General features: G+C 39.9%; 53 protein-coding genes and 1 pseudogene (1 of these 54 only partly in view). 35 read left to right on the forward strand and 19 right to left on the reverse strand.

What is annotated here, in order from left to right; translation table 11 throughout:
• A protein-coding gene (locus RMY00_RS27705; protein WP_322650617.1) for a tetratricopeptide repeat protein crosses the window boundary here: on the reverse strand, nucleotides 1–1,606 show its 5' portion. Its footprint begins 155 nt before the window's first position; only the first 1,606 of its 1,761 coding nucleotides appear in the window; it begins with the start codon at nucleotides 1,604–1,606; its stop codon lies beyond the left edge, outside the window.
• Between the two features lie 256 nt (nucleotides 1,607–1,862).
• Between RMY00_RS27705 and RMY00_RS27710 the strand changes: the two genes are divergently transcribed.
• The gene (locus RMY00_RS27710; RefSeq protein WP_322650664.1) at nucleotides 1,863–3,068 is read left to right on the forward strand and encodes an AIPR family protein; all 1,206 of its coding nucleotides are present in this window, start codon (nucleotides 1,863–1,865) and stop codon (nucleotides 3,066–3,068) included.
• Between the two features lie 56 nt (nucleotides 3,069–3,124).
• Nucleotides 3,125–3,268, forward strand: coding sequence for a hypothetical protein (locus RMY00_RS27715; RefSeq protein ID WP_190240995.1), 144 nt, complete (start codon nucleotides 3,125–3,127; stop codon nucleotides 3,266–3,268).
• Nucleotides 3,269–3,369: 101 nt separating this feature from the next.
• On the opposite strand, the gene RMY00_RS27720 is transcribed toward RMY00_RS27715, so the two are convergent.
• Nucleotides 3,370–3,597, reverse strand: a complete 228-nt coding sequence (locus RMY00_RS27720; protein WP_322650618.1) for a hypothetical protein — start codon at nucleotides 3,595–3,597, stop codon at nucleotides 3,370–3,372.
• Nucleotides 3,598–3,760: 163 nt separating this feature from the next.
• Between RMY00_RS27720 and RMY00_RS27725 the strand changes: the two genes are divergently transcribed.
• On the forward strand, nucleotides 3,761–4,852 hold the full coding sequence (locus RMY00_RS27725) for a tyrosine-type recombinase/integrase (RefSeq protein WP_322650619.1): 1,092 nt from the start codon (nucleotides 3,761–3,763) through the stop codon (nucleotides 4,850–4,852).
• A gap of 84 nt (nucleotides 4,853–4,936) precedes the next feature.
• On the opposite strand, the gene RMY00_RS27730 is transcribed toward RMY00_RS27725, so the two are convergent.
• Entirely contained in the window at nucleotides 4,937–5,491 is a 555-nt protein-coding gene (locus tag RMY00_RS27730) for a hypothetical protein (protein ID WP_322650620.1), read from the reverse strand.
• A 566-nt stretch (nucleotides 5,492–6,057) separates the two neighbouring features.
• On the opposite strand from RMY00_RS27730, the gene RMY00_RS27735 reads away from it, so the two are divergent.
• The 7 genes from RMY00_RS27735 (at nucleotide 6,058) to RMY00_RS27765 (ending at nucleotide 10,415) form a co-directional block, all read left to right on the forward strand.
• Nucleotides 6,058–6,606 (forward strand): hypothetical protein, encoded by a 549-nt coding sequence (locus tag RMY00_RS27735; protein ID WP_322650621.1) that lies wholly within the window; start codon nucleotides 6,058–6,060, stop codon nucleotides 6,604–6,606.
• Entirely contained in the window at nucleotides 6,597–7,145 is a 549-nt protein-coding gene (locus RMY00_RS27740) for a GNAT family N-acetyltransferase (RefSeq protein WP_322650622.1), read from the forward strand. The genes RMY00_RS27735 and RMY00_RS27740 overlap by 10 nt, the downstream gene beginning before the upstream one ends.
• A 22-nt stretch (nucleotides 7,146–7,167) precedes the next feature.
• Nucleotides 7,168–7,707, forward strand: a complete 540-nt coding sequence (locus RMY00_RS27745; protein WP_322650623.1) for a hypothetical protein — start codon at nucleotides 7,168–7,170, stop codon at nucleotides 7,705–7,707.
• A gap of 200 nt (nucleotides 7,708–7,907) precedes the next feature.
• The gene (locus RMY00_RS27750; protein ID WP_322650624.1) at nucleotides 7,908–8,075 is read left to right on the forward strand and encodes a hypothetical protein; all 168 of its coding nucleotides are present in this window, start codon (nucleotides 7,908–7,910) and stop codon (nucleotides 8,073–8,075) included.
• 87 nt (nucleotides 8,076–8,162) lie between these two features.
• Complete coding sequence (locus RMY00_RS27755) at nucleotides 8,163–8,765, forward strand: siphovirus Gp157 family protein (protein WP_322650625.1); 603 nt, start codon at nucleotides 8,163–8,165, stop codon at nucleotides 8,763–8,765.
• A gap of 433 nt (nucleotides 8,766–9,198) precedes the next feature.
• The gene (locus RMY00_RS27760; RefSeq protein ID WP_322650626.1) at nucleotides 9,199–9,648 is read left to right on the forward strand and encodes a hypothetical protein; all 450 of its coding nucleotides are present in this window, start codon (nucleotides 9,199–9,201) and stop codon (nucleotides 9,646–9,648) included.
• A gap of 392 nt (nucleotides 9,649–10,040) precedes the next feature.
• Nucleotides 10,041–10,415: a hypothetical protein gene (locus RMY00_RS27765; RefSeq protein WP_289794726.1), complete on the forward strand. Its 375-nt coding sequence runs from the start codon at nucleotides 10,041–10,043 to the stop codon at nucleotides 10,413–10,415.
• 336 nt (nucleotides 10,416–10,751) lie between these two features.
• Here the strand turns inward: RMY00_RS27765 and RMY00_RS27770 are convergent, their stop codons facing one another.
• On the reverse strand, nucleotides 10,752–12,803 hold the full coding sequence (locus tag RMY00_RS27770) for a calcium-binding protein (RefSeq protein ID WP_322650627.1): 2,052 nt from the start codon (nucleotides 12,801–12,803) through the stop codon (nucleotides 10,752–10,754).
• Nucleotides 12,804–13,133: 330 nt separating this feature from the next.
• Here RMY00_RS27770 and RMY00_RS27775 point away from each other — a divergent pair, with 330 nt between their 5' ends.
• Entirely contained in the window at nucleotides 13,134–13,760 is a 627-nt protein-coding gene (locus tag RMY00_RS27775) for a hypothetical protein (protein WP_322650628.1), read from the forward strand.
• Nucleotides 13,761–14,093: 333 nt separating this feature from the next.
• Here the strand turns inward: RMY00_RS27775 and RMY00_RS27780 are convergent, their stop codons facing one another.
• From RMY00_RS27780 to RMY00_RS27835, 12 genes and pseudogenes are all read right to left on the reverse strand, one after another.
• Nucleotides 14,094–14,756, reverse strand: coding sequence for a hypothetical protein (locus RMY00_RS27780; RefSeq protein ID WP_322650629.1), 663 nt, complete (start codon nucleotides 14,754–14,756; stop codon nucleotides 14,094–14,096).
• A gap of 118 nt (nucleotides 14,757–14,874) precedes the next feature.
• On the reverse strand, nucleotides 14,875–15,162 hold the full coding sequence (locus RMY00_RS27785; RefSeq protein ID WP_322650630.1) for a hypothetical protein: 288 nt from the start codon (nucleotides 15,160–15,162) through the stop codon (nucleotides 14,875–14,877).
• A 261-nt stretch (nucleotides 15,163–15,423) separates the two neighbouring features.
• A pseudogene (locus RMY00_RS27790) lies at nucleotides 15,424–15,958 on the reverse strand (helix-turn-helix domain-containing protein).
• 142 nt (nucleotides 15,959–16,100) lie between these two features.
• Entirely contained in the window at nucleotides 16,101–16,625 is a 525-nt protein-coding gene (locus RMY00_RS27795) for a hypothetical protein (protein ID WP_322650631.1), read from the reverse strand.
• Between the two features lie 201 nt (nucleotides 16,626–16,826).
• Complete coding sequence (locus RMY00_RS27800) at nucleotides 16,827–19,100, reverse strand: caspase family protein (RefSeq protein ID WP_322650632.1); 2,274 nt, start codon at nucleotides 19,098–19,100, stop codon at nucleotides 16,827–16,829.
• A 236-nt stretch (nucleotides 19,101–19,336) separates the two neighbouring features.
• Nucleotides 19,337–21,913 (reverse strand): CHAT domain-containing protein, encoded by a 2,577-nt coding sequence (locus RMY00_RS27805; protein WP_322650633.1) that lies wholly within the window; start codon nucleotides 21,911–21,913, stop codon nucleotides 19,337–19,339.
• A gap of 63 nt (nucleotides 21,914–21,976) precedes the next feature.
• Nucleotides 21,977–22,129, reverse strand: coding sequence for a hypothetical protein (locus RMY00_RS27810; protein ID WP_322650634.1), 153 nt, complete (start codon nucleotides 22,127–22,129; stop codon nucleotides 21,977–21,979).
• 12 nt (nucleotides 22,130–22,141) lie between these two features.
• On the reverse strand, nucleotides 22,142–22,900 hold the full coding sequence (locus RMY00_RS27815; protein WP_322650635.1) for a DUF928 domain-containing protein: 759 nt from the start codon (nucleotides 22,898–22,900) through the stop codon (nucleotides 22,142–22,144).
• 77 nt (nucleotides 22,901–22,977) lie between these two features.
• The gene (locus RMY00_RS27820; protein ID WP_322650636.1) at nucleotides 22,978–25,377 is read right to left on the reverse strand and encodes a CHASE2 domain-containing protein; all 2,400 of its coding nucleotides are present in this window, start codon (nucleotides 25,375–25,377) and stop codon (nucleotides 22,978–22,980) included.
• Nucleotides 25,378–25,400: 23 nt separating this feature from the next.
• Nucleotides 25,401–26,381 carry a DUF1822 family protein gene (locus RMY00_RS27825; protein WP_289794716.1) on the reverse strand — a complete coding sequence of 327 codons (981 nt, stop codon included), beginning with the start codon at nucleotides 26,379–26,381 and terminating at the stop codon, nucleotides 25,401–25,403.
• Between the two features lie 20 nt (nucleotides 26,382–26,401).
• Nucleotides 26,402–27,373, reverse strand: coding sequence for a hypothetical protein (locus tag RMY00_RS27830; RefSeq protein WP_322650637.1), 972 nt, complete (start codon nucleotides 27,371–27,373; stop codon nucleotides 26,402–26,404).
• Nucleotides 27,374–27,652: 279 nt separating this feature from the next.
• A complete protein-coding gene (locus RMY00_RS27835) occupies nucleotides 27,653–28,231 on the reverse strand; it encodes a hypothetical protein (protein ID WP_322650638.1) in 579 nt (192 codons plus the stop codon).
• A 182-nt stretch (nucleotides 28,232–28,413) separates the two neighbouring features.
• On the opposite strand from RMY00_RS27835, the gene RMY00_RS27840 reads away from it, so the two are divergent.
• From RMY00_RS27840 to RMY00_RS27935, 20 genes are all read left to right on the forward strand, one after another.
• The gene (locus tag RMY00_RS27840; protein ID WP_322650639.1) at nucleotides 28,414–30,051 is read left to right on the forward strand and encodes an ATP-binding protein; all 1,638 of its coding nucleotides are present in this window, start codon (nucleotides 28,414–28,416) and stop codon (nucleotides 30,049–30,051) included.
• Between the two features lie 336 nt (nucleotides 30,052–30,387).
• Complete coding sequence (locus RMY00_RS27845) at nucleotides 30,388–30,945, forward strand: DUF192 domain-containing protein (RefSeq protein ID WP_322650640.1); 558 nt, start codon at nucleotides 30,388–30,390, stop codon at nucleotides 30,943–30,945.
• 400 nt (nucleotides 30,946–31,345) lie between these two features.
• Nucleotides 31,346–31,948 (forward strand): hypothetical protein, encoded by a 603-nt coding sequence (locus RMY00_RS27850; protein ID WP_322650641.1) that lies wholly within the window; start codon nucleotides 31,346–31,348, stop codon nucleotides 31,946–31,948.
• Nucleotides 31,949–32,041: 93 nt separating this feature from the next.
• A complete protein-coding gene (locus RMY00_RS27855; RefSeq protein WP_322650642.1) occupies nucleotides 32,042–32,377 on the forward strand; it encodes a hypothetical protein in 336 nt (111 codons plus the stop codon).
• 167 nt (nucleotides 32,378–32,544) lie between these two features.
• Nucleotides 32,545–35,373 (forward strand): hypothetical protein, encoded by a 2,829-nt coding sequence (locus tag RMY00_RS27860; protein WP_322650643.1) that lies wholly within the window; start codon nucleotides 32,545–32,547, stop codon nucleotides 35,371–35,373.
• Nucleotides 35,374–35,486: 113 nt separating this feature from the next.
• A complete protein-coding gene (locus tag RMY00_RS27865) occupies nucleotides 35,487–36,218 on the forward strand; it encodes a hypothetical protein (RefSeq protein WP_322650644.1) in 732 nt (243 codons plus the stop codon).
• 69 nt (nucleotides 36,219–36,287) lie between these two features.
• Complete coding sequence (locus tag RMY00_RS27870) at nucleotides 36,288–37,439, forward strand: hypothetical protein (RefSeq protein ID WP_221704828.1); 1,152 nt, start codon at nucleotides 36,288–36,290, stop codon at nucleotides 37,437–37,439.
• 228 nt (nucleotides 37,440–37,667) lie between these two features.
• A complete protein-coding gene (locus RMY00_RS27875; RefSeq protein WP_322650645.1) occupies nucleotides 37,668–38,453 on the forward strand; it encodes a hypothetical protein in 786 nt (261 codons plus the stop codon).
• Between the two features lie 17 nt (nucleotides 38,454–38,470).
• Nucleotides 38,471–40,315, forward strand: a complete 1,845-nt coding sequence (locus tag RMY00_RS27880; protein WP_322650646.1) for a TrbI/VirB10 family protein — start codon at nucleotides 38,471–38,473, stop codon at nucleotides 40,313–40,315.
• Complete coding sequence (locus RMY00_RS27885) at nucleotides 40,312–41,145, forward strand: hypothetical protein (RefSeq protein WP_322650647.1); 834 nt, start codon at nucleotides 40,312–40,314, stop codon at nucleotides 41,143–41,145. The genes RMY00_RS27880 and RMY00_RS27885 overlap by 4 nt, the downstream gene beginning before the upstream one ends.
• Before the next feature lie 17 nt (nucleotides 41,146–41,162).
• Entirely contained in the window at nucleotides 41,163–42,569 is a 1,407-nt protein-coding gene (locus tag RMY00_RS27890) for a hypothetical protein (protein WP_322650648.1), read from the forward strand.
• A gap of 150 nt (nucleotides 42,570–42,719) precedes the next feature.
• Entirely contained in the window at nucleotides 42,720–44,486 is a 1,767-nt protein-coding gene (locus RMY00_RS27895) for a type IV secretory system conjugative DNA transfer family protein (protein ID WP_322650649.1), read from the forward strand.
• Nucleotides 44,487–44,936: 450 nt separating this feature from the next.
• The gene (locus tag RMY00_RS27900) at nucleotides 44,937–45,362 is read left to right on the forward strand and encodes a hypothetical protein (RefSeq protein WP_322650650.1); all 426 of its coding nucleotides are present in this window, start codon (nucleotides 44,937–44,939) and stop codon (nucleotides 45,360–45,362) included.
• 58 nt (nucleotides 45,363–45,420) lie between these two features.
• On the forward strand, nucleotides 45,421–47,685 hold the full coding sequence (locus RMY00_RS27905; protein ID WP_322650651.1) for a hypothetical protein: 2,265 nt from the start codon (nucleotides 45,421–45,423) through the stop codon (nucleotides 47,683–47,685).
• 316 nt (nucleotides 47,686–48,001) lie between these two features.
• Nucleotides 48,002–48,802, forward strand: a complete 801-nt coding sequence (locus RMY00_RS27910; protein WP_322650652.1) for a hypothetical protein — start codon at nucleotides 48,002–48,004, stop codon at nucleotides 48,800–48,802.
• Nucleotides 48,803–48,812: 10 nt separating this feature from the next.
• Nucleotides 48,813–48,986, forward strand: a complete 174-nt coding sequence (locus RMY00_RS27915; RefSeq protein WP_242059317.1) for a hypothetical protein — start codon at nucleotides 48,813–48,815, stop codon at nucleotides 48,984–48,986.
• A gap of 95 nt (nucleotides 48,987–49,081) precedes the next feature.
• Nucleotides 49,082–50,479 carry a DUF6884 domain-containing protein gene (locus tag RMY00_RS27920; protein WP_322650653.1) on the forward strand — a complete coding sequence of 466 codons (1,398 nt, stop codon included), beginning with the start codon at nucleotides 49,082–49,084 and terminating at the stop codon, nucleotides 50,477–50,479.
• Nucleotides 50,480–50,507: 28 nt separating this feature from the next.
• A complete protein-coding gene (locus RMY00_RS27925) occupies nucleotides 50,508–51,350 on the forward strand; it encodes a hypothetical protein (RefSeq protein WP_322650654.1) in 843 nt (280 codons plus the stop codon).
• Nucleotides 51,351–51,709: 359 nt separating this feature from the next.
• Nucleotides 51,710–52,165 carry a hypothetical protein gene (locus tag RMY00_RS27930; protein ID WP_322650655.1) on the forward strand — a complete coding sequence of 152 codons (456 nt, stop codon included), beginning with the start codon at nucleotides 51,710–51,712 and terminating at the stop codon, nucleotides 52,163–52,165.
• A 2-nt stretch (nucleotides 52,166–52,167) separates the two neighbouring features.
• Nucleotides 52,168–52,998: a hypothetical protein gene (locus RMY00_RS27935; RefSeq protein ID WP_322650656.1), complete on the forward strand. Its 831-nt coding sequence runs from the start codon at nucleotides 52,168–52,170 to the stop codon at nucleotides 52,996–52,998.
• 291 nt (nucleotides 52,999–53,289) lie between these two features.
• On the opposite strand, the gene RMY00_RS27940 is transcribed toward RMY00_RS27935, so the two are convergent.
• Nucleotides 53,290–53,703, reverse strand: coding sequence for a hypothetical protein (locus RMY00_RS27940; protein ID WP_322650657.1), 414 nt, complete (start codon nucleotides 53,701–53,703; stop codon nucleotides 53,290–53,292).
• Between the two features lie 35 nt (nucleotides 53,704–53,738).
• Between RMY00_RS27940 and RMY00_RS27945 the strand changes: the two genes are divergently transcribed.
• The 3 genes from RMY00_RS27945 (at nucleotide 53,739) to RMY00_RS27955 (ending at nucleotide 56,071) form a co-directional block, all read left to right on the forward strand.
• Nucleotides 53,739–53,969, forward strand: coding sequence for a hypothetical protein (locus RMY00_RS27945; RefSeq protein ID WP_069072316.1), 231 nt, complete (start codon nucleotides 53,739–53,741; stop codon nucleotides 53,967–53,969).
• A gap of 78 nt (nucleotides 53,970–54,047) precedes the next feature.
• Nucleotides 54,048–55,238: a bifunctional 5,10-methylenetetrahydrofolate dehydrogenase/5,10-methenyltetrahydrofolate cyclohydrolase gene (locus RMY00_RS27950; protein WP_322650658.1), complete on the forward strand. Its 1,191-nt coding sequence runs from the start codon at nucleotides 54,048–54,050 to the stop codon at nucleotides 55,236–55,238.
• The gene (locus tag RMY00_RS27955; protein ID WP_322650659.1) at nucleotides 55,235–56,071 is read left to right on the forward strand and encodes a glycosyltransferase family A protein; all 837 of its coding nucleotides are present in this window, start codon (nucleotides 55,235–55,237) and stop codon (nucleotides 56,069–56,071) included. The genes RMY00_RS27950 and RMY00_RS27955 overlap by 4 nt, the downstream gene beginning before the upstream one ends.
• 247 nt (nucleotides 56,072–56,318) lie before the next feature.
• On the opposite strand, the gene RMY00_RS27960 is transcribed toward RMY00_RS27955, so the two are convergent.
• Nucleotides 56,319–56,762 (reverse strand): hypothetical protein, encoded by a 444-nt coding sequence (locus RMY00_RS27960; RefSeq protein ID WP_322650660.1) that lies wholly within the window; start codon nucleotides 56,760–56,762, stop codon nucleotides 56,319–56,321.
• 148 nt (nucleotides 56,763–56,910) lie between these two features.
• Between RMY00_RS27960 and RMY00_RS27965 the strand changes: the two genes are divergently transcribed.
• Nucleotides 56,911–57,537 (forward strand): hypothetical protein, encoded by a 627-nt coding sequence (locus tag RMY00_RS27965; protein WP_322650661.1) that lies wholly within the window; start codon nucleotides 56,911–56,913, stop codon nucleotides 57,535–57,537.
• Here the strand turns inward: RMY00_RS27965 and RMY00_RS27970 are convergent, their stop codons facing one another.
• A complete protein-coding gene (locus tag RMY00_RS27970) occupies nucleotides 57,538–57,669 on the reverse strand; it encodes a hypothetical protein (protein ID WP_322650662.1) in 132 nt (43 codons plus the stop codon).
• Nucleotides 57,670–57,671: the final 2 nt, after the last annotated feature.

The following is a 57,671-nucleotide window of genomic DNA, read 5'->3' on the forward strand; positions in this document are numbered from 1 at the left end:
CATGCAACATCATAATGAGCCGAGCATAGATATGTCCCTTGCCTTCACCGAAGAAGCTCAGTCGCTCTGTATCTTGTAACAGTCGCCGACGCACACTTTCAATAATTGTTACAGACTCTTTGAGGTCTGCTAAAGCATTAGAGACATTTCCCTGGCGACGGAAGGTTTCACTACGACCAGCGTGAATTTCCCATAACGCCTCTGGGTGCTGAATTTCTCTGGCAAGAGAAAGTGCTTCGTTGTGATATCCCAAAGCCGTAGATAACTCACCTATGTCTCGGAAAACCAGAGCTAGGTTAGCTAAATTATAAGCCTCCCCTTCCTTGTGTCCCATAGAGCGGGCAAGTGAGAGTGAGTTTTGATCGTAGGTTATTGCTTCCTCAAAACGACCCTGAAAACGACTGATGCTACCGAGGTTCCCTAATGCTGCTACCTTACCCAAGTTATCCTTGCCTTCTTGGTGGAGGGCTAGAGCTTGCTCGTGGCAAGTTCGTGCCTCGTCGAACTTGCCTTGTCGTTGATAAAGTTGACCTAAATTGCCCCAAATGTGAGCCGAACTACTTCGGTAACCGACCGCTTGAGCAATCTGTAAAGCCTCATTCAGACAACCAATGGCAATCTGGAGATTTCCTAGTGATTGATGAATCAGGGCCAAGATATTTAGAGCCACCACAGTGTCATTAACTCGACCAGTTGAGGAGTGAAGACTTAATGCTTGCTCCAAGTTGATTCGTGCACGGGACAAATCACCCATGTCGCGGGATAGAAGAGCTAGGTTAACCAAAGCCGTTGCCTGACCTGTCAAATCCCCTAAAATGCTATGTAACTCTAACGCGGCTTGAAAATAGCTTTGAGCTTGAGTAAAGTCTCCTATTGTTTGATAAACAATCCCCAAACCAGATAGACTATCTGCTTCTCCCCATCTGTCATCTATTGCTTGACATAAAGCTAATGCTTCCCGTTTATATTCTAAGGCTCGCTTTGTGTCTCCTTGAGGCAGAGCTAGCATTCCTAAGTTCCTCAAACAACCCGCCTCACCTCTTTTATCCCCTAGTTCCCGATAAAAGGCTAATGCTTCCAAGCAGCAGCGGGTCGCTTCCCCAACATTCCCTTGGTTGCATAAGACAAGTCCAAGGTTGTTCAAAGCAGATGCCTGACAGGGACGATGCTTTAATTTTTTGGCAAGGGCTAAAGCTTTCTTTAAATAAACCTGAGCTTTGTGCATCTCTCCCAAAGACCTGTAGACAATGCCCAGATTAGAGTAAGTGCTGGCAATGCTCTTTCTCTGACCTAACTGTATAAAATGCTCCAAAGCTTCTTCCCAGTCAGCAGCAGCCTGACACAGTTTACCCTGACGGTGATGTAGGATACCACGTTGCTCGGCAACTTCGGCTAAAAACTGGACATCGTTGATTTTCTTAGCAGACTGTTGGGCAATATTCAAGGCTCGCCAAGCTCTTTGCCAATCGCCTTGAATACTAAAGCCTTCTGCTACGCTTAGTAAGTGACGGGTGGCATTTTCAGAGAGCGAACCAGACTGAGCTAGGGCTTGTTCTAGCCCTGCCCAAAGTGCATCCCAGTCGCTTGACTTAATGTTTGGGGTCATAAGCTAATCGGTATTTAAATTGCAATATAGCCACTATTTCCCTTGTTTTTTATCTGACGATGCCACTTAATGACTAACTCACACTGAATTACCTGCCTCTACTTCGTTATCGGGTGGCGACTGCCGCAAGTTGTTTAGACGTTGCCAGTCAACTGCAACAACTTTAGACATCAATTAAAAATATAATCTTGAAGCGCGAGCTTCTTCCCACGAGAAGAATAATTGAGAATGTATCGCTAAGATGCAGAAACCACCCATGCCGAAAAACTGGATTATTAAAGTAGACAACTATTTCCATGCAAACCCCAATTGCATCATCGCCACCGCCTATGTGGACACGTTTCCCACAAACCTACCCCTAGAACCCAACATCCGAGAACCTAACCGCAAAAGTGCGACATACCGACAAATCTTTGACTCTGTGACGACTCAACCAGAAAAATTCTTCTCTCGTCACAGTGGAATCGTTCTGTCAGCGAATAAAGTTAAGCCCAGCAAAAACAAAACCGAACTGGAGCTAGAAGTCTTAGAAGCTAGCGAGGGGGGTAGCGATGGCATTATCAACGGAGGTCATACAGTTTTAGCATTTGAGCAAGCTAAAAATTACAAATATGACCTCAGCCTTGCCAGAGTCAAAGTTACCATCCACATCGGCCTCCCGGAAGAGGAAGCTAAAGATATAGCCCTCGCATCCAATACCACATCGCCAGTGGATTCTCGCTCCAAAGTCAACGCCAGGGGAGATTACAAATTTATCAAGCAGTATTTAGCCCAGTTAGAAAGAGCAGAAGATAAAAAATTTAGAATAGCCTATTACCAAAACCAAAGCGGCGCTCCTAGAAATGCCCAGTGTAATGTTAACCACTTGTTCAAGCTGATCAACTGCCTCGACAGAAATAGATACAATCCCGACGGCAATAAACGAAGCAAGCACCCTACAGGTACGAACACCCCAAGCCAAATCACAGACACTGAGAGGGAAAGATTAACTCTTCTATTGCCTCTACTTCCCAAAGCTCTGTGGATTGAGCAAAGACTGTACGAAATCATCCAAGAACATATCAGCAACCCCAGAAGAAAGGGTGTCAACGACTTAGCATCAATCGATACACGCAAAACTACCCTTCTCCCCGACAGCAAGTACTCGTTTGGGTTTGGTGCGCCAACTGACCTCGCACTACCCATAATTGCATCCTATCGGGTATTCCTAGACCAAGACTATAACTGGATTATTCCTTTTGACGAATTCGCCGAAAACTTTCTCCAACACCTGTGGGGTAACTATTACCGTAAATACTTGATATCGGAGAAAACAGCAGGAAATACAGTGGGGACTAAAATTTGTCGCAACTCAGAAATTTGGGAAAGTCTGTACATTTCAGCCCAAAGTTATCTCAATCAGCACTTGGTGAAAATTGTCAATTCCAGCAAGCATGAAGAATTAACACTCACACCAAGCTAAAATGTCCACTTAACAATTAATTGTCATCTAAAAAGAGATTATGGGCATTTTCTAGAATGCCAGTCTCTAGGCAAAGCCTAATTGTGTTGCGATCGCCTACGGTGGGCGCTTTGTGCCATCGCAGCGCAAGGGATTTTCAAAATACAGGTTCTGTGGGTTGGCAATTACCGTCTACCCCTAAAACCTGTAGCCTTTACTAGAAAAGGATTTCCGAATTTCAATAACAAATTAGACTTGACACGATGGATTTTACGGCGTACCAAGGTAGGTAAATTGCGCTGTCACGAGAATTATCTGTACTTTATTGGTGCCATCGCAAGAAGGCGGGGCGTAAGCCCATCACATCAATAAACAGTTGCTCCCGTTCAGATGCTGCGGCTTGGAAAGAAGCTAACAGCATCAGCTTCCGGAACAAACACGGGCGGTGAATTAATATCACGATGTCTATGACTTGAGTAGTTTTGGATACTGTGCCTGATGAAGGCCCTTGCTCTTGAGTATCAGAAAACCGACTCGTGCGTTCACACAAGTTAACATTTCAATTAATTTGGCAAAACCCTTTTTGTTAGTAGTGAGTAGAGTAGCAAGGGGGAGTAGAATGAGACTAAAAATGTCTGGGAACAGACGTTATCGGACATTATTTTGGGGCGGATAAACCCGCTTTATCCCGCGTATTATTTTGAGGCTGTGTGATGACGTTATCACGTACAGACGCAGGTGTAGATACAGAAGAATTAGGGGTTGCGATGGGCTACGCCCCGCCGGAGGCGCTCGCTCAGTTATCACCGGAACAACTAGCGGTGATCAAAGCAACGGTCGAAGCGGTGGTACAGGCAACTGGCACACCCAAAATCACTGGGGCGGAAACCACCAGCGAATTGTTTTCTAGTTGGCTCACAAGTAGGGAGTCAGAGCAAACTGTGCGAGCATACCGAAATGACGTGATGCACTTTGTTCAGTGGCGACTAGGCATTGACTATCCAGACTTAGATAATTTAAACCTGCACACCACCACCAAAGAAGATGTAGACAATTACAAAGCCCACCTACTTAAAAAAGAGAAAACAGGGGAAATTGCTCGTGCTTCCGTCCGCCGTCGCCTTGCTTCCCTTAAAAGCTTTCTGCGCTACGCTTGCGATGTAGGCTACTTGCGGGCCAACCCTGCAATGTTGTTGAAAGTACCTCCGGAGCGCAAAAAGATTAAGGAGCGCACCCTGACTGAAACTGAGATTGAAATCCTATTCGATGCAGCTGCACAAGTTGTAGAACAAGCCCCCACTCCTCACAAAAAGATACAAGCGCAACGCAACCAACTAATTCTGGAGCTTTTTTACTACGGTGCTATTCGGGTAGGTGAGAGTGGTTTAACCTGGGCTACCATGCATTCAAATCAGTCCGGGCTACCTTACATTAAAGTGGTAGGCAAAGGAGACAAGGAGCGCGATGTTCCCATACCAATAGAACTTTACCAATACCTTTTGGCTAATCGACAACATGCTAAAGACAAAACCGAGCCGCTTTTCACAAGCCAAAAAACGGGTGAACCCATTTGCGATCGCCACATCCGCCGCATCATCAAATCGATTGCCGAAGTAGCAGGGTTAAGTCGCATCCCCTCCCCACACTGGTTGCGGCACAGTCACGCCACCCATGCTGCTAAAAACACGCCTATTCACATCATCACCAAAACGCTGGGCCACTCGTCAGGGAAAATCACGATAGACAACTATCTACACGTGGGTGAAGATGAAGCTAGCTCTCTTAATCTCAAACGATATCGCTGAGGCTTTGTGAGACATGCCCCGATTAGAAATGGCGATCGCCACGTAGCCCATCGCGCCACTACCCCAGAAATGTGAACGCTTGCGTCACCTGAGCGGATGATACAGTTCGTCAAGAGCATTCCATTCCCAACCCACGCTCATTGGATCGCGGTTACGAGACCAACTCAAAAATTCTTTGGCGCTCTTGTTTTCTCTTTCAGCAATCAGGCTTTGGGGGCTAACACCGAGTCTTGGGGCAAGACTTTCGTTTGTCCTGGGTTGTAATTCAACTTGTGTTTGTTGGTATGGGTGCACTTGTCTTCGCGGTTTGTTGTTGCCCAATCTCCCAGAGGCGATTGCCCGTTCGATTAGCTCCAGCTTTTTGGTGATAGCTTCAAGTTTTGTTTCCACCGAGGAGCCTTGATCGGCAAGATGGGATTCCAGTTTCTCCAGCTTTTTCTCTAGCTGTTTGACTGATTTACTGCCTGCCGTTACATCGATATCATTATTGATATCAAATTTTATTAGTAATTCCTCTAAGGCTTGCAGCAAGGCAATTGTATGACCCTGCCTGTGTAGTTCTGATAGTCGCCGAACCACCTTAATTAGTGGAACGGGCACACGAATCATCTCGCTTGGTGGGGACTTTTGGTCAGGCATTTGATATCATTTTTGATATCGATATATTGTAAAAGGTTTGGCGCAAAGCTGTAATTTACTGAGTATTAATTGTGTCCATATTTTGAAAGATTGTTACATTTAGAAACAATCTGCTGTAGAGGAATAATAAAGTTCAACAATTTCTGTTAGGTGCTTTACCCCGCTCCAGGCATCCGTCCATAAATCGCTTGCCTGTACGCCGCGCACACGCTACGTTATTACTAGAGCGATCGCTTCCAGCAGGCGGTTACGCCATCGTACTTGCTATTTAGACCTGGCGGGCTGACCTTCAAAGGTAGCGTTGACGCACTTCCCCTCGCTGTCCGTATACTCAGCACTCATTACTCCCTAGTGCCGATACATAAGCGCGAACCACTATCCGAAAGAGATCGTCCCAGTTTAAGAAGTGAACTTAACACATCACCTCATAATTTGGTTGAAATTCTAGTGTCCTTTTGCGTTGATTAGTTTCATAGGTGGGCTAGAACCAACAGAGTGTTCTGATTATTCTGTAACTGAAAGCTAAAATTTTAACCATGTAGGGGTAGAGCTAGCAATGTAGGGAAATGGCCGAACTATATAAGGCTGGAATCATTGAGGTAACAGAAGCAGAAGATGAAGATGAAGATTTATTTGAAGTTGCGGTGCATTTTGACGGCGATATTTTTCTTCCCAACGTCGTTTTTGAAGGCAAAGACCACACATTGCGGCAAGCTAAAAAGCTCTATGATTGGCTAGAAGCTAATCATAAAGAAATCAAGGGGGAGCAACTGCGTTGGCAATCATACACAGTTAATCGTGAATCTCTAAGAGAGTACCCAGCCTGCTATTTACCTTACTACTATTCAACATACGAACAAAGTTTAGAAGTTTCAATTGTTGAGCGAGACCAAGAAGCCATTGCTTATGGTTGGTTGAGCGCTGAACCTTTACCTTACTATATGGACAAAGAATATGGTTTGGTAGTTCTTGGAGACATTTCAGATGATGCTGTGCTTGCTGGTTGGCATAAAGCTATTGATATACGCATTCACATTTACTCTTTTATCTACCAGTCAAATAGCAGTTACAAGTTTAATAATCAGTTGACAATTAGGAGCTTTAGGTGCAGCTAAAAATCGAGTTAAAAAGGGGTGTTGATAATACATCTGTTGAAGCCTATTTGGTAGATTTAGTCCAAAGACATGTTGATGATTATGTCAATTATTGGGTAGAAAGCTTAAGGTTATTTAGTCAATCAGATAAATACTGGGATTGGATATTCAAATTAAGATATATCTCCAATCAAGAAAATCTTGAAGGTTATGCAGTTGAGTGCGAAAATAAAACTCAAGGATTAATGATAATAGAAACGCAAATGCACGGTTCTCGGTTAAATATTGGTAAGAGGCTAGTTTATGTTGATGGTATTGCCACTGCCCCCACTAACCGAATCGAGATTCAACGCCCGCCTCAATTCAAAGGTGTTGGTCAAGCACTATTAAATTTCGCAAGAATTAGAAGTGTTGAGCTTGGGTATGAAGGTAGAATTGGGTTGCATTCCTTACCAAGGTCTGAAGGATTTTACGAAAAACAAAATATGTTGAACTGCGGTTCGGAAGAAGAATATGATAATTTAGTCTATTTTGAGTATGGTGTATTGAGAGGAAGATAAAGGCTGATCCGGGTAAAATTTTATGAATCATCAACAGCAAAATGATAATTCTGAGGCAAACGAGTCAATAACAACCCAAGAAGCTATAGATTTACTTTTTGGTGAAGGATGGCTCGAAGAGGCTGTTTGCATCGAAGATGAAGCAAATTGCACGATTGGCGCTGGTTTGGATTGGGGTAATGCATTACCACCTTTAATGCTCAACCTTCCTTTATTTGGTCGCTTATCAACGCTGCGTGTATCTCTCAACCGCGAAGTCAGGCTAATAATTGAAACATGGGATTTAGGTATAGGTACAACTTCTGCGACAGAGACTGCAAGGGCACGTATTAAAGAGCGGTTGCTATCTCCTACGCCTGAGTTAATACCTCACTTGGAAGCTACTTTGTTACAAGATGATTTATACGGTGAAGAGTTTATATCTAACCGAGAAGCTCTCAAATCGTTACTTGCAGTAGTTCTTACTGATTCTGATAGAGAAGAGATTGCAGAGAAGGCTGCTAATTCAATACGCACACAAGTTATGTCACAGGTGAATTTTTCCGGAAAACTTTCTGCGTAATGTCATATGCTGTTTCATACGCGCAAACGGGGAAACATATCACCAGGACAACTATCTTTGTGGTAGAAAAGCCAGTGGTTTAAGACAAATCAATAGTAGATAATTATGAGAAGGGTAAAAGAGAAATATTATCTTTCTAAGTTAACATCACAACATTTGCTGACGCAACAACTTCGTTGAAAAATTGAAGTTGTATAGACATGAAAACTACTACGAGTTCTAACCCAAAAACTAACAAAGAATTAGTAAAATCTGCACAGCAAATTCAAAAAAGAAGCACCTTCATAAGCGAAGCAGATTACTACGACTACGAAGCAGAATTAGCACAAGAAAAATCAGACTACTATCACTTGCAGTACGGATACTAAATTCAATCTCCCTTCAAGCATCAACTCTTCTTAGTCAACAACTAGTAGCAACTAACTGCTAGTTGTTTTTTATATCAAAAGTAAATTATGACTCAAGCAATTGAACACGAAATCAACCAACTCAGTCTCAAAGAATTAAGCCTAGATGCTGCTAAACTTTGGTCACAGATAGAAGAAGCAGGCGAGTTAGGCGAACAGGGTAATGTAGAACAACTCTTACAAGAACTTATGGGTGTTCAAGATGGTATCGAAACCAAAATCGATGCGATCGCCTGGGTAGTTGACCAGTTAAATCTTGACCTTGAAACCTGGGAGGAAAGAAAAGCGCGAGTAGCTGAACTCCACGACCGGGTAATTTCACGTCGCAAAACTCAACTTGAACAAATCAAGCGCACCCTCATCCACCTACACGAGATTGGATTAATCAATGACAAAAACATCGGTAAGGAAAGGGTAATTGAAATCAGGGATAACCCACCAAAAGTCGCTAACTTACTAGTAGAATTAGATGATGAAGATTTTCCTGATGAATTTAGAGTTATTAAGTACCAAGCTAATAACAAGGCAATTATTGAAGCCTATAAATCTGGTAAAGATATTAGCAATGTTGCCGAGGTAACTATCGGGAAGCAGGTGCGGTTTAAGGTGCAATCAGGTAGTAAGTCTCGCAACAAGAAAAACCACAACTAATGGCATACGCCCCAAGCATGTGAATCAAACACAGGTATATCCCATCATTTTACAAAAATATCATCAAATGGTTAAGGGTCAAATCTTAATCATTTTTATTTTTTTTAAAACTATAGCTCAATTTTAAACTTCTTCAAAAAATCATCAAAACTTTGCCTGAATTTAAACTCCGTGAAGATATAATCGATGAAATTGTAGATATCAATGAAAGCAACAGTAACTATGTCGGGCTAGGTACAAACATCGTTACAATAGGTTGGTATATTTAACCTTATTTAGTGTGGCTAAATAGGTAATTGCAATTGATTAGGTAGTTTCTATTTTCAACTATCAATATGATAATTCAAACTACTGCTAAGTTTAAGTTTAATCTGAAGGGATGCAATCACCCTAAATAAAAACTTAAATATTAGGCATCGGGAGCAGCCTTAAAATGTCATATAACAAAAACCGAAGTATAGTTATCCGTAACGCTATTATCAACAGTTTGTTTATCCTCTGGTGTTTAGTTTGGCGCACTGGTTTGGGGCTAACCTTTTTTATCATCTATGCTTCCCTTGGCTATATATATAGTTGGCCATTCTATCTTCCAATTTCGATTATTTTGGGATTTGCCCCTTGGGGTTGGAAGGTACAAGAAGAAAGAAGAGATAGAGAAGAAGAACGAAAAATGAGGAAGTTGGAAAATAAAATTGGGGATGGTTTTATCTATGCCAAAGCTGAATCAAATATCGAGATAAATTACAGGGGAGTTATCTTCCTCAAGTCAGTATTTGGTCTATTTGGTAGCGGTTTTTGGGGGATAATACTTGGCTGGAAAGCTATTTTGGGTATGGTATTACAGTTAGTAGATAATATCAGAACAGTTATTAAGCACATATAGATGAACCTGTTCATCTAACCAAACCAAACTCAAAAGTTATCCTATCATTATTCCTGCATCAGTTTGATACACAAAGTATCAAAACTTAGCTTGATGCTGAACCTTTGGTTAACGGGAAAGTTATCAAGACTCCAGACAATCTACTACAGACCACTTAAATACTTCAAATTCACTGACCAATATTCAATATTTTTGGTCTTGAGATAACATCAAAGCCAATAGAGTAGTATATTATTTCAACTTTCACTTTACCACCTTTTCAACCATAACCTTGCCGTTGCGGTAAACTCAAAGTTGAAATCACACAGGCTAACGCCTTGATATAAATAGAAATCTGGCAAATCACTTCATAAAATAGCCAGTTACTAGTTATATCAACAGGAGTTAAAATAATGGAATTAGCACAGTATATCCTAACAGGACTTCTCTACGTTATTATTTACGGATTTTCTACTCTCTTTATTTTCCAATTCTTGCTAGATATATCTATCGCTTTTGAAAAACACTGTAACTGCACTACATCTACAAAACACAGTGTAATTCAAACCGAGAGCTTAACCGAAAAATCCAAAACTCAGATATCTAACAAAAACAAAAATCAAGTATCTACAACCAAACACATGACTGTTCAACACTTAAGAAAAAGATGCTCACAAGCTGGAATAAAATGGAGTTACGCTATCCAAGAATCCAAAACAGGTAAGAAACGACATCTCAACCGAGAAGAAATGTTAATAGCCTTAACCCAGATTAAACAGTCAGCATAATAAAATATAAACTGATAGTAATTTATTCTACTATCAGTTTATGTAAAACTGGGTTACAAACACTTATCAAAAGTTGGGAAATTAGTAAATCAATCAGCAGTCTTATTGACTGCTGTTTCATACCCAAATTGTCAATAAAGCACAAAAAAGTCACATAAAGTTATGTTTATTGACAAGAAGTTAGGTGATCGCTGTCATACTCAAGTTAGCATCCAGGTACGATGACGAGGATGGTTAACATGGCACGACATCTGCGATGCCTACGGCGGGCTGCGCCTACGCTTGCGTCTGGTAGAGAAAGTTAGCAGTTTGCTAGAAAGACTTTCTAAATCCTCATCAAGTTTGGATTACAAAGTCTGATGCAGTCAAGGACAGGTTGCTGGTGAGATTGGCAAACTCTGCTCCAGTTCCGAAGCCAGCCACAAGTCCATTTTGATTGTAGAAGAGTGCCCCTCTGCTTTGGTTGTAAACAATTTTGGCTCCACTGATTGCCGCAGCAGCGTCACTAGTAACGATCGCAAATTCATTATTCAGGCTAAATCCATTACCAGCCGAGCTTTGTAAGGCTGTAAATGTGGTTTTATCTAGGATGATTTTATCACTCGCTTTTTGGAAATCTGTAATCCGATCAATGGCGATCGCTGTACTGTTAAAGGCAGCATTGGTGTTGTAAAGGAAGAAATCGCTGCCACTACCACCGGTTAGGATGTCATCACCAGCCCCCCCAATCAGAGTATCATTACCACTTCCCCCAATCAGGGTATCCTTGCCACCTTCTCCACTGAGAATATTATTGCTTGTGTTACCCGTCAGAATGTTGTCGAGGGAGTTGCCAGTCCCATTAGTTCCTCCTGTTATCAAAATCAGGTTTTCTATGTTAGCACCCAAAGTGTATCCCTGGGCAGAAGTATAGGGGGCTTGAACGGTATCAATTCCTTCGCCTGCATTCTCGATAATAATGTCATCATTTAAACCACTGACAATGTAAGTGTCGTTACCACTGCCACCCCTCATCACATCATTGCCTGAACTGGCAATCAGGGTGTCATTACCTGCGCCGCCATCAAGGGTGTCATTACCTGTGTCGCCATCAAGGGTGTCATTACCTATACCCCCGTTCAAAATATTGTCACCCCGGTTGCCAGTCAGGTTATTGTTCAGGCTATTCCCAGTCCCATTAATTGCTCCAAAACCTGTAAGAATCAAGTTTTCTAGGTTTGCTCCCAGGGTGTAAGTAATGGAGGCTTGAACCGTGTCAATTTCGGTGCTGAGTGTTGATGTTTCGGTGACGATATCTCCGGTACTGTCAACAATGTAGGTGTCGTTGCCAGTGCCGCCAGTCATCCGATCATTGCCAGCACCCCCATCAATGGTGTCGTTTCCCGCACCGCCATTGATAATGTCATTTCCTGCGGCAGTATTGATAGTGTCGTTTCCAGCACCAGTATTGATAATGTCGTTTCCAGCAACAGTATTGATGGTGTCATCTTTGCTAGTACCTATGACAGTGAACTCCTCAATGTCTTGGAAACCAATCAAATCCAAGCGAGTGCTGTTGGTGCTGCTGACTTCTCGTATGGCAAAGCCGTAAGTGCTACTACCAACAAAACGCATACCAGTGCCCGTATCACCAACGGAATAGTCCACAATCAGACGGTCAATACCATCACCACCATAGACGGTATCACCATCGTTGATACTTCCACCACCCAATCCGGCGTTAATAATGTCATTGCCAGCACCAGTTATGATTAAGTCATTAGTCCGAAGAACAGCACCGTTAACAATTCCAGTGTGAGTAACAATGTCGTTGCCGCTGCCTGTAGTGATAGAAAATCCTTCAAAATTGATAGCAGTGACAACACCAGAAACATTGATATTTGAGAGATTGGAAAGGTTGAGGTTAGATGTTTGTGTGGAGAGATCAAGAGTAAGGTAGTCTAAGCCTGAACCACCATCTAAAGTGCCAGCAACAGCAGTAACACTGTCATTACCAGCACCTGCGTTAATCACGTTGTTTCCAAAGTAAGTTGTGATGGTGTCATTTTTGCTAATACCTGTGATGGTGAACTTCTCAATATTTTGGAATTGGAGATCATCTAAATCTAGGGTGTTTGGAACACCGCTAGATCGATAAGCAGAGCCTGTGCCTGAACTGGCGTAGTTGCTATAAAAATCCATACCCCCGCCTGTATCACCAACGGAGTAATCCAAAATCAGGTGGTCAAAGCCTTCACCACCATCAACATACTCATACTTACCCAGTCCTGGGTTAATGGTGTCGTTGCCTGCACCAGTTATGATGGTGTCGTTGCTACGAAATACTGTGCCGTTGACAAAAACTGGTCTGATAACAGTGTCGTTGCCGCTACCTGTAATAATTTCCATGATTTTCAGTGTGTGTCTTTAATATCGGTAAACGTGATAACTCTAGTAGGTATTTCGCAGTCAAATCTAATAAATTACGCAAACTACCGAATTTTTTCTCCAAGCAAGGTATTACGTCAAGAATCGCACACTAAAACTTTTTGAATAATTTGCGTAAATTCACGACTTTTCAGTAGAAACTATTTATAGATTGACAAACTACAGTCGTTAATTACCGTGAAAAACGCAAGACCATTTTTCAGTGCGACCTTATCCGGACTCATACTGAATACTGCAAGTCCTGTATTAGCCTCTCAACAATCACAATCTTCATTCATTCCATTTCGAGCTATGAATAAAAAATTTTCCCCAATCGCACTTGTGGTAATTGTCCTGGCAAATATAAATCCTGTTATGGCTGCATCCAAAGAAGCGAATGCAGATTTATCAACTCAAAAATTAGACTATCATCAAAACCCAAACAACACCATAGTTGCCGGATTGTTTGATGATATTATAAAGACTGTTGAGCAAATAGATGAAACACGACATAATTTCGAGCAGCGTGAACTGCAACGAAAACAGCAAGAGCAAGCAATAAAAGAACGTCAAGCACGTGAAGAAGAAAGGAAAAGACGACAAGCAGAACTCGATGCAGCTCGCAAAGCAGCTACAGAAAGGCAAATTCAGGAAGCTGAAAGAAGAAGACAGTATTTTGAGAGTCTATCTCCAGAACAAAAACAAGCTTATCTCCAAGAGCAACAGGCACTTAGACAAAAGCAAGCAGAAGCAGGTTTGTTTATGGCAGACTTCTTGCTAAGAGCGTTCATGAGTGGTGATGGTGGTCAAAGTAGTTCACAACAAGAAACTTGGTACTACGAGAAGAATCCCGAATCAACTAACAATCCTGCTCCGGCTCCTGACAAACCTAGCACTGGTTTTTACGGAAACTGTCATCATTATGGCAACTGTCAATAAAGCATAGCTTTGTCATTATTTGGCAGCCATTGAGTCATTTTTGTAAAGATTAAAATAGCTATCAAAATTATTTTGACTCATCTTTGAAATATTGTTTCAAAGATGAGTTTTTATGTCTAAAATATACTTTTTTCCCATGCTAAAACCTCATTTTTTACTAGTTTATGAACCAGAGATATTACATAGCAAAGTTTCCTTGGCAGACTACTAGTGCAGATTGGAGCAATTTAGTTTTACAATAGAATTACTATATGTGGCGATCGCGCTTTGTGCTACTAGATGTAGATAGTTTTGCACATTAGCGCGAAGCCAAGATTCAGTTACTGCAAATAACTAATAGTTCCTGTAAACACCCTTGAGCGTTGAAACTCCCCAATTGACTACAAAATCACCCATACATCCATAACCAAATTGATTCCTCATTACGTTGGTGAATTCATTAATTAAAAGGTCTTGAGTTACACCTGCTAAATCATTGCCTTGAAGTATTGAAGAAAGCCCTGTAATTACTCTAGAAGATGTTTGATTGGGAATATTTTCTTTTTCGAGACTACATATTAAAGAAGTTTCAACTAATGCAATAGCAAACTTATTAGCAGGACTTACATAATTTGCATACAAATGATATTCAGATGGTTGTGAACCATCATTAACTATCGTGATATACGCATATTTATCTTCCGAAAACATTGGTGTGACAACTAACTCTGTTTCCATCCCCCGGTTCTTTCCTTTAGCCAATAGCTTCCAGTCTCCAGAATAGTCATGTACGTAAATATCGAAATTTGATCTGCGACTGTGATTTTTGAGTGTAAAAACCCCAAAAGTATAGGCAGGAACTTTATATCTATAGTAAGCAAGTCCTTGAGAATTGAGTGCTTCATAGTAATATTTATTATCTTGATGCTCAAAACTAGTAAACTCCTGTGCATTGGCAATACCTGGAGAAGTAATCGATACACTTAATGCTGCGATACCAGCAAGTAATTTCTTCATTTTGCTATTTCCTCTTGCAATTCTGATATAATCAATTGGCGAAGGACTTGAAAGTTAAATCAAGGTTTTCATAAGATGTGCAGTCAATCAATGAGTATGCTGCAATTAAATTTACTTCTTATTGTGTGGGCTCATTTTTTCCGGCAATAGCAAGACCAACGCCTATAGAACCAGAGATTCCAGCAATCACAAGAAAGATAAATACTAAATTTTGCTTCCGTTCTAATTCTTGTTTATTTAACTCTTCCCAGCCTGACAATTTACTAATTGTTGTATTAAACTGACCTCGACTTTCCAATTCATTTTCAAATTTAATTTTCTCCCAAAAACTCCAACCTCCCAAAAGTAGGAACATGATTCCAAGAGAAAAAAATACCCCTCCAGCAACAGTTATCATTTGCTTCATAATTTAGCTCCTTTAACTGCAAATACAGCAAAACATATTGATTGGCTTATTCATTAATATTTCGCATCTAAGTCTAAAAAATTACGCAAACTAGCAAAATTTATTGTATTTTTTGAAGAAATGGTTAATTGTTTATTTTTCGCCATAGTGAAAAACAGTCAGAAGTAGAGGCGGGTTCACAAATACGCTTACTTATCGACAATGATCTCTATGAAACCACCCTTAATACTAAGTTGCTAAAGATAGTATTGTTACATTCTGTTATATAGAACAGAGCCAAGAAAATCCGACTTCTCCCTTAACAGTTATTGGATTATTCATCAGCCACTGACATCGTTCAATCAAGACAGCCTCTAGAGCATCAAGGTTATCAAATACTTTGTTTGCTAATCGCTCTCTTAGCATTGGCCAAATACACTCAGTAGGATTAAGTTGAGGAACTTTTGGCCCACTCCATAACCCACCATCATCTGGAGGTGATTGTAATCTTTCAAAAAGTTGCTTTTGCTGCTCTGGAGTTAAAGCTTTTTGTTTCCCTCCAGGGCTTTTTTGATGTCCGTCTACAATCCCCTCAGCACCCAACGCATTGTAAGAGCGAGCCATTTTTCGCACCCAATCAGCACTAAAACCTGTGATTTCAGCTACTTGCTCTACTTTCATTGGGTTTTTCAGGTCGGCTCAACAGACGAATCACTAACCATCGCGTGCGTTCTTTTACTTCTCTACAACGTCGGTAGCGTTGGGTTAATTCTGCGTAATCCAGGTGAGGAATGATCTTAATTCGAGTACGAGGCATCGCTGTACACCGATTTTACTTCCCCTAAATAATACTATCTATCGCAACTTAGTATAAACGATTACTCTGTGTATTTTTTTATAATTCATATTTTGGCAATAAGTCTATTTTTTATAAAAGATAAAGAGTAATTATTATCTAATTATCTAACCGATTTCCAATCAGATATAAATTCCTTAAGCATAGTCACTATGAACTGCTGCTCGCTATTAGAATATCCAGATATATTACCTGTTCCATAAGTTTCGGGAATACTGTATGTAGAAGCCTTGATCTTTATTCCATTCAGTTCTACATATTGAATAACTTCCAAAGAAATCAGGAAAGCCAAAGGGTCACGCGTTTTACATCCAATGGAAATGAATATATAAGGAATGTTGTCAACTTTGTTAGTTTTAATAATAGGTATACCGTTTCTACTCAGATGAGCCTCGATACCTGATTTTAAATTTTCTGCATTTATGCCAACTGGGCAGTATTTTTTTGCTACCTGGACTTGCAATTGCGATATTTCTCGTAAAGTCTCAGGTTGCCAGCTATTACTTGCCGCCTTTTCTACGGTTAAGAATAGGGAAGATACAGTAGATAAAGCTAATATTGTCAGTCTTTGCGTGAAACATCTCAAAGGCGAGTTACTTTGTGTGCTGATGTTGGATAAAAGATTCATGTATGGTATGTTTTAGATTAGGTTTTATTGCTTTAATCAAGCAAAAATCTCAAAAGCTGATTCACTAAATCTTTCGCATTAAAGTCTCAAAAATTACGCAACCTCCCAAAAAAATTTTAATTTTATATAAAAAAGGGCATAGCACAAGCAAGTGTACGTAACGCAGCCTGTTAAAGACGAGGATAACTATCTGGTTGCTGTTTATTTCACGGCTTGATAGGTAATGGACATGGCTGCTAATTGAGTAGTATCGCTCAAATGAGCTTTTTCTCTAGAAGTAATCCCAGAAGGGTTAGAACTATTTCTACTACGGTTTTCTGGAAGAGTGCTACTATCAATATCTTCTAATAAGAGGTCGATAATATTGGTGGGATTATCTGCTAAGGTGACAGGTACATCTCCTCTTCCTTGTTTTTGAGCAATAGTTTGTAAACTCTGCAAACTCTTTCTTAAAGGTGATTTGCTAGCAACGACTAATATTTCTGTTAATCCTAGAGGTTCAATAATTCCTAATATCCAAGTATCCTGTGCCTTGGGTATTGCCAGAGTTTCTCCCGCTTTAACTAAGGTGGCATCCTCGGCAGATGACCAAGTGTTAGGAAAGATAACATCAATCTTTCCTTCGGGGTTAATCGCTAATACTGTAATGTAGAGGTCGCTATTTTCCTGATTTTTAACTTGAAATTGAATTTGTGTTTTTAAAGGAATTTGAGGAATGCCATTTTGATAATTAATATTAGTATTTGTGGCGGGTGTGAATGAATTTTGATCGATTTTGCTTGGTGAACGAGAAGTAAATGTTTGAGCAGCAACGGTTACATCTAATTCTTTTGGACGTAAAATATTTAAGGAAGCCAATACGTTGAGACGCGATGAGTTGGCATTTAAAGTTAATTTGATGATTCTCGCTGCCAAAAGAGAACGAAATTTAGGTTTGAGTCGAGTTAAGGCATCATTTATGGTTTCTTTCGCATTACCAAAAGAACCAGGAATTAAATCGAGTCCTTCTGTATATAAACCCAAACTATGGAGAGGAGGAATATAGGCAGCTTGTTTGTTTCTTAATTCTGTTTGTTGTACTTCTGTTATCCGACCAAAAATATAATGAACTTCCCCTGTTTGTAAGACAACTGGCTGGAGTCGCTCAATTTCGGCGATTTCATTTCTGGCTACAGCGATATCTTTACCTAAAGAATCGTCTAATCCAATCCGCAATTTATAATTAGAGGGAATCACTCTAACTCCTTCTTGTAATAATGCTCCTGGTTTTAACAATTCTGGTTTTTGCAGTTCTAAAATTTTGCCTTCACCCGTCAACCCCTTGCGAGATTGTAATTGTATTCTGCCTCGCTTAACTCCTTGGTTGTCTACTAGCTCAAAGATGGGATTTTGGTTGAAAGCTGCAAGAGCTTGAGGTGCTATTCCTCCTAACCAAAGATTAACATTATTCCCCCTAACTTGAGTAATTACTGCTTCCGCAGTGGGGACTGGTCTAGAAATAAAATATGTTGGTTTTGTTTCATTATTACTATTGTTTTTGGCTTCAAGTTCTGGTATTTGATTAGAGGTAAAAGTACTGTTGATGCTGCGAGAGATATTAGTAATGACATTCTCAACTAGAGTGTTACTATTTTCTTGCCACAGGTATTGAGTCATCAAATAAGTAAATGCTCCTGTGACAAAATTATCTAAATATGCTTCGGAAGCGACTTGGTTTTTTCTGGCTGAAGCAATTACTACTCCTTTAGCAATACCCTGTTTTCGGCGTTGTTCTAGTTCTTCGGGAGATATTTTCAAATTAGACAGCGATTTCTGTTGATATTCTAATTCGATGTCGCTAGGAATGTATCCTTTTCCGCCTTCAATAGACCTAATAGTTAGATTTCCCCGTTTCCCTCCTCCTGAATAACAACTATCTAAAACAACAGTGAGATTTTCGGTTTTTATTTGTGACATTAATAAGAACAAAGTCTTACCCGTAATGTCAGAAACTTGCTTTTGATTATCTATTAGAGAAGTAGTGCGATCGCTAGGTACAAAAGTACTATTAAGTTTGTCTTCCAAACCACTCTCTTGGTCAAATACTTGAGAACCGTGTCCTGAAAAGTGATAAACTACTGTGTCCCCTGGTTTTGCCTGTTTAATGAGATGTTCTTCAAAGGCTTGTAAAATTCCTTGGCGAGTCGGCTTAATTTCACTTTCATCGCTAACTATTAATATATCTTGAGGATTAAAGCCAAAACGATGAATTAATAGTTCTCTTTGCAGATAAGTGTCAGTAATTGCACCTTTGAGGTTATCAACGTTTTGATAATTGTTGATTCCTACTAACAACGCTAATTTCCGAGGACTAGAAGAGGCAATAGCTTGAGCATAGCGTAAACTTTGATTTTTGATATCTAACTGGCTTAATCCCAAAGTTGTTAAGGCAGAACCAGCGAATTGCAAAAAATGGCGGCGTTTGAAATGAGGCATAGTTAACTAATAATTAATTCTGAGTTGTTAACACAAAAGAATTCAGGAGTCAGTCGTCAGAATTTAGAATGAATTTTGAAATATTGCTGAATTTTCTTCTAGTGATGTCAATCTAGTGAACTGTCGCATTACTTTCGAGGGGTGAATAAGTTTGTAGTAAGGACTTTAGTCCTGGATTTTTAAGCACTAAAGTGCTTACTACAAACTCATCAAAACTAATGCGATGAAATACTAGTCTATTTTGATTGTCCAATTAAAGTAAAACCAGCCCAATCAACAGGGTTGGGATGAGTTTTCATGATCTCCAACATCGCCTGACGCAACGCTTGAGCTTTGTCTAACTTACGCTCTTGAAAATTATGATAAAATTCCACCATTAATTCGGCTGTTGGAGCATCAGGAATAGACCATAAAGAAACCACAATACTAGGAACTCCAGCAACAATTAAGGCTCTAGATATACCGACAACTCCATCTCCGGTAATATCGCCTCCGCCTGTATCGCAAGCACTGAGAACAACTAATTCGGCTTGTAAATTCAACTCTTGAATTTCACTAGAAGTTAATAAGCCATTATCTTGATTAGAAGGTGCTAGAGCAACTGCTCCTGGTATACCAAAACTCGCAAAATCTTCTAATAGTCCATGAGTTGCTAAATGAATATAGCGTGCATTGGGTAACTGTTTTAACACCTCGGCTTTAGTTGCTTGATTTCCTGTCAAAAACTCAGCATTCAGCAGTTGAGCAACTTCTTTTCCTTCTTGTTCTGCACCAGGTAAATTATTTAGTTGTACGGGGGATTGGTTATTAGGTCGCTTAATTGTAGGCATTGTGGGATTGCCTACTACTACTGCAAGTTTACTCTTTCCAGTTTGTTTCTGCCGTTTTTGTCGGGTAACATCTAAGGCTTGAATTGAAGGTGCGGTGATAATGGTATGCTTTTCGATGAGATACTTATCTTTCGAGTCGATTAAAGCTGCAAAGGGAACGAGAAATAGTTCTTTATGGGGAACAAAAACTACTTTGGCTTCTGGGTTGGTTGGTAGTAAATTAGCAATGGGTTCTATGAGTAATTGATGGAGTTGTTTAAGTTTTTCTTTGGCTTGAACTCCAGAAGGATTGCGAGTAGAACCATCCGGTAATTCTGCATCTGGTTTAAGGAATACTCCAACACTGCGATCTAATCCCATAGTTTGACGGGTATTAGTTACTAAGTTGTTGAGGGTAATTTTTTGATTTTTCAAATCGATTTGACGGGATTTGATTTCTCCTGTAGGTTTGATTACCCAAATGATTAATGTCTGTTCTTCTCCGATAAAAATATTACTATTTATTCCATAATCAAAAGCGGAAAAAGAATGTGGATGTAAAAATTTATTTTGATAAATAATTGAGTATTCTACAAGAGTTGCTTGATGGGAATGAGCGATTTTTTTTAATTGTTCTACATTGGGGGGTTTAATATCTGATGGGGCTGTATTGGAGGGAGTTGTTCCTGTTAGTGCATCTAAAATTTCTGGATTTTCTCGAATCTGTTCTAAGTAGCTTTTTTTTATATCCTGTATTAATTCTTCGCCATCACACCCAAATTGACTACTAACAAATATATGTTCAAGTCCTTCAGGAACATTAGCTTGAGGGCGTAGACGTTCCTGTTCCTTACAAATACTTTCGGGAGTTTGTTGAGCATCAATTAAAGCATCAACTTTTTCTTTTAGGGTAAGTTCTCTGGGTGCTGTTGCAGATTCCACCAAAAGACGACCGCGCCCCCATTCCGCAGCAGCCAAAGCTTCTGCTGATTTATTTTGAGCTAATAGGACTCGCTGTAGTAAAGAAGCAGCGCGAACTTGCTCGTCAAATAGTTTGAGATTTTCGTTGATATTTGCTTGAAATGTTGATTTTTTCCTGTTAGTTTCAAAGGTTTGAACAGCTTGCTTTAATTCTTGTTCTGCTTGTTCTAGCTTTCCTAACTTCTCTAAAGCAATCCCCGCTAAAACATGACCATACCCATTACCTAAATCTCTACCAGGAACAAGAGATAAAAGACTACTATAAGGATTTTGAATACTTTTACCTGTTTCTATAGCTTTTTGAGCATAGGTAAGAGCTAGATCGTATTTTCCTAAGCTATAGTTTGTCCGACTTAAGAAAAGAGAAGGGTCTTCAAAATAATTGATACCATAGGGTAACATAAATTGTTTGTAATCTTTATCTATCTTGGTTGCTATTGCATCAGCTTCTTCAAAATAAATTAGTGCTTTACTAGGATTGTTCTGTTGTAAATAAGTTTCGCCTATGAGTAACAAAACTGGTATACGATGATAAATCATCTCTAGAAAATGATTGCCCATCTTCTGGATATCACCACTAGCTGCTGCTTTTTCTGTTGCTTGATATCTGGCTAATGATAAACCTTCGGCTTGTTGAGAATTAGCTAGAGAATTAACATAATCCCCCTCGTAAAGATAAAATGTTCCCAGAGCTTTGAGGGCTGCAATCTTTTCTGGCTCTTTCCCAAGAGATGTGGCTTGAGATAATGCTTGGTCAAGATATTTTTTGGACTCAACAGAGTTTTGTTGTTGATAACCAAGACCTTGGGCTATTAACTTTTGCACTTGGGTGTCTAATTCAAATTCAAATGTAGATTTTTGCTCTTCTTCTCCAGAATCTTCACGAAATACTTTTTGGATTTCTTGTGCTAGTAATTCAAATTTATTTTTATTACTGAATCCTCTTGTATAGTAAATATGATAAATTCTCAGTAAAAGTTTTTTGTAAGTTTCCGTATCTCCAATTTGCTGATAAATCCTCATCGCCCGTTCGAGAGTTTCTGTACCTTGTGTGTATTGTCCTGCTTCTAATTGCTGTTCTCCCTGCTAGCGTAGTTTATCTGCTTCTGCTTTAGTATTATTTTGAGCGATCGCCACAGGCAATTGAAAAGATAACAAACTCAAGCTAGAGGTGAAACTCACACTAAATAATGCCAAAAATGTCAAGAATATTTTGATGTTTTTATGTTGTTTTTTCATATTTTATGTAAATTATTCAGGAATAGGATTACAACATTCAACTAAAGGCTCGGAAATGAATCCTGCTAATTCTACATGGGTATTGGATAATAAATCTGACCAATCTTGTTTTAATTCTTGCTCTGTCGGTTTAGATCGACGTAATTGAATTAATGTAGAAATAGTTTCATGCCATAAACCTTGATTGGCATATAAATTAATTTGTCCTTGGATAGTAGTGGTTGATGTCAATTTAGTTTTAAAAGCTTCGTTTTTCGCTACTCGTTCCACTACTCCCTGTACTCCTGTGAATGAAGGTTCAATATTGGGTTCGCAACTAAAGGAAACTTGCCAACGATAAGCACGATTTACTTCTAAAGCAGGTGAAGTTTCAGGTATTGGGAAACCCATGATCCCTCCACCTTTATTAACTTCATAATTCACGCGAGCTACAATAGTACTTTTGCCTTCATCTTTAAGAATTAGCTTTAAACGACCCCGTTCGTAAGGAATGTAAAACCAAAAAGTAGGACGTTCAGCAAGGGTATTTGCCCAATTTGTTTTCGGTATTAAAGCAGTGATATCTTTTTCTACAGTAGGACAAATAGGACGACTTCCTGTGTTACCAGAAGATCCAGAGCGATTCCCTCCTGGTGCGCCATTGTTAGGAGGTTTAAACTGAAGCGGTTCTTTGGTTGGAAGATTTTGACCAGCTACTGGGTAAATCAAATAGCGATCGCCTAAAAATAAAGTTAAAGTTAAAAGGGAAATATAACCTATTATTTTACTCATTAATAATATTTGTAACTAATTATATAGAGGTAAATAAGCTTTCTCCGTATTACCTACATATAACGTTATCACCATTCTTACGTATTATTTCTACTTTGCAGAAACTTTAAACTAAGTATTCGATCCCAATGTTTTAGTAAAAACCGTCCAGCAAAGCTACTGACAGCGAAAGAGATTGCAGCTGGTAACAATGGTATCCATCCCCCTTGTAGTAAAAAGACAAAGCAAATTAGACACAGAGTAAATATAGATGTTCCAGCATATATAATCAGTAAAAAAGAATTACGATGATTTAAGGAGGCGATCGCAATTCCACTTCCTGTTAAAGACCAGATTACAACCCAAAATCCTTCTCTTATTTCAGACCAACTCCACAATAAAGGTCGTTTATCTAAAACCGCACTGAGGATTTGACTTGTCATTTGCGCCTGAATATCAACTCCAGACATCTGAGGCAATACACCTTTACTATAAGGAGTAGAAAAGTAATCTGTAGGATTAGATATGGGAGCAACTACACCAATAATGACAATACGCCCCTTTATTAATTCGGGATCTAACTTATTTTCTAATACATCAGTCAAAGAAACTGTATTAGCAATCTTATCGGAGGTGCGATAATTAAGTAAGAGTTGAAAACCACGATTATCTAGTTGATGATATGCACCACTATCTGGTTTTAAACGGTTAATTATCGTCTCACCAATTTTGATGCGATCACTATCTATTTCTTCAGGTTTCATTCCTTTTGAGTTTAAGTATTGCGATGCTAATTGAAAGCTAAAGGAAAAGTTGGTAGGACAGGGATTATTAAAATCGGGATTCATGAACAGTAGATGACGACGCAGAATCCCATCAAACTTGTCTCGCTCTACATTGCTAAACCCTAAACGGTTTTCTGTAACTCTAGACATTGATGAAATACCAGGTTGATTATGGTCATTATCAGTCAATTTAACACTACATAAAGCAATTAAATCATCATCATTTTGTAAAAGCTTAAGTAATTCTTGATGACCTGGTTCTATCGGGCGATCGCGGAATATTAATAAACCGATTGTGCTAGGTTTATAGTGTTTTATGCGCTCGATAGTTTCAGCTAGTTTACCATCAGATATAGGATAACCCAAGCGATTGATATCCTTTTCTGTAGCTTCAACTATTAACAACCGAGAATCTACCTCTTCCTGGGGACGCATTCTCATCAACCAGTCGAAAGCTTGAAATTCTAAGGATTGTAATAAACCAAAAGACCGCACTCCTATTACCATCATCGCTACCAATAAACCAGATAAAATTACTCCTCCTTGACGAAATAGTAGGTTTGGAGGAGATGGTAATGCAGGGTCACGTAATTCTTCCCAAGTAGGTGGTTTAACAGACCAATGTTGACAGACTACAGGTAGCCAACTTGCACAGTAATATTTATCTTCTATATCTTTAAGTCTACCTCTAGCTTCTCGTATAGCTAGATAGAAAGATTTACCGCTAGAAAAGCTAGCAATAAACTCCGCTAAAAATTCTTGAGCTACTTGATTTTGAACTTGCTCTCGCATCACAATAATCTGAGGAATTCCTAACTCTTCAAGTTGAGGTACTAATCCTAAACCTTGACAGGAATTGAATATGGCTAGTTGTAACCCATTTTCTATTGCTACTTCTAATGCTGAATTTAACTCGGATATTTCTAGCTTGGTTTTCGCGTTGATACTGATCCATCCTTTCTGTGCATTAGACTTACTATGTCCAGCATAAAATAAGATATCCCAGCCTGATTTTTCTCTAAGGCGATCGCAAATTTGCTTACGAGTAGGCTGAGAGATAATTTCTAACTCTACTTCCTGATTATTTCTGAGAGTATTCAAATCTGCTTCTGGATCGATATTAGTAGAATCTCCAATAATTGCTAATATGCGTACTTTTCCAACAGTTGACGACTTTTGTTTTAGTTTTAAAGAAAATTTAGGCGCACTTAAAGCCACTTCTGCTTTTGTGTACTTCTTGAAGAAATTCCATTCATGCCACGGTAATTTTCTTAATATATCGTTATTAGTTTGAATTACTAAAACAACTTCATCTTTCGTATTTATGTTAGTGCGTAAAGCTTGGTCTATTAATTGAAATTCTGGCGAGTTCAGCCATTGATTAATTATCTTAATCATATAAGCAGTTACTTCTGTTGCACTTTCTTGACTTCCTCGCTCTATATTATCTTCAGCAAATTCTAATACTCTCGGTTTAAAACCAATACTTTGACTGTCAAAATCTCCATATAAAAAACTACCTCCAGTACTAATGAAAGCCTCATATAGACACTGCCATTTTTGATAATTTTCTTCAATTTCTTGGTTAGGTGGTAGGCTCCCAGTATCTATTTCTTCAAGTAATTGTTCTCCTGCATACAGCTTCAATAAAATCTGAGAAAACCCGATTTTAAAATTTCCCTCTCCCAATCGCAAAGAAATAATTTTCTTCATTATTGTTCGTCACGCTCTAAAAACTAAACGATAAATTCTTCAGTTATGTTAGCATCACCAAGACTTATTCTCAGCTTAAACTTATCTCCTGATTCACTAGTAAACTCTGGTAACTGAATAAAATAATCTCTAAATTCAGATTTGACTTCTTTGAGAGTTTCTTCTAATTGAGAAAGTACCTCTAATTTCAACCCTAATGGTAAATATTTTTCTCCAGAAACTGGACATAAGCGAGCGCGAATTTTTAGCTTTTGTTCTGCTTGCGGTGTCACAGTCATCAGCAACATTACTGCTTGACTAGCTAAATTCATTTTTAAGTCAATTAATTTAGCTTTATTAATAGCTTCAGAACTATTTCTAGTCATATAACTGAGATTTTGTGGTTGTCTCATTAACAACTCTTCCGCATTTTGCCATTCTCGTCCAATATTTTCTTTAGTTTCTTTAAACCAATGTCTGAGTATTACGACTTTTTCTTTGATTGATTCACCAAGAGTTTGTTTAACAGTTATTTCGGACTGTTCTTTTTGGCTAAGATATTCAGGCAAATATTCCAAAGAACGTAATTGATTAAAAGCTACAACTCCTTCTGTTTCTTCTACTGAGGATACAAAACCAAGAAGATTTGCTTCTTGTAACGATTCATCTATATGTACAAATATATAACCAATACGACTTGACCAAGCATCTTCTGGAACATGAATATCGCCATCACCATAAACTGCACGACATTCTAACTTACCGTAATTTTTAACTTCTAAATCTGCTACATCAGCAAAGGTGGACATTACAGGATTGTTAAAGTCGCTGTTATTCCAATCAGTTTCATATCCCAGAGATTCTAAATAATCCTTCACAGTACATAAAGCCAAAACATTATAATAGAACTCTTTTGCTTTAACTGTAGTTAATTTTTTTCGGCTCAACTGTTTGGCTATTTCTCTGTGAACCGATTTTAGATTAACCGTGAAGATAAAAGTTTCAGTTAGTTCCCAAGTATTCATGACTTATAATCCCTAATTATTTATTGTAAATATTCTGCTAAATCAGCTTTTACTTTTTCAAATTCTCGTTCGTAAAAGCTTTTGATAGTAGTGTATGGTATGTTCCATTTATTTGAGAGATTTTTAAATGTTTCTCCTTCCCAATTGATAGCAATTAATACATCTTTAAATGTAATATCTGTTCTGTCCTTTCTAATTGGTTTGCCAAGTTTATTGTTAGGATCTTCATGGATGAGATTTTTAATTTCTTCGGATTGTTGATAGTAAGCAAATTCTTGTTCAGCATTCTCAAAAAGATATTCTCTCATTAAATTGATATCTACGGGAGAAATGCTGATTTTGTCTTCTTCTTGTTTCTTAGATTGACTTTTTTTGAATCCTAATATTCTGCCAGCTGCATCTGAAAATTTTATAGAAATCCAGTGATTTATCAGAGCCATAAAATCTCCAATTGTTTCATCATATCGGTCAATTTTATCTAAAACATAGCGAATAGACTCTCCTTTAGCTTCTAGAAAAGCATCTTCATAATCTTGTGGAGATAATTGTAAAGTTGACCCAAGTCCTTGTTTCTTATATGTATTTTTTATTTCCATAGCCTTAATCAGGCATTGCACGGCTTGTTTTCTTTGAAAGCTATTCGCTTGAGTTTTTTTAATTTCTATTGCTAAAGTATTGATAAATTTATCTGTGATTAACTTTCTTTGATATTTTTTTTGGATAATTAAAGCTTCTTTTAGCAAAAAATCTGCTAATTTTTTAGAGTTATTTTTTTTTATATGATGTTGAAATGTATCTCCTAGTTCTTGTTGTAAATTTTCTTTTATTTGCTTAATCTCTTCAGAAAAAAGATTGATAATATATTGAGAATGCCACCAATAGCATGAAGATAAATGTGCAATAATTTGAATTTTTATATGTTTTTTTTCCTCTCTTTCAGGTGAAGTATTTTGATACTCCTTGAGTAAATCAACTAACTCTTGTGTATTCATCTTATCTTTTACCCTTTTTAGGATGCTCTATATCTCTCTGAGCAGTTCATACCCAGAACGCGACTCAAGCTCAGTCATTGTCTCAACTACCTCTAAATGTAGATGTGAAACGAATGCATTTATCTATTTTTCTCTAGAATAAGCAAGATTTTACGCAAAATTTCAATCTAATTTTAGATGTTACAACTACAAACAGTATTTCTGGTAAAAATTATGTATAAAAAATACTATTAAGTTCTAATCGCTCTCACTAGTATTGTTGTATCGAATATCACATCCTTAGTTCTTCCTTTGGACAAGATAGCCTTGGCGGTAATCACTCTTCTTTAATTTGGAAGCTTGACGTGCAGACCACTGACGCATAGGAGTAACTTTTTCTACATGAAGTAGCTTCTGGCGATAAGTATCATTGCCCGTTAGTTGAGCGATCGCACCAGCAATAAATCGAGCGCAGCGTTCTGGCTGAGACGAGACTTGTTCTTCTGCAAACCGGATGACTAGCCAGTTGGCATCGACAAAACACTTGTTTCGGTAATCATCCCCGCCGATACAGTGGGTGGGCTTAAGAGTTGCAAACGAAATTGGCTCATCAACCTCCAAATCTATGTGTAAGCCAGTATTTGGTTCAATCATCAGAAAATCAGCCGTAAATGGTAGTCGATGCCCTGGAGGAAGCATCACCTGCTGGGGAGAAACAATTTCACCAAAATAGTGTTTGAGAACATTTTCAAACAGCCCCTCACTTGCCCCGATTGGTGCATCTCCCTGTCCAGAAGGAAAAACTAAAGGGGTAAACTGTTTTTTTTCTTTAACTAACTCTGGGATAACAACAATTGGATATTCTGGTGTCTTTGCCATACTTGCACTAACTCTTCATACTGCAATTATCTAAATTCACAACGCGATTACACAATCAACAAAATACTGAAAATCAACCAACTTTTTTCTAATTTATGGACGCAAGAATTAGAAAATTCTCAGTTCTCGTACAGCATCTCTTCTGGATAAGATTACTTCTGAGTACGCTACAAACAACTGAGATGAAGTCTAGCTTTGACTATCTAGAAGACCTTCTTGCGGACAACTATCCAATCATCGCCTGCGAATCTCCCCTCCAAGAACGTCACCGCCTCCTCACCCGAATCACTACTTACTGTCAGCAAGCAGGCAAAAAAGCCTACATCTGGAGTCTTAGCGAGGATAGTATTAAAGAACTAGCCGTCAGCGCCGAAGAAAATCTGGTTCTTCGAGAGTTTGACGACTATAAACCTTCGATAAAACAAAATAAAGAAGACTATTTTCAAGTACTCAATTTTTGGAAGTTTTATTCTGGTAGCGGAGTATTAATCGTTGAAAATATTTTTCCTTGGATAAAAGAAAATATACCTAAAGAATCTGATTTTATTTTTATATCAGAATGGATTAAGTCGTCGTTAATAAATATCAAATTTCATACCAGAGATAGTGGTAAAACTACTATATTAATAGGAGCAAACGCCGAAATAGCAAGCGAAATAGCGGCAGAAATTCCCCTATGGAGTCAAGAACTACCAGATGCACAAGAAATTATTGATAGTTTAATCAAAAGCAAAATTTTTTCTTTCACATATACAGATCAAGACTATTTAGAAATTGCTAACGCTAGTGCTGGTTTGTATATTTCTGATATTATGTATTGCCTAAATGATATTAGTAAAAATTATGATTTAGGAAATTCCAGTAAGATAGCCAAGCTTCTGCTATCAAAAAAAATTCAACTGCTCAACCGCTTGTATGACATTGAATTCTTACCTCCGCCAAAAGTTCAACTTGGGGGATTGGAACTGATGCAGCAGTCATTCAAAAAGTTCAAGCGATTGCTTACCCCGCGTGCCAAACAATATAATCTGCGTGTACCCAAAGGGATTATGCTTGTGGGGCCACCGGGGACGGGAAAATCACACTCAGCAAAAGCCTGTTCCCAGAATATGGGTATTCCCCTTATCATGGTCGATTGGGGCAACTTTAGAAGTTTTGGCAACCAAGCAGAAATGAAACTCAAACGCTTGTTGCGACTGGCAGATAGGCTCAACCAAGTAATTTTGTACTTTGACGACTTCGATAAAGGCTTCGCCGGGGAGGATGACCTCGCCAAACGGCTTGCTGGCCAGCTGCTGACATGGATGCAAGAGCGCACGTCAGATGTATTGGTCATCGCCTCAGTCAACCGCATGGAATGGCTGCCACCCGAACTCACCCGTGCTGGACGGTTTGACTATTTATTTAAGGTAGACCTGCCCAATAATGGGGAAAGATATAGTATCTTCAAACTGCACGCTGCCCGATTTGACGAACGTTTTCGCAATGGCGGCGACCCCTGGAGCGAGGAACAGTGGCGCAGAATTCTTAAAGCCACCAATCGGTGTGTAGGTGCAGAAATCCAGACAATTGTAGAACGCGCCGCTAGTACCATATTCTGCGAAACAATAACAGAAGATACCTACTCAGAAAGCCAAGTCCCCACACTTGAACTAACAATCGAGGCATTACTAGAAGAACGCCGCCAGATTAACCCGCTTGCCATCCGCGAAGCCGATAAAGTCGAGTCGATGCGTAACAAAGCTGACCAACAAGCTTTACCTAGTAGTCCCCTCGATGAAAGCAAGTTTGCTGTTGGTAACATCGAGATTTTTAGCTAATGAAAGGAGGCAGAATACAGAATTCAGGAGTCAGAAGAACTCCAGCCATAAAGGAAGGAGTTTCGCGCTGGTGGTTAAAAACTTTTTTGTTTTGCTTAACAAATCTGATGAGGCTTTAAACCTACAGTTAAAAGTCATTCGTACAAAGTCCTCAAGCCTTACGCAAGCTTTCTCCTGAATTCTGACTCCTGTGAGTTATGACTACTTCTTTGTAAACATCATAAATCAATTCAAAGTTTCATCATGTTTGAACGAAAGCAAATGTAGCCAAAACATTTCAACAGATCGTAATGCTTGCCATTTATAACCACTCTATTACTTTATTTATCTAAAACTATGGAAGTCACAAGACAAACCGCTCAAACCAACATTCAAACTAAAAAAGCACAAAATCCAGAAAAAAGCCGATTTTTAAAAATTCTCAATATCGTTGGGCCAATTGCTGGTTTTACTGCTGCCCTCTCACCTCTACCACTATACTTTTGGACTCGCCAGCCCCAGTACCTACCTATTGGTGCAACCTTTACCAGTAATAATCAAACAGTTCAACTCGAACTAGCAGACGATAGAAAAGAATATGCCCACGGACTCAAATTCCGTGACTCGATTCCCGAAAATCACGGAATGCTATTTGTCCTCAACAAACCTGAAAAAGTTAAACTTTGGATGCAGGATACGTATATTCCTTTAGATATGATATTTCTTCAAGACGGAGTTATTAAATCAATCGTAGAAGCGGCTCCCCCCTGCAAAACAAAAATCTGTCCTAAGTACGATTCCATCTATCCTGTTAACCAAGTTATCGAACTACCTGCTAACAGTACCAAAACCCTCAACCTCAAAGTAGGCAAGAAGCTCCATCTCGACTTCAACCCAAATCAAACGCAGAATTAGTTGACGGACAATTTATTTCACTGGGTAAATTAACGGTAAGCCACCGTAATTACACTACCTCACATATCAATTACTGACCCCCGATATAGACTATATCGGGGGTCAAACATTATGAAATAAACCACTGATTTAAAGGTTGAAAGTTGTCAATTCAATTTTTCTAATTTTTTACTAATGATTTACTGAAAAACATAGTGTTTAAAAATGGAAAATTCTTAGATGCTTTTACGGATATTAGTCTCATAAAATAGGTTTACAAGCGAGAAGTTGGAGCAGAGATTTACTCCAATCCAAACTATGTACTAGGGGCAGACTCCGCCAACGGAATAAAGCAGTAATTCAGTCGTAATTACCCCTACAAAGTTTCATCCAGTAATTTCCGAAATCATCTACTTTTTTTATGAGAACAGACTACGAATCTAATTTTAGCAACGATCGCATTCCTTCCTACGAAGAAGAATACGGATACCCCGCTCCCACCCGTCGCAAAAAGCGCAACTGGAAAGAAAACGCCAGCATCGCCGGACTAATGGCAGTTGGTACTGGCTTGATGATTGCAGATATCTCCATTCATCACATGGTAATGGCATCGCTGGCGTTTGGAACTGGCATTGTAGCTCTACTACCCAAGGAAGCAAACTTGCTACTTTCCAACTTCGAGAAATGGCAGCGCAAGTATGGCATCAATATCTATACCGTCTTGTTCTGCTTAGTAGGTGTAGTATTTATGTTGGATATGGCCGCTGCACCCGCAAACGCCCAGTTCATGCAAAATGCAGAGGACTTTTTCACAGAGTATTTTACAGGTGTTGACGCAGACATCATTAAATACGTATTCGCAGTACTGCGCGGTTTGTTCTTAATTTACCTTGGTATTGGTCTGATCCGGGTCGTTCAATCAGCCAGAAACGACGAGGATTGGCAAACGATCGCCCGTACACCAATTATCGTTGCCCTCACAGTTGTAGTCGGAGACTTGCTTGCAGGACTGGTAACAGGCTGATACGTCACTCGTCAAAAAAGCCACCACGAGTGGCACAATTCCACAAGTGCCACTCATCAAGATTTCAAAAGCTGACTTTTGCCTTTCGTAATAATGACAAGAGTTCGGGAATTTCGTACTGTCAACCGCGTATTAGGAGACCAACCACGCCTCGGGCCATTCCCCGCCGACCAAATTGTTCCTTGGAGTGCGATCGCTCTCATCTCCTACATGGTAGTCAAGGGTTTTATGCAAGCTTCTTGGCTTGCAACCGGAATTGTAACCGCCTGGGGATGGGCAACCTGGTGGACAGTAAGTTCCAACAAAGCCTTTTTCGGTAAGTTTGTCGGCACACCCCGCATCACCCGTGGTTACAAACCTTTTGTCTCCCTCGTTAATCCTCTACAACCTCAACCCAAAAAGAAGCGCAACCTTAAAAAACGCAGATAAAGCTTCTCAATTAATAAAAAAGAATCCAGGAGTCAGGAGCCAGAATTCAGTTCTGAATTCTGTGTGACTGGTAGATAGCGCAGCGTTAGCGAGTCCGCAAGCGTCTGAATAAACGGGTTTAAATTCCCCACTTTTTTAAGAAATATCACCGAACGAAACTACAGGCTATGAGTTCGACCGCCTCAACGAAAATAAAGCACAAAATTGGTAAAAAATCCCTTGATACTGAACAATTAGGCGTTGTCAAAAATCTGACACCCTTTGAGGATATTACCCATTTAGCCGGGATTGCAAGTATCTCGCTTGCTGGTCGTAGAGATATCGGCGCACTTATTCTCCAGAAAAAAGAGGATATTCAAATCAAGTTCTGCTTTGACGTACAAGGAATTCACCCATCCTTACCAGAAGAACAGATTCTCCCGATTTTTGACAATATTGAGGGCGGACTCAAAGAACTTCCCGAACGAGAAACCTTAACAATTCACCTTGGTTCGTTCACTGATGACTTTCTCCGGCAGCAGGAACTAAAAAAGATAGAGGATAAATGCGATCTAGAGCAATTAACTTTATTAGTGCGATCGGAACGTCTGCGAGCAAGAGAACTCACTGAAGCAGGAACCCGTAAAAATAAGTTCTTACGCTTCTGGTGTACCTATAGCGTCCTTGCTTCTGAAGACAGTCGCTCAAATGATGCGATTGAAAAAACTATCAAACAATTGCAAAATGCCTGGTTCCAATTTACTGGACAAATTCACGGTGTTCGGCAAGAACGAATCGAAACAATTTTACGGGATAGTTTTACCTCTGGGTTTCAACGGTGGGAACAACTTTTTACTAACTCAATGGGGCTTTCAGTACGAGCAGTCACAAGTGAGGAAGTATGGTCAATTCTTTGGAGTCAGTTTAACCGTAGCGACGCACCCAAAGTTCCCAATCCCCTCATATTAGATGAAGAAGGGCTTCGAGAAGTTCAAACCAGCGATTTCCATATTCGCCACCTGATGCTGGAGAATGAGAAATCTGTCCCCTTTCTCGATCGCAGCTGGGTAAGACTACAAAACAAGTATATCGGTGTCCTGCAATTTAGCGAAAAGCCCCAAGGGTGGGTAGACGAATACGCCCAGCTTCGATACCTCTGGGAGGTAATATCCAAAGAAAAAATCTCCGATACTGAGATTATCTGCCAGCTATCTAAAGCTAACCAGGGACTCGCCAAAACTGCCCTTCAACGGATTACCAAACAGTCAATTACTTCCAGCGCGATGTCTTCCGAGAAGGGGTCAATTGACGTAAAAGCCAATATGAACATTGAGGAGGCAGTTAAGGCACAAGAAACTATCCTCAGAGGTAGTTTGCCCATCCACACTGCCGTTGTTTTTTGTGTCCATCGTCAAAGTCGTCAAAAACTCGATGAAGCTTGCCAATACCTTTCTAGCTGCTTCTTGCGACCTGCCGTAGTTGATAGAGAAATCGAGTATGCCTGGAAGACATGGTTACAATGTGTACCTGTTGTCTGGGAAAACCTACTTACAAGACCCTTTAACCGTCGCCTCCCCTATTTTTCATCAGAAGTTCCTGGACTCATGCCGATAGTTAGAACGGCTACGGGAGATAAATCTGGGTTTGAGCTAATCGCTGAAGAGGGAGGAACTCCAGTACATCTCGACTTGTACAAGCAGCACAAAAATCTCGCCATTTTCGGTACTACCCGTGCAGGTAAATCTGTCTTAGTAGCAGGTCTATTAACACCTGCCTTGGCTCAAGACATTCCCGTAATTGCACTTGATTATCCCAAACCCGATGGTACTAGTACGTTTACCGACTATAGCAAATTTATGGGAGAAGAAGGGGCGTATTTCGATATTAGTAAAGAATCGAACAACCTATTTGAATTACCAGATTTAAGGGGGTATGAACCTGAACTTATTAAGGAAAGGATGACTGATTTCAAGGAATTCTTGAAATCCACATTAATGATAATGGTACTAGGGACAAACCCTGTAGGGGTAAGTCCGACAATGGTATCAAATATCGAAAGTATCATTACAATCACAATTGAAACTTTCTACAACGATGAAGATATTAAACTTCGGTATAAGCTAGCGCTAGAGAATGGATTAGGAACAAGTGAATGGGCAGATATTCCAACACTTAAAGATTTCTATAATTATTGTTCGCCTGGGTTTATCAAACTCGATTCAATCACCAATAATAGTAAAGAAATTCTCGATGCTCTTGACCAAATCAGATTGCGATTAAAGTTCTGGTTAAACTCACGAGTTGGACAATCAATCGCCAATCCATCTAGCTTTAAAACTGACGCCCGACTACTGGTATTTGCACTGCGAGCGCTTGGGAGTGAAGCTGATGCCGCAGTCCTTGCCCTTAGCGCCTATTCCGCAGCATTACGTAGAGCTTTATCATCTAAAGTATCAATATTTTTCTTAGATGAAGCGCCGATTTTATTCAGTTTTGACAGCATAGCCGAGCTAATTGGTAGACTCTGCGCCAACGGTGCAAAAGCAGGTATACGTGTAATTTTATCTGCCCAAGAGCCAGAAAGTATTTTCCAAAGTAAGTCTGCCTCTAAAATATTTGCTAACATCACAACCCGCCTTATCGGTCGGATTCAAACATCAGCTGTTGACCCATTTGTTAACAGGTTTAAATACCCTTATGAAATTATCTCACGCAATAGTACCGAAGCATTCTTTCCAAAACGCGAAAGTATCTACTCACAGTGGTTACTTGACGATAATGGCAAACTTACTTTCTGTAGGTATTACCCTGCTTATTGCTTACTCGCAGCAGTAGCAAATAACCCAAACGAGCAAGAATTACGCACTCTCTTCCTCAATAAATATGCTGATAATCCAATGCTGGGTATGGTGAGATTTTCTGAGGCATACATACAGACACTTCGGGGAGATGAGTTAAGCCAAGAAGCACAACATTTACTGGATAAAAATAACAATCAGCAATTAAAGTCAGCATAAATTATATAAGACAAACTAACAAATAATCTGGACTGGTAAAAAGAAAAATTAATAAATCATAAAAAAGTGGCTTAAGTTTAATTGCCACATTGGTTATTTTATCCACCAAAAGTATGAGAAAAAAGTTCAAGTTTACTAAGAAAGGAGTAATAATCGGGTCAATCATTGGTCTGGTTACTTTACTCGGTACAGCACCCAGTTATGCCTTTTCAATTGACGATTTTTTCAAGGTTTTAGGCAAATTCAATAACTATTTTGAGGAAACCAAAAACGAACTCACCGCAGCAGCTAATGAATGGGGTGGGATGAAAGGCGAAGCTAAAACTGCTATTCAGACTGGCAGTATGGATATGCCAGACCCAGTAAATTCAGCCGAAAAGCTCAAAGAGCAACTCAAGGAAAAGGGTAACTGGAATGAAAGTAACACAGTTGAAGGTGCTGTAGGTGCAGCTAACGAACTGGAGAGAGAAACCACCCGCGCTACGATCGCCAGCGTCTTAGGGGAAGTCGGACAGGAACGTACCAAAAATGAAATAGAAGCAACTGAACAAACTGTAGCCGAGGCCAAAGAACTCGCGGAATCTGCACAGGCAATGGATGCTTCACAAAACATCCTCAAGGTAATTGCTGCCCAAAACTCGCAAATTGTCTCAATGTTGGGGCAATCCCGCACCGACGGACTGCAAGCACGGCACGATGTCCAGCAAACTAACCTGATGCTATCTCAACTTGCCGAACAGGGGTCAAGCGATCGCCGTCGTCAAAACCTGATGATGGACGGTATCAGCGCCCAGTACATCGAAATCAGCGGGTTTAGTAGTCTCAAAACTACTGCCGGGCAATAATTCACCCTAATCAATTGGTCATCTCTGCAATTGAGATGACCAAACCTTCACGCCTGTTAACCAAGTGCTATGTTAGAACACCTCATAATTGCAACCGACCCATTTTTTGGACAAGACATTTTAGAAAATGCCGCCGCTGGAGCGCAACTAGTAGCAGAAGGTTTCAATGAACTTTGGCAAGAAACCCTCAACGGCAGCTTATATGGCTCAATGTGTAAAGTTGGTCAGTTTTTTGCGATCGCAACTCTCACCCTTTTTATGGTTGAGTTAGGCAAAAACTGGATAAATCAAGAAGATATGAAAGCCCTCTCCAGTTGGATATGGCCCATCCTAGTTATCGGGCTACTAGCTAACAATGGTACTTTGCTCAGAAGTGGAACACTCGCCATACGAGGATATATTAATACTGTCAATAATGACATTCTTGAGTTTACCGCTGCCGGAGCAAACCTAGAAGTAGCATTCAATCGAGCAGTTGGCAATATTGCCCTCCAGCAACAAGTAGGGGCAGCAATGGAAAGATGTCGCTCGATCCCTGGTAACACGCAAGATTCAATCACCTGCTTGCAACAAGCAGAAGCAGAACTCAAAACCTCTGCGCCCGATCTATTCAAAGGAGAAGCCCCCGATAGCGGTAGTTGGGAGTTTAACCCACTTCAGGCTTTATCTGATGCCAAAGATGCGCTCAACGACCTCTCCCCCGGTCAAATTGCCGAAAAGATTGGTAATTCTATCACCAGTACAATCGGCTCGATGATTACCGGATTTGTCGCAGTCATCCTCCTCGCCCTAAATAACGCCTACCAGTGGGGTATCGAATTCACGATGCTTTTAACTGCCCTACTTGGCCCATTGGCAATAGGCGGTTCACTACTCCCTTTTGGCGCAAAACCTATTTTCGCTTGGCTAACTGGTTATTTCACCGTTGGAATGGCAAAACTTTGCTTCAACATGATTATTGGTTTGTGCGGACAACTAATTGCTAATTCCGAACAAAACCAACCGATGATATTTCTCCTTTTTGTTGGGTTGGTTTCTCCTATCCTTTCATCTGCATTAGCCGCAGGTGGTGGAATAGCTGTTTGGACAGGATTAGGTAAGACAGTAGCATTTGGATCTGAAATTGCAGCAGGAATCGCTACTGGTGGAGCAAGTACAACTGCTACGGTTGCTGTCAATGCCACCAAATTTGTTAGTTCAAAAATTAAAGTTAAAAAGTAATTAGTCAGAATTCAGAAGAAATGAGACAGCCAGCCAAGACATTTCAAGATTTGATAGTTTGGCAAAAGCACATCAGTGATTACGGTGACACGTCAGGATTAATACTTCAATTTTAGTAAGTTAGTACGCTACTAAAAAGCCATGCTAATTCAATTCTGTTAGCACAGCGGGGCGTAGCCCATTGTGAATTCTGACTCCTGAATTCTTCTTTGTAATTAACAAATAATTATGCTTAAACCTAAGTCTAAATCTCAACCAGCCCGCCTCCTCAGTTACGGTCAATCTACCTCTACACCTATTGCAATGGCAATCACCATAACAGCAGGAGTAACTATCTTATCTATACTATTGCAAATTGTAAATATTGGTATGAGTTCTAGTACAAATCGTCATGTCAAAGGCATGACGGTTGTTCAACTCCAAGATGGCTCTATTTCACCTGGTAAATTTGCTGCTCCCAACGAACGCGAAGACGAAACTATCAAACGCTTTATCTCAGATAGCATGATTAAAATGTTCGGTTGGAACGGAATAATCGAAGCAACAGAGAATGGCGAAAACGTTACCAAACCTGATAAAGGAATAGATGTTCAAACAACAAAAAATAGTAGAAAAAGAATTCCGACTAGAGCTTGGGAAGCTGCATTTGCACTATCTGAAAATCAAGATTTTCGGGCAAACTTCCTCAAAAAGTTAGCAGAAATTGTCCCAAATGGTGTATTTAACGGTGAAGTTCAAGTCTCACTCGTCACCCGCCATATCTCTGAACCCAGAAAAATCAAGGATGGAAAGTGGGAGGTTGATTATATCGGCACGCTTGTAAGCTTTGATAGAAATGAAAATCAAGGTAAAGGAATCGCCTTTAACAAAACAATTACTGTCGAAGCTATCGATACTCCCAAGTTACCAACCAAGCCAACTGAACTTGATAAAAAAATTTATTTAGTACGAGAGCCAGGTTTAGAAATTACTCAAATTGTTGATTATAATCTCGGCAAAAAAGAAAATAATTAGTAATTAGATACCAAAATATGTTACAGCTACAGAATGAGGCTTCAAATAAGCATGAATTATCTTCCGTAGATAGTCTTTTACCAATCGATAGTGCAGAGAGAAAAGCTGTAGAAGATGAAATTGAAGTTTCACAATTTGAGGTGGTTGAAGAAGATGAACTGGAAGTAGAAGATCCCGCATTAATACAAACTAAACACGATTTTGTCACATCCCCCTGGTCAAGATTAGGAATTATTGGTGGTGCATTCGGTGCTGGGTTCCTAGTTATATTTGTTGTCCTCAACGGCATGATGAATGGGGGTGGTAAAAATGCAAAAAAACCAGAAGTAACCCCTACCCCCACTCCCACGGTTGCGGCATCTGAGAAAAAAGATGGAGATGTTTATGCCAAGCTTGCCCTTGCCAAGCAACAGGAAGAACTTGATGCACTAAATGGTAAAGGCAAGACGGAAGACAAAGAAGAGAAAAAGGAAGGTACTGAAGAAGAACAATCTAAAAACAAAGAGAAAACACGTTCTACTCGACAACGAAGGGTAGTCGCTCAAGAAACTCCCCCAACTTCCAGAAGACGTGTATACCGAGAAGAAGCACCCGAAACTGTTAGACCAAGACGTAGAGAAGTCGCCTCACAGCCAATACCACCCCTGCGTCCTAGCGCTCCTCTGCCAAAATTTGCCAAACAAATAGTTGCCAGCAACCAGAGTGTCGCCAAAGACCCAATAGCCGAACTCGAACGCCTGCGTAGCCTGGGTTCGGTTGGTCGGGTTGATTATATGTTAGCCAGTACCACTGTAAGTGAACCTACAAGCACAACAGTACAAGAAGTTACAGCTAAAACTGAAGAAACATTACGCCCAACAGAACAAAATACCAGTCGCTCCCGTCGTCGCCGTAACCGCCGCAGCGAGAATACCGAAACAGTTACCAACACTCCCAATCAAATTGAAGAACTACGGCCGCGTTGGGAACCTGTAAACACAAACGACAGTACTCGAGAGTATAGCAATACTGGTGACGAAGAAAACAATCAAGCCGTACCAGTTATTTATAGTTTCTCGGTAAAAGAACCACAAACTAGCTCAGAACTTGGCAAAGAAAAAACCGTAGAATCCAGTTTTGCTGGTAATAAAGAAAACAACCCCACTCAGCAAGTCGAACGACTTGCAAATAACTACTTGCCAGAAGAAGCACAGATACTTCAAGAAACACAACCACAGTATCTAGTTGTCGGTTCGTTTGCAAGTGCAACCCTGGTTACTCCGCTCGTTATGCCCCAAATCAGCAATAACGGTCGTTCCCAGGAGCAGACAAATACGTTACGGTTTGTCGCCCAGTTGAACGAGCCGCTTTACAGCAATACTGGCGAAATAGCCATTCCAGCAGGAACACAGGTAACTATCGCTATGATTTCGGTTGATAGCACATCAGGCGTGCGTGCCGAAGTCACGGCTATTCTCAAAAACGGAACCGAATACCCCCTATCACCCGGAACAATATCAGTCCTGGGAGAGGCAGGTTCCCCCCTAGCCGCCAGACCCTACGACGACAAGGGATCTGAAATTGCCAAGTATGATGCCACTTTGGGGACAATAGCTGGTATTGCCAAGGTAGGGGAAATTATCAACCAGCCAGATGAAGAAGTCACAGAAGATTTGCCTTTAGGTGGGACAAGAACCCGCAGCCGCAATAACAACCGCAACCTGGGAGCTGCCTTTCTTGAAGGTGCCTTTGGCAAACTTGGCGAAACAGTCAGCAAGCGGACAGAACGTGCTACTGACGAAATCAATCGCCGTCCCAATGTCTGGTATGTGCCTAAAGACACCAAAATCACAATCAAAGTCGATAGGTCAATCAAGCTGTGAAACTAAGAGATATAGCCGACTTTAGTTTAATGATGCCCTGGGCGATCGCCTTTGGCGGGTGCCTCACCATTGCCTCCGTGCTTGCACCAAACCAACTTGTATTAGCAAATACTATCCGTCAAGTTGCAGCGTCCCAGGTGTCAGGGGAAAATGCCCAATTGCAGACAGTTAAGGTCTGGCCTGGACATGGGGTATCAATATCGTTCTACAACACCAGAGAAGTCATCAAGAAAATCTGGCTGGATGACCCATCTAAGTTTGTTTTTGATGTAGACGGATGTCTTGAGGGCTTGGGTAAGTGTTCTAACAACAGTTCGGGTGCTGGACTAATTCATATTCGCCGCATCGAGACAGTAAAAATCCCCGGTTTACCACAAGCTTCTTACGGGGCGCACATGACGGTGATTACCGAATCTGGGTCAACAAGGAAAAGCTATCATTTTCGGATTCTAGCGGGCAGTGGCACACCAGAGTACAGCCAAATTGAAATTATTAGCGATACTCCCAGCAAACCTGAAGAAGTAAAACCAAAGGTCAGTTACACCGCATTATCTGATAGCAGACATATCGCTAAAGGAATGCAAGTTGCCTTAAAAAACCAGTGGGTTACTACAGATAGCAAGCTTTGGAAACGCCTCAATCAACTTGTGGAGTTGCGATCGCAAGGAGAGGAACTTGTTGTCGCCGCCAGCAGCACCGGAGTATCAATGCAGTTGGTTGAAAAACTTATGCTGCTAGGTGGAAAGCGCTTCTTAGAAATACCGCCACAGCGCAATAACCCTCCCATAACACCAAATACAGGTAAAACAAACTTTCTCTTGAATCAATAATTTTTAAATAACCAGTGATGTATAACGAAAATCTGACCTCTAACAACCAAATTTTAGATATCACAACCGAGGTAACTGCGATTGTACCAGTGAGAGCTGCAAGTCAGGAAAGTACTCACAACAAAACCAACCGAGCGCTTGAGTATCGGATGGAAAAATTTAATAATTTACGCTACTTGATGGTAGCAGGACTTATTGCAGGACTTGCCCTACACGGGTTAATCCGGTTTGGAGGTAGCTACAATATCGGCAGTCTCCTATTCGGTGAGAAAGCAGTTGCTCAAACAGTTCCATCGAAGTATTCAAATTTGAACACTTCGATAGATAAAACAAAACAAACCAAACAGCCCGTCGCAACTAAATACGTCAACGGCGCACCTACTCCTGACTGGAGCAGTATCACGTTCAAAAATATGAAATTTGGCGGTGCTGGCAGCGTCGAATTTCCTAATATCAAAAACCCTGGTATGAAGGAGACACGCACCTGGAGTACCGGACAAAGCCTTGCCGAAGTCATGGAACTGGGCGATTTTGAAGCAACTGAGTTCAATATTGAAGATTTTACGCTTAAAGATATCGCTGACATCACCGGTATTCAACTTAAAAATCTCAAACTGTCAGATTTTGAAACACTCGATTGGCAAACACTCGAAGACCTCGCCGAAGCAATCCCTAATTTAGAAGATTCAGAAGTCGGAGCCATCCCACCAATTCAAGAACTAGTGACCAAAGTAACAGGCAGCACCGCAAGCTACCAAACTGTTGGTGAAGTACTGGACAATTATCCCGAACTGGGAGAAGTGGAACTTGGTAAGTATATCAAACTCGATAAGTATAAACTAACCAGCATCCCCGGTATTCAAGATGCACAGCTAAAGGACTTTACTAACTGGCAAAACACAACAATTAGTAAGGTTCCGGGATTGGCTGATGTTCCATTTGACCAGTTCCCCAGTGTTCCCATCCCCGATGTTAGCTTTATCGGCAAAGTAGACTTACCCCTCGGTTCGCTTGAAAGTGGACGCTGGAAGTCAATAAGCGGTAGCTATCAAGCTGGGTTTAATGTCCCGTGCGAGAAAAAGTGCGGTCACATCGAAGTTTCGGGTAGTGAAACTATCGTTGGCGCACAGTGGATGTCCGGCAAAGACCAAAACGTTAAAGGCGGATTCGGCATCTTGGGCAGCCTCAACGGTGGGAAAGAACCCACAGGTCGTCACCCCTTTGGAAAATCATTTAAACAAGTCATCTGGGACATTAACGAAGCGGACGGCAGTATCACCACCGCGATGTTCTTCCGTATCTGCAAGCGGGGATGGGTTGACTTGGGCTGCTCGCCCTACTTTATTGGCCCAGTTCCCTTCTTCACCTACCGCGAGATAGACCCAATTATCCTTGGTACACCCCTCACTGTACCGAAGAAGTAACAAGTAAAAAGGCAATCATAGAAGATTTTATCCTCTTGCTTTTAACTTTTGACTTGGAGAATACACCCCACACAAATAACGGAGAAATATGCAACTTCACTTAATTGCATATTTCTTCAATTATCTCATGCAAAATTAACACAGATTAATATGAATAATTATCTGTTTGCAACTGCTAAAACTAATACTGTTAGAGAAGTAAAAGCTGCTCATAAAAATAGCAATACTGACTTTAGTAAATATACAGATAAGCTCATGTCACCTCAAGGTTTACTACTTGCAGGGGGAATTGGCTTATTGTTGCTTTTACAGTTTTTTAGTAATGGCAAAAAAGGCAAGCTTGCTACTAGCTATTGGGGCGGAGCAAAGGAAACTGCCCAAGCTAAGAAAAAAGCCTTGAAGCAAATCTTAGCTCCTAAGTGTGATAGTGCCAGTTTATATATTGGAGTACATAAATACAAGGGTCAAAAATCACCCAAGGGGAGTGGGGGAGTACCAGTTTATGTACCCGATGTCCAACGCGGAACTGCTGTAATTGGCGCACCTGGTAGCGGTAAATCATTCTCGGCTATCAACCCGATGATTTACTCAGCAATTGACCAAGGTTTTGGTATCGTACTATACGACTTCAAGTATGCTAGTCAAGCCAAAATCGCCAGTTATGCCAAATCAAAAGGGTATGATGTACACGTCTTTGCACCGGGATTTCCAGAATCGGAGGTATGTAACCCAATCGATTTCTTGCGCGATTCCTCCGATGCTGAAACCGCACGGCAGTTGGCTACAGTAATTAACAAGAACTTCCGCCTGTTGGGTAATGCGTCTGAGGATGCCTTCTTCGGCCCCGCCGGCGACCAGTTGACGCAGGCTATCCTAATGCTAACCAAAGAGTTTGGCGAACGCGCTGATATTATGACGGCTGCGGCAATACTTTCCAGCGAGAAGATGGTCGAACGCTTGATGGCAGCAGCACTAAACCCCTGGATTAAGATAGCTTTTGGTCAATTATTTAGTTCGGCTGGCTCCGAAAAAACCGTGGCGGGTATCGCTGGTAGCGCTTCATTGATGTTTACCAGGTTCATGGCAAGGGGTACATTGGGATGCTTTGTCGGTAAAACAACCCTCCCCCTGGAGGTAAAACGCAAACAGATGATTATCTTTGGGTTAGACCGCGAACGCCGCGATGCTGTCAGCCCGCTAATGACCAGCATTCTCCACATGGTAGTTTCCCGCAGTATCGCCAAAAAACGCAAGGAAGATGGCCCATTAGTAGTATGTCTTGACGAGTTGCCAAGTATCTTCCTTCCAGATTTATTTAAATGGCTTAACGAATCTCGTTCCGAAGGATTCTGCGGTATCCTGGGTTGGCAAAATATGGGTCAGCTTGAAAAGATTTATGGTAGGGAAATCTCTAAAGCCATCCTCGGTGCGTGCGGCACAAAATTTGTTTTTAATCCTGGTGAAGAAGAATCTGCACGATTATTTTCTGCATATTTAGGTGAAGAGGAAATTAAATATAAACAAAAATCTCGCTCAACTGGAGGAGGTAGGGCTAGCACATCTATCAGCGAACAAGAACGGACTCGGAAGCTGTTCGAGCCTGCCCAATTCCTTAAATTACCACCTGGTAAATGTCTATTTATTAACCCAGCTTATAGTAATAAGAATGAGGGTTCAGTACCATTATTAAAAAATATCAAAATCCCGAAATATATTATCGGGATCGAACAAGAAAACGATACTAAATGGGATAAAGTCATTAAGGAGCTTGCTAGGAAAAGTACCCAGAAAAAGCCCACACAAGAAGATTTAGATTTGCGAGTCAAGGAAGTAGATCGGAAGTTTCCTATCCCACAAGCACCCGTACAAGCAGGCAATGCACCGTTACCTGTTGATGCATATAAGAGCTTTTTTTAAAGATGATACAATGTAGCGTCAAAGACGAAAATATCACTCAGACAAAAATAATTCAGCTAATAAATAATTATCACCAAAAATGTCAATTAATTAGTTCACATCAAGTAAATAGCAAGAATGCACATTCAATTATTAGCTCTTTTGAGGAACAGTTTATCCTCCGACCAAGAGTGAAACTTCATGGGCTACATAGACAGATCGTAATCGATAAAATTGAAATTGAAATAAATGCTAACAACTATGGTGAATTAATCAAACATCATATAAATTTAATTGGTTTTGAACAACAACAATATGTTGCATATCTACTTCCTTATCAAAGAGTAAACATACATATTATTTTCAACCGTGCCACAGGAAGCCAAGGAAACTTAATTGACATTAGTTTCCCTAAATATAGTATGTGGAATTCAGAATATAAAGTTAAACTCTCTTACGAGGCAATTATCAATGAATATTACAGAGCAGAAAAACAACAACTTGAGTATAGAAGAGATATTGAACGGAAAGTTAGACGACTTATTGAATATTCTGAAAAAGTCACAAACTACGACCTACAACTCGACAACGCTATTAATAGAATTAACCAAATTCTTAGAAAAATGGCATAAAACTTGTGAGGATATTAATGTACAGCACCAACAAATCAATGAAGAAATATTTATAGCAAAAGAAAAACTAACATCAATGGAAGTTAAAATATCCAGACTAGATGACAAGCTAGAAGCAATGTTAAAAATTATTGCTAACCAAAGCCAACAACTAAGCGAAATAAATCAAAATTTCAAAAATAGCCAAATAGAACTAAGTCAAAACAAACATCAAAATGGAAATTCAACCTCTTTATCACTTGAAGAGGTTAAATTTTTTATTTAATAAAACTACCTCAGCTTCAGTCCGATTCCATAAAAAATTACCCATTTCAAAGTAAGATATGTTGGACCCCAGACACACTCAAATTAATGAATCATATTTAAATACAGCTGATACTGCAATTAAAATAAGTCGGGAATTAAGTAAAACCCTCATTAATGCACTTACTAAGATAACTAAAGTAATTCTCGAAAAACTAAAAGAAGCCCAAGAAGCAAGTAAAATCGCAATTGAAGTTGGCAAAGACATTTACAATCTTGTACCTGATGAATCTACCCCTGGTGCGTATAAATGGGAAAAGGTAGATTTAACCAGCCAAAGTATAAAAAGCAATCAAGAAACTAATATTGTGTTCATACCCGATCTATTAATAGAAGGTCAATACACAATAGAAACTGAACCTTTTACAGACTATCAAGCACAAATAATTGCTGCAAGATTAGTAGAAAATGTACCCGATTTAAATACTGATTATCAGCAAACAGGTGAAAGCGCTCTGAAAATTACAGCTTATTTGGAGTCAGAGGGTTCAGAAAAACAAATCGTTATCTACGAACAAAATAGCGAAGGTAAATGTACAACTAATCTCGTCACTGAAATACTTACACCAGATGAAATAATAGATGTAGCAAGTGAACCACTGATTAAGCTACTACCTCCATCTGCTGAAATTATTAAAAATTCTGAAGATACAAAAGAGTTATTATCTGATCATGAAAATTTCACTGCTATAGAAGTAAATCCACTGTTAGATGATAGTCAGCTGACTATAAATAAGTTACTACAAGATGAAAACAGCGAAAACAGTTCGCTCATAACTCAAGAAATAAACTCATCTGTTGAAATAGAAGCAGATGATAGTTTTGAAGATGATGTAGTCAAGAATATTCAAGAAGAAATCGCACAGTCCAAAGAAATTCTTCAAATCAGAGAGATAGTTGTTAGTAACTACCAACCTCAAGATAAAACTGAAGGAGAGGTAAACGAAAATGCAACTCGCAATCAGTTTTTTGCACAAGAGCCAGAGGAGCTAGAAACTAATAATCGAAACAAATATGCACCTGAATTTAGCTATCAAGAAGTAGCTAACTCCCAAGGTGTAGAGTCAACAGCGCAGCAGTGGGCGCGTCAGGTTGAAGTACCTATCTATCAAATTAATAATAAACAAGCGCGGGAGGAACGCTACAAGGGGGAAAATAAAGACATTGCTGAAACCGCAACGGCAATGTTAAAAAAATACGGCACTCTTGAACAAGATGGGTCGCGTATTTACCGTAGCGATACATTTGTGATTCGCCAAGAGGGAGACACTGTTAGCATTCACCGCCGCAGTGATGAACTATTTGGGTGGGAAAACTCCTTGATGGATTTTAAACTCAACAAAAAAGAGGAACCCAAAATAACGAAAAAACCTACGGAGATGTTACCTGTTGAACGTCAGGAGTTTCTGATAGTAGCCGAGTACTTGGGCGACAATGGCAAGCTCCCTGACCTCAACAATGCCGATATCCGTGATGTAGCAAATAGCTTGGGAAGTCTTGCACCCGCTGGCACGATTAAAACCCTGGAAGTATTTAAACAAAACGAGATGTTGCATACCCTCAATAACGTCCTCATCCAGGCTGATAAGGAAGAACTTACAGTAGGTGAATTTAGCATCAAGCGGACTCGTGAACCCGAAAATAATCGAGCCAGTCTACAATTATTTAAAACTACTGAAGAGAAAGGTACTCAGGAACTTGTCCGGTTTGACCTAACTAAAACCGAAGCTGGGATTACCAAAGAAGTCAGTAAGATAAATATCTCTGACTACGACATCAACCAAATTAAGTTTATTGCCCAAAACGTCAGCAAACTCAACTTGGAACAAATCTTTGGTAACGAACAATCTACACCCACAGCCGCAGCTGCACCCAAAGAACGAGTAATACAAGCAGCTGGTGATATGCCTGTGAAAGTTCACCCATATATCGCTGAGGAATGGGCGAACATGGTCAAGCATGGTAGCCCTGACTGGGGAAAGGCAATGAACCAGGGTAATGAAGAGATTCTTCAACGGATAAATGAAAATGATGGCAAGTTACCAATTGCCGATCAGCGGGAGATGTACTTCAAGATTATGACTTACAAGGCTACCGTTGCACAAAAGCAAGGGGAAACAGTCGTTGATTTTGTTCCACTTAAAGAGATTATGAACGACTTACAAGCATGGCGAGGGGAAGAAATTCGGCAGCAATATACCCCAATTGAACACATACCCTCCCCTCAACGAGAAACTGTCGCTGCCGCTGTACCTAAAACCAAGTCAAGAGGAGTTGAACTGTAAACTAGCTATCACCAAGTTTGCAAAGTCGCATTGACAATATAAAAACTTGGGTTTAGAAGTTACGTAATTTTACCTCAATTGCGGAACTTAAAACTCAAAAAGCTTAATATACAAGCTTTTGACTGATTTTGAATAATAAGTATATTTAGTTAAATAACACGATTAAAGGAAAAATTACTACGTAAAGCTCACGCAAATACTCAATGTAGTATTTCAAGCGAAAACCCAAAAAGTGAGCTTAACATCCGAACTAAAAAATAGAAATTCGCCTATCCGAAGATGGTTTGACTCTAGACTAAACCAGACAGTTATCAAGATGATTACTAGCCATAACCAGCTATTAGAAAATCAAGAAATTATCAGACCAGTTGATGGGGTAGATTTTCCATTAGTAGGAAATGCGATCGCCAAAGCCCTTGCCAAGTATTTAGGAACCATCTATGAAGATAAAACATGGTTTACTAATTGTCTTGCTCAGGTTGGAGCAGAAGCCCTCAAAATAGAATATGCCTTCGATTATTCCATTACAAATTCAAATTCACTTGAAGAAGAAGCTCTAAAGTGTATGCTCTTGGGTGCATTAGAAAATTATGCTCGTAGCCGTAATATTCATGAGATTATTCAACCTTTTCTACAAGGGAAAAAATCTCTTCAGCTTGAAGCAGAATACTTCAAAAAATGGCTTCCTAGTATTCAAGATACATCTCAAATTCTCGGTATTGTACCCCGTACATGGCAAACAGTAGTTAATCAAGTAAGTGGGAATATTACCTGCAATGCTTCATATCCTTTAAGTGAATATCTTGGAGGTGCTGATTGCCAGATAATTGCTGGAAATACTCTCATTGATGTACGAACAACTGCTAAAAAGCGTCCCTTCTCTCTAGAGAATTTTTACCAACAAATTAGTTACGTCCTGCTTGATAGCAATGATATTTATAATATCAATCAATTGGTCTGGTTTTACAGCCGCCAACAGTCGGTATTCTTCTATCCTACTGACAAAATATTCCGCGACTTGCAAGCAACAAGAGAAGAATTTAAGAAAATGATTCTTGATAACTATCACACAAATAGGCTAGCAGAACAAAACAAGTGTTTATATCTTCCCCAGTAAGGATAAAAATATGATTCAAGACTTTCAACTCAATCCTAGCTTCAATATCCACTTCGATGGTATGAAGTATCACGCCAAGATTCACTTTGATATGCTTTTGAAACTGAAGCAGAAGAAATTCCAGCAAGTGATATTAGCACTCTTGCTACAAGAGTATCTAACCGTTGGCGGCAGTATCTTCTGAATATTGCAAATAAATACAGACATCTACTAGTTAGCCCTTTCCAAGCAGAGGGTTAACTTAACGAATGTAAATCAACTTCTGCTCGTTTAAATACTATGAAATTAGGTTTCTATCCAGTATTGGGTAAGAGCGATTTTGTTAGAAGCAAGGGTGAAAAAATTCCAATCTGGCAGTTGCTTGAGTATCAGCCTGTGGGGTGGCTATACTCACTCGCAATCAAGGCAGAAATTGTTCCAGATAGTTCCATTATTCATGACTGTGGATCATTTAACTACCGTGAGCAAGATATCCCCACTCTAAACGGTAAATATGTTGATGCCCACTGGTCTATTCATAGATATCGAGAACGCTCAAAGGTCGGCGATATTATTGTTTGTCCCGACCATTTACTTGTAGGGCAAAATATCAGGGAACGGCAAGAATACAACCTTAAACAAGCAGAAACATTTATCCAACTTGCTAAAAGTTATCTTCCCAACAGAATACCCCTAGCAGTCATCCACGGGCAGTCTCTCAGTGAACGCCTTGAAGTAGCAAAATATCTTTTGGGACTGGGATACCGCCATCTCGGCATCGGTGGGCTTGTTTCCCAGGCGAGAGAGTATTCGATTAACTTACACATTATCAAAACAATTACTCAAGTTGTGCGATCGCTAATTGACTCGGAACGAGTATTGCCGAAAGCGGGTGTGATCCCACCATTGCACAGCAACTCCACAGGAGCATTGCACGAGCCAAATGCTCACCTACACGTTTTTGGATTATGCTCGCCCCAGTATGCCAAAGCTTTTACTCAGATGGGACTATCCTTTGATGGTTCAACTTTTATCCGGGAAGGTTTAGGCGGTGGGATGTTCGTTAGCCACGAGGAAAAATTAATTCGGATGCCAACTTACTGCGTGCCAAAGTGCAACTGTCATGTTTGCAGGGTTCTCAACCGACATAGGATTGACCCTCGGCTGACAAACAAAGGACGGACGCATACTATGGGAAGAATCGCCCACAACCTAAATCTGGTGATCAGCACCTACAGAAAGTTCACTCCCAAGGAAAAAATTTACCTGGTTGCAGGATGTGGCAAGCAGCTTACCTACCCTGCTGCCGCCAAAGACTTATATTATTCCCAGCACTTTCAAGCGTGCCGTCGCTACGTAGAAGAAAAAGAATCAAGATGGTATATCCTGTCACCCTTACATCAAGTTCTTAATCCAGAAACAATCATCAAGCCCTACGATAAATCCCCCTATTCCTTATCTCATCAGGAACGTATACTATGGGCGCAACAAGTAGCAGAAAACCTCATACAAGTTGCGTCTTTGGAAATAGAGTTTGTATTCTTGACGGGCAAGCTTTACAGACAGGAGGTAACACCCATTTTACAAGCAAACGGATATGAGACAAAAGTACCCATGCAGCACCTAGCGATTGGACAGCAACTTGCTTGGATAAAGAAGGAACTGGAGCAAGAAAAACAGCTTGTTTTAAATATTTAACCCAGCAGTAATAACACCAAAATAATTTATGGAGACTACAAAGCGAGTAATTAATATAAGTGGAAAATTCGGTAGTTGGACTGTATTAGAAAAACAAGGAAAGCAAGTATTATGTAAGTGTGATTGTGGAATTCAAAAACTTGTCTACAGTCACACTCTCACCAATGGTCGCTCAACTAACTGCGGTTGTAAGAAAAGAAAAGAATCTATCCCAGCTGGTGCAAATTTTGGAAGACTAACAGTGATATCTGATGTAGAAGTTAAGGGGAAAAAGGGTGAACTACTCCTCCTTACCTTATGCAGATGCGGAACCCAAAAATATGTTAGTAAAAATAGCTTAAAAAGAGGGCTTACACAAAGTTGCGGCTGTTTGCAACGCGACAGCCTCAAGACCGATAAAACTATCCACGGTCACTGCAAAAGCCACGAGTATAACTCCTGGTTACACATCAAGCGCATCTGCTATAACAAGAACCACCATCAGTACAAGTATCATGGCGGGTGCGGAATTGAAGTCGATGCATCCTGGCGCGATAACTTTACCCAGTTCTTAAAAGATATGGGAGTAGCACCCGAAGGAACAGTCATAGCACGTATTGATCTAGAGAGTGACTTTGCTCCCGGAAATTGTCAATGGATACCCAGAAAAGAGCATTATCGTCAAATACATTTCTTAAGAAGAAAAGAATTCTTCATTTCTCAAACTTTACCCAAACCAGTTGTTACAAATTGTGAGATTAATGTTTCACCAAATATTATTCGCGCAATTGTCAAAGCTCATGCAAATGGTGAAGCCAATATGAATAAACTTGCTACACAATATCAAATTAGCACTCAAGACGCAATAAATATTATCCTTCAGCACGCTTAATCATAATTTTATTTTTAATAAAAGTGCGTCATCAATTATAATGGCGCACTTTTTCTTTTCAATAAGTCATTGAATATTTTAAATAAAAATTAATCTGTTCATAGATTAATCACCACAGTTATTACACACCTTGTAAAGGTAGTTATTAGGAGTAATTCAGCAATCAATAAAATCCAAAGTATTTTACCTGAGCATGAAGTTGACTGCACATGGCTAAATAATGGCGAGTTTTAACTAAGTGTTCATACAAATACGAGATTATTCTCTAGCTAGAAAAATTAGCTAGATTTTCTCATATAGACGAAATTATCAACTAGCTAGGCAAGCAAAACTTCAAGTCAAAATCATAAAAATTGTACATGATAATACACAACGGCTCTTACATCTGGTTTCACGCAGGACAAACTGCAAGATGGGGAACTATAAATGCGATTAAAGCATTGCCATACCTAATGATTGCATACCAAATCGACGGACAGTGGTACAGTGACCCCAATTTTTTATCACCCAAAAATCTAGAAGTAAAACCAACAATCCCTATAAGTTCAGCAATTATTCACATACCAAAAACAACAGTTGAGCTACAACCAATTGTTCAATTATGCGCGGGATTTAGAAACAGAAAAATTCACAGTCTTTGGGTAGTTAATGCTCCAGAGCAGGTATTGAAACATATTTTAGAGTGCAAGCAATGGGACAGTATATCACCCAAGCAACTATTAGAAACTCTGTATGAATTAATTCTTTATGGCTACGAAGTCAAAATACTTCCCGCCAAAAAGGAAACCATATCCCCAATCGAATGGATGGAATAGTAATGACTAATAGCAATCAACAACTCACACTTTACTATCCTTGTGTAGTCCAAATTCTAGATCAGTTTGTACAAACAATATCAGTTGAGTTTTGGATACAGAATCCAATAAACGACAAATGGAATTTGGTAGTCTTGAAAGATGGTGATAGCAGCAGCATATCGGGTTATACATATGCGACAGCACCACGTAAAATGGCATACCTCAATGAAGAATATCTATCAATAGAAGCCTTTTTGCAAGCCAAAAAAGAAGAAGGTGTAGACTATCCCATTCGACATAAAAGAACTTATCTGACAGTTAAGGGTGCTGCATCTCACAAACTATTCTGGACATGGACAAATCCTCAGACCAATAAAATTGAGCGCATCCATTGGCATCCTTTAGCTATGAAAGTAAAGGCAAGTGAAGATGACCAAACTGACTACTCAAATATAACTCCAGTCAAGATTGTAAATGGGAAATTAATCACACTTGAAAAGGATAATATACCATCAAGTAGAGCAGCTTTTTCGGAGTTTGTTGCAGACAGAGAAGAAAACCTCCGCCTTGCACTTGAAGCCCTAAAATCACCCAATCCTGATGCCGCACTCGAACTGCTAGCCATCATGGAAGAACTATCCAAAGACTGCTTCTACGCTAGTTGGATTATGGGCAATGGATACAATTTAGCATCAATTCTTAAATCATGGGATGGCACTAGCAACGTCAGCTACGGCGGTGGGGAAATCACACAGCAACAGTTAGCACTAATGCGCGTTCTTTCTGAACTATCCCAAGGCTGGTGGTTTTGGGATGAAGATCAGGACACTGGGGTAATTTTCCAAAGTTAAACTTACAGGGGAATCGCCTGATTATTTGGGCTGGGAGTATTGCGATCACAGTACATGATCGGGAATGCGCTTACGATTAACAGTAGCGCATTTTTTACACCCAGTATCCCGAAGGTTAATTTTGAGTATGGGAAAGATGGCGATGTTTGAGGAAAGCCGCTAAGACACTTACTTCGAGCTAAGAGTAAGTGTCTACCCCTGTGTAGCAACTGGTTAATTTCTATTTTCAGTCGTTTTAGAGAATAACAATCTCATACTCACTACAGATGATTATTTAGTAGTGGGTTATACTTACAACTCCATATCGCAATTCCGAGTTGGAGAAAATTGATATTGTTTTTGTCTTGCAGCCGCTATTTCAAAAGAGGTATCAAATTCGGTAGCCTTTGTACCAAGTTTTAATTCCTCGTATAAAGGCACACCATCACCGTCATTATCACTCTTGAGAATCTTAGTCATGATATGAGCCGGGGCAACTTGCGCGAGGCGATTTACTACATTAGCAACAAACTCGTTAGATGCGTCGCAGCTATCAAGGTATCTAATCAACATATCAGCAGTAGCCTCAGTCATCTTGGCTGGGTTTTTTACCCCCGCTTCCAGAATAAAGTCATCGTAAATAGCTTTCTCGCTATCAGTAAAATTTTCCTTGCAAGCTTGTTGGATAATTAATTCAGCCTGCTGTTGTTGATTTAAAATTGTCATAGTGGTTTTTAAATATTGTTAAAGGAGTAACAGATATGACACATTATGTTTGCGATTTGTATGGCAATACAAACTGGAAGATTCCAGTAGAAGAAGTCGCCGCTAGAACATTCAATACAGAACAAGAAGCACAACAATGGTTCCAAGAGAAGTGTTCTGATAACAGTATTGAATTTAGTGGCTTCCATGACACTGAACGCTATGTCACTAACTGGGTTTCCTGCAACGGTCAAGAAGTTGGCGAAATCACCAAACGCCCTACCTAATTCCAACAAATCGTATTAGAAATTCAGAAAATTGTTTGTACCAGACAATTTTCTTCATCAAATTTAACGCCATATTAAATGACGCTCATAGACGGACAGTTAATACGAGAACACGTAAAGCAAGAATGTCAAAAATACAAATCCATATTTCAAGCATCTCAAAAAGAAGTAGCAATCATCAGATTTGAGTCTTCAGAAAATGCCAGCAATGAATTAAGAGCTAGATATGAAGCAGCCAGAATCTCAGCAGAACAAAAAGTAGCTATTTTCAACGCTATTGGCATTACTCCCAATTATATTGTGCTATCACCTAATATCGCAGTAGAGCAATTTGACGGCATTGTTCAATCCATTAACGAAAACACCCAAGTCACTGCTGCTATTGTTCAATATCCAATTCCAGCTAAGTTTACAAGCTCAATTGGGCTATTAGAGCCACAAAAAGATATAGATATCGTCCGCAGACAAAGCAACAATTTCTTTGAAAGTTGTGCTACTGCTGAAGGAATCGCCAGAATTGTTGAATCCTACGCACAAAGAGATTCCAATGTTGCAGTTGTCGGCGGAGGTGGCTTTGTGGGCAATGGTGTCATCAAATATTTAGAAGCAAGTAGAATCAGCTGTTTCTGTTTGGAAGACGGCGATGACCTGACTAGAACTCAAGAAGCTGACATTGTAGTATCAGTCACCGGAAGACGAGGAATTTTCACGGACTATGTACTCCCCTCTCATCGCTTGGTTGTCGATGGTGGCTTTACACCTACTGCTTCTGGTGCTGCTGGCGATGTAGACCGCAGTGCTTACAGCATCCCCCAGAACATTACGCCCGTCCCTGGAGGTATTGGCCCAATAGAAATGGCAATTTTAGCAGAACGTTTGGTAAAAATGGATTTGGGCATAGAACTTGGGAAATGGGACTATCAGCAATTACAACAAGAACAGATGCAACGCGCTACTATAATTGCCCCCATAGCTAGAGTGTTCTTCGCACAGCAAGCAACTGCCTATCCTCAATCCATTCGCACAGAAAAAGAAAACCTATTTGTCTTGGAAGGTAGTAACTACCAGATCAGCTTCAATAGCACCACGCAAAGTTTAACTGTTGCCAGAACCAATGAAAAGCTAACGCTGATTCGGCTAACTCTTGCAAGTAATCAAATTGAAACCGCCAGGGGTATAACAAACGAGGACGTAGCAAGATGGCAGCAAATTCAAACTGCGATCGATTCAACAATAACGCAATCAACTGATAGAGGTATAGAGCTTTGAGACTATCAATTATCACTGCAACCTACAATAGACCTATGCAGCTTGCATCTACTGCACTGCCAAGCATTCAAAGTCAAACTGACCGCAATTTCGAGTGGGTCGTCATCAATGATGGCGCTAATCCTGATACCAAAGATATCATCAACAGCATTAAGGCAAGAGCTGATTTTCCCATCAGTTACATTGAAATGGAACACCCTGAACCGAGCAGTGGCTTTGGCTTGTGCTACGCTCGAAACCTGGGACTAGATGCAGCTGGTGGTGACATTGTTTCATACCTGGACGATGACAACAGCATAGCTCCTGAATTTGTTGCCTCAATGCGGCAGTACTTTGAACAACATCCCAATGTCCGATACAGCATGGCAAGACAGCAGCGCCGCCGCGATGTCATCCGCAATGGTAGTGTTATTCGCCAAGGAAAACCGTTTGTTTCGCCTAGCAATTGCTGCTCCTTACAGCAGCTTCTATGGCAACAAGAGATATTCGACAGCAATGGTTTCGTCCACTACCGAAGCAATGCTCCTAGATGGAACCCCCAGTTTAAAGTATTCGCAGACTATGAGTATTTGCTGCAATGTGCTTGCATCTGGGGTGAAGGTGGCTTTGGTCTCAATAACAGCATTCTTGTTAACTATATTCAGTCTTCTATCGGTATTATTGGTAGTTCCAACTATGAGCAATGGGCAACTGAGCTATCACTCATTGTCAGTAACCAAGCAAACTATTTCATCCTTCAGAACAATGCTGTTGAACCCTTAGAGCAACTTGTAAACACTTATAGTACTAAAGGCAAAATCTCATTAACGCCAAAAGCTTTTGCCCTTCTTTAAATCTAAAGAAGCTTGTCAATAGCGCTGAATCTAGCCTGAAGTAAAGAGTCAGGAGGCAATACGGTTCAGTTAAGGCTAAAACTCTTTGTCAAAGTCAACTTTTTTAACGTAGACGCGGAGCGGCTTGCCGCAGGGGAAACAGAGAGAAGAGAAAAAATGCTTAACCCAAGCGTATTGGGGTTGATTGGGTAAGTTGAGCTACTAAAATGGCTTGACTGAAAAATCCTAGACAATTGAAGAAGCAGCATCACCCCTCATACCCTACTAAATACTCCTGAACTAAAGAAAATAAAGCGATTGCCATATGTTCAAATTTATCGCCGTCTGGATAGGGGCAAGGTACAGCCAAGTTTTTGTCATTTTGCCAGTGCTTATTGTATGGTTCTGGGTCTAATGGTGCGTAAATGAAAGTTAGCACCTGATTACGCCACCAGCCACTTAACTGAATTAGTCTCTTTCCCGGCAACAAGTAAAAGTTAAAACTAGGATAGTAATTATTTTTGTGGAGAGGATCATAATCAATCAAACTATTTTGAAAGTAAGCTTCAAAATAAATAGCGTCTGATGAGCGATTGTAGACTCTTCCCTTCTCCTGGATAGGAGATACTTTAAAACGTAGCCAAGGGAAATGCGCTTGAGCTATTTTTATTGCCGCGAGTTCAAATTCGATGGGAATAATAACGTTATTCATTTTCTCCTTTTTGCTTTAATAACAATTTAGAAAACTTTGATTTATTTCTAACGTTTATTTTAGGGTAATATAGTCTAAGAATAAGATAATCTTGCTAAAATTTAACTAATTTTTAAGTATCCTAATAATTTAAAACATCTAATTAAATATGCCTAAAATTCAGGAGAAAGATTGTTGGTTATTTCTAGACTGCAAAGTGATGACGGGTGAACTACCAGAGAACTGCCCTAATCACGAAGTATGTAAAGCGTTAGGTTTGCCACCTCAAAATAGAATGTGTGGCATTCCTTATCAAATGTGGCTTCTTAAAATAGATCAGTTATTTAAAGTATCTACACTGGAAGTGCTTAAATCGTTAGACAGTGAAGCAAAAGAAGCAGGTTACAGTGCAGCAACTAATATTTGTTACAGTTATAAAGACTATTGTTTAACTGTTGGTAGAGATGAGTTTGGTTTTAGCCTTGATATTCCAGCCGAAGCAAGAGCTTTAGGCTTTGCTGAAGCCGAAAAAATGCCATATCAATATCGACGTGGTAAATTAGAAGTGATTAACCAAGGATGCCATTATCCGAAAAAATTTCAAGATGCAGGATGGTACAATCCTATACAATTGCCATATTGCTATAAAACTTGTGATCAAGTCACAACGTTATTTGTGAATTTTGATATTATACATCCAGAGTATAATGAATTGAAAGCATCAGGTTGGCATCCACCTGTTTCATTAGATGTGAAAAAGTATTATGAACTGTATGGGCATGAATATTGGTATTAATTAATATTCAAAAATTTTTGTTTCCTGTGAATACTCTAAAATGAGTGAGAGTCCAATTGGTTCTAATGCCGCAGCATAAAAGGACTTGCTTCGCTCAAAATCACTCACAACAATACCAGTGTGATCAATCACAA

Source organism: Nostoc sp. ChiVER01 (assembly GCF_034531155.1).
Taxonomy (GTDB): Bacteria; Cyanobacteriota; Cyanobacteriia; order Cyanobacteriales; family Nostocaceae; genus Nostoc.

Excerpts from the sequence above, each read along its gene's own strand:
- RMY00_RS27710 (WP_322650664.1), top strand. The coding sequence starts at position 1,863 with ATGCCGAAAAACTGGATTATTAAAGTAGACAACTATTTCCATGCAAAC.
- RMY00_RS27715 (WP_190240995.1), top strand. The coding sequence starts at position 3,125 with ATGCCAGTCTCTAGGCAAAGCCTAATTGTGTTGCGATCGCCTACGGTG.
- RMY00_RS27725 (WP_322650619.1), top strand. The coding sequence starts at position 3,761 with ATGACGTTATCACGTACAGACGCAGGTGTAGATACAGAAGAATTAGGG.
- RMY00_RS27730 (WP_322650620.1), bottom strand. The coding sequence starts at position 5,491 with ATGCCTGACCAAAAGTCCCCACCAAGCGAGATGATTCGTGTGCCCGTT.
- RMY00_RS27735 (WP_322650621.1), top strand. The coding sequence starts at position 6,058 with ATGGCCGAACTATATAAGGCTGGAATCATTGAGGTAACAGAAGCAGAA.
- RMY00_RS27745 (WP_322650623.1), top strand. The coding sequence starts at position 7,168 with ATGAATCATCAACAGCAAAATGATAATTCTGAGGCAAACGAGTCAATA.
- RMY00_RS27750 (WP_322650624.1), top strand. The coding sequence starts at position 7,908 with ATGAAAACTACTACGAGTTCTAACCCAAAAACTAACAAAGAATTAGTA.
- RMY00_RS27755 (WP_322650625.1), top strand. The coding sequence starts at position 8,163 with ATGACTCAAGCAATTGAACACGAAATCAACCAACTCAGTCTCAAAGAA.
- RMY00_RS27760 (WP_322650626.1), top strand. The coding sequence starts at position 9,199 with ATGTCATATAACAAAAACCGAAGTATAGTTATCCGTAACGCTATTATC.
- RMY00_RS27765 (WP_289794726.1), top strand. The coding sequence starts at position 10,041 with ATGGAATTAGCACAGTATATCCTAACAGGACTTCTCTACGTTATTATT.
- RMY00_RS27770 (WP_322650627.1), bottom strand. The coding sequence starts at position 12,803 with ATGGAAATTATTACAGGTAGCGGCAACGACACTGTTATCAGACCAGTT.
- RMY00_RS27775 (WP_322650628.1), top strand. The coding sequence starts at position 13,134 with ATGAATAAAAAATTTTCCCCAATCGCACTTGTGGTAATTGTCCTGGCA.
- RMY00_RS27780 (WP_322650629.1), bottom strand. The coding sequence starts at position 14,756 with ATGAAGAAATTACTTGCTGGTATCGCAGCATTAAGTGTATCGATTACT.
- RMY00_RS27785 (WP_322650630.1), bottom strand. The coding sequence starts at position 15,162 with ATGAAGCAAATGATAACTGTTGCTGGAGGGGTATTTTTTTCTCTTGGA.
- RMY00_RS27795 (WP_322650631.1), bottom strand. The coding sequence starts at position 16,625 with ATGAATCTTTTATCCAACATCAGCACACAAAGTAACTCGCCTTTGAGA.
- RMY00_RS27800 (WP_322650632.1), bottom strand. The coding sequence starts at position 19,100 with ATGCCTCATTTCAAACGCCGCCATTTTTTGCAATTCGCTGGTTCTGCC.
- RMY00_RS27805 (WP_322650633.1), bottom strand. The coding sequence starts at position 21,913 with ATGAGGATTTATCAGCAAATTGGAGATACGGAAACTTACAAAAAACTT.
- RMY00_RS27810 (WP_322650634.1), bottom strand. The coding sequence starts at position 22,129 with ATGAAAAAACAACATAAAAACATCAAAATATTCTTGACATTTTTGGCA.
- RMY00_RS27815 (WP_322650635.1), bottom strand. The coding sequence starts at position 22,900 with ATGAGTAAAATAATAGGTTATATTTCCCTTTTAACTTTAACTTTATTT.
- RMY00_RS27820 (WP_322650636.1), bottom strand. The coding sequence starts at position 25,377 with ATGAAGAAAATTATTTCTTTGCGATTGGGAGAGGGAAATTTTAAAATC.
- RMY00_RS27825 (WP_289794716.1), bottom strand. The coding sequence starts at position 26,381 with ATGAATACTTGGGAACTAACTGAAACTTTTATCTTCACGGTTAATCTA.
- RMY00_RS27830 (WP_322650637.1), bottom strand. The coding sequence starts at position 27,373 with ATGAATACACAAGAGTTAGTTGATTTACTCAAGGAGTATCAAAATACT.
- RMY00_RS27835 (WP_322650638.1), bottom strand. The coding sequence starts at position 28,231 with ATGGCAAAGACACCAGAATATCCAATTGTTGTTATCCCAGAGTTAGTT.
- RMY00_RS27840 (WP_322650639.1), top strand. The coding sequence starts at position 28,414 with ATGAAGTCTAGCTTTGACTATCTAGAAGACCTTCTTGCGGACAACTAT.
- RMY00_RS27845 (WP_322650640.1), top strand. The coding sequence starts at position 30,388 with ATGGAAGTCACAAGACAAACCGCTCAAACCAACATTCAAACTAAAAAA.
- RMY00_RS27850 (WP_322650641.1), top strand. The coding sequence starts at position 31,346 with ATGAGAACAGACTACGAATCTAATTTTAGCAACGATCGCATTCCTTCC.
- RMY00_RS27855 (WP_322650642.1), top strand. The coding sequence starts at position 32,042 with ATGACAAGAGTTCGGGAATTTCGTACTGTCAACCGCGTATTAGGAGAC.
- RMY00_RS27860 (WP_322650643.1), top strand. The coding sequence starts at position 32,545 with ATGAGTTCGACCGCCTCAACGAAAATAAAGCACAAAATTGGTAAAAAA.
- RMY00_RS27865 (WP_322650644.1), top strand. The coding sequence starts at position 35,487 with ATGAGAAAAAAGTTCAAGTTTACTAAGAAAGGAGTAATAATCGGGTCA.
- RMY00_RS27870 (WP_221704828.1), top strand. The coding sequence starts at position 36,288 with ATGTTAGAACACCTCATAATTGCAACCGACCCATTTTTTGGACAAGAC.
- RMY00_RS27875 (WP_322650645.1), top strand. The coding sequence starts at position 37,668 with ATGCTTAAACCTAAGTCTAAATCTCAACCAGCCCGCCTCCTCAGTTAC.
- RMY00_RS27880 (WP_322650646.1), top strand. The coding sequence starts at position 38,471 with ATGTTACAGCTACAGAATGAGGCTTCAAATAAGCATGAATTATCTTCC.
- RMY00_RS27890 (WP_322650648.1), top strand. The coding sequence starts at position 41,163 with ATGTATAACGAAAATCTGACCTCTAACAACCAAATTTTAGATATCACA.
- RMY00_RS27895 (WP_322650649.1), top strand. The coding sequence starts at position 42,720 with ATGAATAATTATCTGTTTGCAACTGCTAAAACTAATACTGTTAGAGAA.
- RMY00_RS27900 (WP_322650650.1), top strand. The coding sequence starts at position 44,937 with ATGAATATTACAGAGCAGAAAAACAACAACTTGAGTATAGAAGAGATA.
- RMY00_RS27905 (WP_322650651.1), top strand. The coding sequence starts at position 45,421 with ATGTTGGACCCCAGACACACTCAAATTAATGAATCATATTTAAATACA.
- RMY00_RS27910 (WP_322650652.1), top strand. The coding sequence starts at position 48,002 with ATGATTACTAGCCATAACCAGCTATTAGAAAATCAAGAAATTATCAGA.
- RMY00_RS27915 (WP_242059317.1), top strand. The coding sequence starts at position 48,813 with ATGATTCAAGACTTTCAACTCAATCCTAGCTTCAATATCCACTTCGAT.
- RMY00_RS27920 (WP_322650653.1), top strand. The coding sequence starts at position 49,082 with ATGAAATTAGGTTTCTATCCAGTATTGGGTAAGAGCGATTTTGTTAGA.
- RMY00_RS27925 (WP_322650654.1), top strand. The coding sequence starts at position 50,508 with ATGGAGACTACAAAGCGAGTAATTAATATAAGTGGAAAATTCGGTAGT.
- RMY00_RS27930 (WP_322650655.1), top strand. The coding sequence starts at position 51,710 with ATGATAATACACAACGGCTCTTACATCTGGTTTCACGCAGGACAAACT.
- RMY00_RS27935 (WP_322650656.1), top strand. The coding sequence starts at position 52,168 with ATGACTAATAGCAATCAACAACTCACACTTTACTATCCTTGTGTAGTC.
- RMY00_RS27940 (WP_322650657.1), bottom strand. The coding sequence starts at position 53,703 with ATGACAATTTTAAATCAACAACAGCAGGCTGAATTAATTATCCAACAA.
- RMY00_RS27945 (WP_069072316.1), top strand. The coding sequence starts at position 53,739 with ATGACACATTATGTTTGCGATTTGTATGGCAATACAAACTGGAAGATT.
- RMY00_RS27950 (WP_322650658.1), top strand. The coding sequence starts at position 54,048 with ATGACGCTCATAGACGGACAGTTAATACGAGAACACGTAAAGCAAGAA.
- RMY00_RS27960 (WP_322650660.1), bottom strand. The coding sequence starts at position 56,762 with ATGAATAACGTTATTATTCCCATCGAATTTGAACTCGCGGCAATAAAA.
- RMY00_RS27965 (WP_322650661.1), top strand. The coding sequence starts at position 56,911 with ATGCCTAAAATTCAGGAGAAAGATTGTTGGTTATTTCTAGACTGCAAA.